Origin of the sequence: Saccharopolyspora sp. NPDC050389, from assembly GCF_040655595.1 — a bacterium.
In the GTDB taxonomy this organism is placed as follows: domain Bacteria; phylum Actinomycetota; class Actinomycetes; order Mycobacteriales; family Pseudonocardiaceae; genus Saccharopolyspora.
Genome location: NZ_JBFAKG010000064.1, coordinates 1 through 57296 on the forward strand (window position 1 = coordinate 1; position 57296 = coordinate 57296).

Genomic DNA, 57296 nt, shown 5'->3' on the forward strand with positions numbered 1-57296 from the left:
GTCGTGTCGACCACTCGTCACCGGCCACGTGGTGCAGCAGCACGAGCAGCACGTGCTCGTCGCCGGTCTCGAACAGGGTGGCGCGCACCGCTTTACGGCAGGTCTTGGATCAGGCCGTCCCGGTAGAAGCCGCGGATGTGGCGTTCCACGTGCTCTTCGGCCGCGGCGGCGTCGCCTGATTCCAGCGCCTGGTGGATCAGCCGGTGGTCGTGGCGCAGGCCGTCGGCGATCGGGAACCACCGGTCGCCGAGCTCGTCGAAGGCGGCCAGCAGCGGCCGGCGCATCGACTCGCGGATCGCGATCGTCATGTCCGCGACCAGCCGGTTGCCGCCGGCCTCGGCGATCGCGACGTGGAACTCGGTGTCCAGGTCGTTGAACCGCTCGCGGTCGCAGTCGGGATCGTCCATCTCGTCCAGCAGTTCGCGCAGCTCCTTGAGTTCCGGCGCGGTGGCCCGCTGCGCGGCGTTGCGCGCGCTCTCGCGTTCGAGCATGATCCGCGCCTGCACGACGTCGGCCACCGGGAAGTTCGCCAGCGCGACGTGCAGCCTGAGCAGCCGCGTCAGGGCCTGGCTCGGCAGCGCGGCGACCGTGGTGCCGGAGTCCGGGCCGGTGCCGACCGCCATGCGCAGCACGCCTTGGGCTTCCAGCGCGCGGAACGCCTCGCGCACCGCCGCGCGGCTCACGCCGAGCATCTGCGCCAGGTCCCGCTCGGGCGGCAGGCGGTCGCCGACGTGCAGCTGGCCGCTGACGATCTGCTCCTCGATCCGGTCGATGACCAGCTCGTAGGTGCGCGTGCGAGCCACCGGGCGCCAGTTCCCGCCCCGCTCGTCGGCCTCGAAGCCGGCCATTCGTCCCCCTTTACAAATGCCACCAGGGTTACCTATGGTACCGCCAGCCTTTGGTCCGACCATAGAATGGTCAACGGCACAGAGAGGTGTCGCGTCGTGTACCAACCCGATACCAACCCGTCACCGCCCCGATCGCGGGCAGCCTCGGCCTGTCCGCCCTCGCCGCGGCGATACCCCTGCTCACCGTGTTCGTGCTGCTCGGCGTCCTGCGCGTGAAAGCGCACCTCACCGGGCTCGCCGGGCTCGCGGCCGCGCTGCTGGTCGCCGTGCTCGGCTACGGAATGCCCGCCGATCTGGCGCTGCTCTCCGCAGGCCAGGGCGCCGCCTTCGGCCTGCTGCCGATCCTGTGGATCGTCATCACGGCGATCTGGCTCTACCAGCTGACCGTGCGCAGCGGCCGCTTCGAGGACCTGCGCGCCTGCTTCGCCCTGCTGTCGCCGGACCCGCGGATCCAGGCCGTGGTGATCGCCTTCTGCTTCGGCGGCCTGCTGGAAGCCCTGGCGGGCTTCGGCGCACCGGTCGCGCGGCATGATGCTCGTGGCGGTGGGCTTCCCGCCGCTGCGCACCGCGGTCACCGTGCTGCTGGCCAACACCGCGCCGGTCGCGTTCGGCGCGCTGAGCACGCCGATCATCACCGCCGGCGAGCTCACTGGGATCCCGTTCGAGCACATCGGTGCCGTGGTCGGCCGGCAGACGCCGCTGCTGGCGCTGTTCGTGCCGTTCCTGCTGGTGCTCGTAGTCGACGGGCGGCGCGGCGTGCGGCAGACGTGGCCCGCGGCGCTGCGGCGTTCGCCGTGGCGCAGTTCGTCTGCGCCAACTACATCTCGGTGCCGCTGACCGACATCGTGTCCGCGCTCGTCGGGGCCGTCGCGCTGGTGGTGCTGCTGCGGTTCTGGCAGCCAGGCGGCAGCGCCGAGGCCCGCGCCCGGATCACCGGCAGCGCGGAGAGCGCCGAGCCGTCCGGGCAGCCGCTGAGCGCCGGGCGCATCTTCCTCGCGCTGTTCCCGTATCTGCTGGTGGTCGCGGTGTTCTCGGTAGTCAAGCTGTGGAAGCCGGCGGGTGCCGCGCTGGCCGCGACCGACGTCAAGATCCCGTGGCCCGGCCTGCACGGCGCGCTGCTGTCGGCTTCCGGCGCGCCGTCGAGCACCACGGTGTTCACGCTGAGCTGGTTGTCCTCGCCGGGAAGTTTGTTGCTGCTCTGCGGTTTCGGCGTCGCCCTGGCCTACCGGATCTCGCTGCCGGGCGCGCTGGCCGAACTCGGCCGCACCGTGGTGTCGATGCGCTGGTCGGGGCTGACCATCGTCGGCGTGCTCGCGCTGGCCTACGTGATGAACCAGTCCGGGCAGACCACCACGATCGGCACCGCCATCGCCGGGGTCGGCCCCGCGTTCGCCTTCCTCTCGCCCGTGCTCGGGTGGCTCGGGGTCGCGGTCACCGGCTCCGACACCAGCGCGAACGCACTGTTCGCGAGCCTGCAGCAGGTGGCGGCGGAGCGCGTCGGGTCGACCCCGCGCTGCTGGTCGCGGCCAACACCTCCGGCGGCGTGATGGGCAAGATGATCAGCCCGCAGAACCTCGCGATCGTCGCGACCGCGGTCGGCATGGCGGGTTCCGAGGCGACGATCCTGCGCAACGTTCTCAAGTGGAGCATCGGACTGCTGCTCGCGTTGTGCGTCTTGGTCTTCCTGCAGTCCAACGTCCTGTCGTGGATGCTTCCACAGTGAACTGACGCGAATCGATTGGAGTGATGGGGTATGAGGGTGGCGTTGTTCGCTACCTGCCTCGGGGACGCCATGTTCCCGGCTGCGCCCAAAGCGACGGTGCAGATCCTGGAGCGGCTCGGCTGCGAGGTCGAGTTCCCGACCGCGCAGACCTGCTGCGGGCAGATGCACACCAACACCGGCTACCGCAAGCAGGCGGTCTCCTCGGTGCGCACCTTCGTGGACGCCTTCGCCGACTACGACGCCGTGGTCGCCCCGTCCGGATCGTGCGTGGCGTCCGTGCGTCACCAGCACGCGATGGTCGCCGACGGCGACAAGCGGCTCAGCCGCGCCGTCGCGCGCATCGCTCCGCAGGTCCACGAGCTGTCCGAGTTCCTCGTCGACGTGCTCGGCGTGACCGACGTCGGGGCGTACTTCCCGCACCGGGTGACCTACCACCCCACCTGCCACTCCGCCCGGCTGCTGCGGGTCGGCGACAAGCCGCTGCGGCTGCTGCGCGCGGTGCGGTCGCTAGAGCTCGCCGAGCTCCCCGCCGCCGAGCAGTGCTGCGGGTTCGGCGGCACCTTCGCGCTGAAGAACCCGGACGTATCGGTGGCGATGGGCGCGGACAAGGCGCGCCACGTCCGCGAGACCGATGCGGAGGTCCTCTGCGCCGGAGACGCCTCGTGCCTGATGCACATCGGCGGGCTGCTGTCCCGGCAGCGGTCCGGGATCCGGGTGATGCACCTGGCCGAGATTCTGGCCTCGACGGAAGGAATCGACCGGTGACCGGCACCTACCTGGGCATGCCCGCCTTCCCGCAGGCCGCGAAGCGGGAGCTGGCCAACTCCCAGCTGCGGCACAATCTGGCGAACGCGACCTCGACGATCCGGCACAAGCGCGCCGACGTCGTCGGCGAGCTCGACGACTGGGCGCAGCTGCGCGAGGCCGGCGCGGCCATCAAGGCGCACACGCTGTCCAACCTGGACAACTACCTGGAGCAGTTCGAGGCGGCGGTGACCGCGGCAGGCGGCACCGTGCACTGGGCGCGCGACGCCGACGAGGCCAACCGGATCGTCGTGGACCTGGTGCGGGCCACCGGCGAGCGGGAGGTGGTCAAGGTCAAGTCGATGGCCACCCAGGAGATCGAGCTCAACGAAGCCCTGGAGGCCGCCGGGATCGACGCCTGGGAAACCGACCTGGCCGAGTTGATCGTCCAACTCGGACACGACACCCCGAGCCACATCCTGGTGCCCGCCATCCACCGCAACCGCGCCGAGATCCGCGAGATCTTCCAGCGCGAGATGGGCAAGGTCGGCGCGCCCGCGCCCGCGGACCTCACCGACGAGCCCGCCCGGCTGGCCGAGGCCGCCCGGCGGCACCTGCGGGAGAAGTTCCTGCGCGCCAAGGTCGCCGTCTCCGGCGCGAACTTCGCGGTGGCCGAGACCGGCACGCTGGTGGTCGTGGAGTCCGAGGGCAACGGCCGGATGTGCCTGACCCTGCCGGAGACGCTGATCAGCGTGGTCGGCATCGAGAAGCTGGTGCCGCGCTGGCAGGACCTGGAGGTGTTCCTGCAGCTGCTGCCGCGTTCCAGCACCGGCGAGCGGATGAACCCCTACACCTCGACCTGGACCGGCGTCACCGCCGGGGACGGGCCGCGGTCGTTCCACGTGGTGCTGCTGGACAACGGCCGCACCAACGCGCTCGCCGACGAGATCGGTCGCCAGGCGCTGCGCTGCATCCGCTGCTCGGCCTGCCTGAACGTGTGCCCGGTGTACGAGCGCACCGGCGGCCACGCCTACGGCTCGGTGTACCCGGGCCCGATCGGCGCGGTGCTGACGCCGCAGCTGCGCGGCACGGCGTCCGAAGTGGACAAGTCGCTGCCGTACGCGTCGTCGTTGTGCGGTGCCTGCTACGACGTCTGCCCGGTCGCGATCAACATCCCCGACCTGCTGGTGCACCTGCGCACCCGGGTGGTCGAGGAGCACGACTGGCGGTCCAAGCCGATGGACGCCCTGATGGGCCTGGCGTCCTGGGTGTTCGGCGACTCGAAGCGGCTGGCCGTGGCCGAGAAGGTGGCGGCGTTGAGCCGCCGGGTAATCGGCCGCAAGGGCACCATCGGCCGGTTGCCTCGACCGCTGTCGCGCTGGACCGATGCGCGGGACGCGCCAGCCCCGGCCGAGGAATCCTTCCGCTCCTGGTGGGAGCGCAACCGAGGAGGCGATTCGCGATGAGCGCACGGAATTCGGCGCGCGAGGCGATCCTGGGCCGGGTGCGCTCGGCGCTTGCCCAGACCGAGCGGGTTCCGGTGTCGAGCATTCCGCGCGACTACCGCACCGAACGCCCGGCGGCGGATCTGGTGGGGCTGTTCTGCGAGCGGGTCGCGGACTACCGGGCCACGGTGGAGCGGGTCGAGCCCGGCGGGCTGCCGGCCGCGATCGTGGCTGCCGCGCGCGCTGCCGGTGCCCACCGAGTGCTTGCCCCAACTGGGGTACCACATCAGTGGTATGCCGCACTGAGTTCGGAGTTCGGGCAGGTCGACGACGGCGCGGACATCGACACGGCGGACCTGGAGCGCATCGACGCGGTGATCACCACGGCCGTGGTGGGCATTGCCGAGACAGGCACCATCGTGCTCGACCACGGCCCCGGCCAGGGGCACCGGGCGGTGACGCTGGTGCCGGACGTGCACATCTGCGTCGTCGAGGAATCCCAAGTCGCCGACGACGTTCCGGCCGCGCTGCGCCGGCTGGATCCGACGCGGCCGATGACGTTCATCAGCGGCCCGTCCGCCACCAGCGACATCGAGCTCAACCGGGTCGAAGGCGTGCACGGCCCCCGGACCCTCCACGTCCTGGTCACTCCCGGCGCGCGCTGACGTCGCCCCCGGACCGCCCGCACGACCGGGTGACGGCCGGTGCACACTGATCATCGTGGTCAGTGTGATTTGGAGGTCGACCATGGGGACCGGTGCACGGGCGGATCTCGTCGAGAGAGCGGCGGCGCTGCGGCCGTTGCTGGAGCAGCATCGGGCCGATGGCGAGCAGGAACGGCGGCTCGCCGACGAGTCGATCGCCGCGCTCGACGAGGCCGGCCTGTTCCGCGCGTGGGTGCCGCGCCGGTTCGGCGGCCTGGAAACCGACCTGCGCACCATCATGGACGCCACCGCCGAGGTCACCCGGGGCGACGCGGCCGCGGGCTGGCTGGTGCTGATCCTCGGCTGCGGCGACTGGCTGACCAGCCTCTTCCCCGACCAGGCGCAGGAAGAGGTCTTCGGCGCCGGCCCGGACACCAAGGTTTGCCAGGTGCTCACGCCGAAGGCGTCCGCCCGGCGCGTCGACGGCGGCTGGCAGGTCAGCGGCAGCTGGGCGCCGGCTTCCGGCTGCCTGCACTCCGGTTGGGCCATGCTCGGCATGTCGTTGCCGGAGCACGGCGACGAGCCGGCGGACGCCGCGTTCGGGCTGGTCCCGATGAGCGAGCTGCGCGTCAAGGACACCTGGTTCACCCTCGGCATGCGCGGAACCGGCAGCAACCTGCTGATCGGCGAGAACGTGTTCGTCCCCGACCACCGGCTGCTGCGGCGGGGCCCGGCGACGCGGGGCGTGTTCCCTCTCCGCCGCAACGATTCCCCGCGCTACCGCACCGCCGTGGTCCCGACGCTGGCGACGTTCCTGATCGCCCCGCTGCTCGGCATGGCCGAGGAAGCGCTCGAGCACGTGCTTTCCCAGGCCGGACACAAGGGCATCGCGTTCACCAGCTATGAGCGGCAGCGTGATTCGACTGCGTTCCAGCTGGCCGTGGCCAAGGCGTCGACGAAGATCGACGTCGCCCGGCTGATCGCAGACCGGTCGGCGGCCGTGGTCGACGGCCACGCGCTGTCCGGAACCCACCCGGGTTACCTGGAACGCGCCCGGCTGCGGCAGCACGCCAGCCACGCGATCCAGCAGTGCCGCGAGGCCGTCGACGTGCTCGTCTCCGCCTACGGCGCGTCGGCGCTGTCCGAATCGGACCCGCTGCACGCGATCCTGCGCGACATCCAGACCGCCAGCCGGCACGCTCTCGCGCACCCGGCCAGCAACGCGGAGGCGTTCGGCCGCGCGCTCCTCGACGTCGAGCCCAACATCACCGAGATGATCTGACGGTCCCGCCGGGCCACACGATTCAGTGACAGCAGGAACCTGGTTCCGGACATCCTGGTCGAAGCGGTGTCGTCGCCGATGAGGCGCCGACCACGGCAGTGCTGGTCCGAAGAGGGGAGCTTCGCGTGGCAGAGATCCGGGTACGGCTGCGCGGTGGGCCGGAAGACGGCCACGAGGTCGCCGTTTCCGCGGACGTGTCGGGCAAGCCGGTACCGCGCATCACGTTTCCCGCGCGGGCCCGCAACTCCCAGGCCGTGCCGCCGCTGCTGATCTACGAGCGCGGCAGGAGACGGCCGGACGGCACCTGGGAATTCGACTACGTCGGCGTGGAGACCTGAGCCGCGGCTGTTTCCATGGGAATCGGCACGCCGGTTTCCGTCGAAATCGCCGACTACGCCAGCCGGACTCCCTCGCGGGGCAGCCAGTAGCGGGTCAGCACGCGGAGGACGACGGCGACCTCGACGGACTTGATGCCTTCGAGCGCGGCCAGGTCACCGGTGAGCAGGCCCGCGAGGTCGTCCTCGTCGCGGAACGCACCGTGGTAGATCATCGAGGCGGTTCCGGCCACTGTGGACACGAAGCGGGCCGTGGGATGGCGGCCCAGCTCGGCGGCGATGCCGGTGATCGAGCGCAGCTCGGTGGTCAGCGAGATCACCGCTTCCAGCGGGAACCCGAGCAGCGCCGGTTCGATCTCGACGCGCGGGATCACGATGCCGCGCTCCAGCAGGGACTGGGCGATGCGGTAGGCGGTGGACTGGCTCAGGTCGAGCCGGCGCGCGATGTCGGCGGCGCTGGCCCGGCCGTCCTCCTGCAACGCCCGCGCCACCCGCCGCTCGTCCTCGCCGAGCTCCGCCCGAACCTCTTGTCGCACGGCCGGATTCTCCGCGCGCAGCCTGGTTTCCTGCTCGGGCGTGAGCCGGTCCAGCTGCCAGGTCGCCGCCGAGGCGTAGGAGCGCAGCGCGATCTCGGTGTGGCTGGAGGCGACACCGGGGATGCCGCCGACGCGCTCGGTGATCAGGTCCGCGTTGGCGGCTCGGGCGGCCGGTTGCAGGATGCAGTAGACGTCGGAGCGGCCCGAGGTGATCGCCGCGAACTGCGTTTCCGGCAGCGCCGCGACCTCGCGGGCCACCTGTCCTGCCGCGCCCGGCTGCGCGGAGATCCACAGGTGTTGCGGGTGCGCGGGCTGCACCGACCAGTTCAGCTGGCTGATCACCTTCAGCAGCCGCGCCTCGACCAGCCGGGTCAGCCGCCGGCTGACGGTGCTGGCCGCCATGTCCAGGACGTCGGCCAGCAGCCGCACACCGGCGCGTGGCGCGCGTTGCAGTGCCGCGACCAGGTCGAGGTCGGCGGCGTCCAGGGGCTCGGCCATACCGGTGATCGTACGGCGCGGGCCGGGCGTTCCCGGGGCGTGCGGCGTTCTCGGCACGACGACCTCCCGCCGGACGAATCATGCCCACACAGCCGACCATGACGAATGAACATATTGATCATACGCGCATCATTGACTGATTGTTCCATCAACCCGTAGCGTTCCGACCATCCTCGCCGGCGGCCGCTTGAGCTCCGGCATTCGTCCCAGGAGGTCGCAGCGTGCGTGGCACCGCCCGAACACCCAGCCGGTCCACCGGCGTGCTGGTCCGCTTCCTGGCGGGGATCGAGCGAGCCGGCAACGTGCTCCCGCACCCGTTCTGGCTGTTCGGCATCCTCAGCGTGGTGCTGGCGGCGCTGAGCTGGGGGCTGCACGCGCTCGGCGTCACCGCGATCTCCCCCGCCGACGGCAAGACCGTCGCGGTCCGCAGCCTGATCTCCATCGACGGCATCCGCACCGCGGTCTCCGGCGTGGTGGAGAACTTCGTGACGTTCCCGCCGCTGGGCACCGCGCTGGTCACCATGATCGGCGTCGCGGTGGCCGACAAGGCGGGCCTGCTGACCACGATGCTGCGAGCCGCGGTGATCCGGGTGCCCCGGCGCTGGGTGACCTTCGCGCTGGCGTTCACCGGCATGATCGCGCACGTCGCCTCGGACGCCGCCTACATCGTGCTGATCCCGTTGGGCGCCATCGTCTTCCGCGCGGTCGGGCGCAGTCCGGTGCTCGGCATCGTGGTGGCGCTGGTGTCCATCTCGGCCGGCACCGACGCCAGCCCGCTGATCACACCGACCGACGTGATCCTGTCCGGGCTGACCACGGCGGCCGCCGGGACGCTGGACCCGGCGTACGTCGTCAGCCCGGTGGCGAACTACTTCTTCTCCGCGGTCTCCTCGGTGCTGCTGTCCGCCGTGATCACGCTGGTGGTCGAGGGATTCCTGGCCAGGCGGGTGGAAACCGGCGAGGACGACACGCACGTCGAGCTCGACGACTCCGCCCTCGAACTCACCCCGCAGCAGCGCCGTGGCCTGCGCAACGCGGGCATCGCCGCGCTGGTCTACGTCGCGGCGCTGGTGATCGCGACGCTCCCGACCGGTTCCCCGCTGCGCGGGGCCGACGGTTCGCTGCTGGATTCGCCGCTGCTGTCGGGCATCGCGATCGTGCTGTCACTGCTGTTCATGATCACCGGCACCGCCTACGGCATCGCGGTCGGCGAGATCCGCCGCAGCCGCGACGTGCCTGACCTGATGACGCAGGGGCTGCGCGACATCGCCCCGATCCTGATGCTGTTCTTCGCCGTCTCGCAGTTCCTCGCCTACTTCAAGTGGACCAAGATCGGCGAGGTCACCGCGATCCACGGCGCTGCGCTGCTGAAGTCGCTCGGCGCGCACAGTCTGCTGATCTTCCTCGGCATCCTGGTGCTGGTCAGCCTGATCAACCTGGTGGTCACCAGCGGTTCGGCGCAGTGGGCGCTGGTCGCGCCGGTGTTCGTGCCGATGCTGATGCTGCTGGACATCCCGCCGGAGACGACGCAGGCGCTGTACCGCATCGCCGACTCCTGCACGAACGTGATCACCCCGATGAGCCCGTACTTCGTGATGGCGCTCGGGTTCATCCAGCGCTACCGGCGAAACGCGGGCATCGGCACCCTCGCGTCGATGACCATCCCGCTGGCGTTCTCGATGCTCGTGGTCTGGACGCTGCTGTTCTTCGCCTGGTGGGCGCTGGGAATTCCACTCGGCCCCGGCGCCCCGGTCCGCTGACAACTACCGAAAGGAAGCTCGTGACCTCCCTGGTACTGCGCAACGCCCGGCTGCTCGACGTCGAAACCGGTGACTACCGGGAAGCCGACCTGGTCTGCGCCGACGGGCTGATCGCCGAGTCCGGCGGCCGCGCCACCGGCCCGGCCGATGCGACCGAGATCGACCTGCGCGGCGGATACGTGCTGCCCGGCCTGATCGACGCCCACGTGCACGTCGCGGGCATCACCGCCGACACCACGGCGCTGCGCGGCTGGTCGCCGAGCTACATCGCGGCCGGGGCGGTGCGCAACATGGGCGCGATGCTCGACCGCGGGTTCACCACGGTCCGCGACGTCGGCGGCGCGGACTACGGGTTCGCCGCCGCGCAGGTCGACGGGCTGATCCGCGGGCCGCGGCTGATCTTCGGCGGGAAGGCGCTGAGCCAGACCGGTGGGCACGGCGACAAGCGCACCGCCGGGGTCCGGGTCTACGACGACCACCCGTTCTGCGGCGGCTCCAGCCGGGTCGCCGACGGAGTCGACGGGGTGCGGCTGGCCGCGCGGGACGAGCTCCGCCGCGGCGCGCACCACATCAAGGTGATGGCCTCCGGCGGGGTCGCCTCCCCCACCGACCACATCGACTCGACGCAGTACTCGATGGACGAACTGCGCGCGATCGTCGACGAGGCGAACGCGGCCGGCCGCTACGTGACCGTGCACGCCTACCCGCCGGCGGCGATCAACCGCGCGCTGGAGGCCGGCGTGCGGTGCGTCGAGCACGGGAACCTGTTGGACGACGAGGGAGTTCGGCTGCTCGTCGACAACGGCGCCTTCCTGGTTCCGACGCTGGTGACGTACTGGGCGCTGCAGCGGGAAGGCATGAACCACGGCCTGCCGAGGAGCAGCTGGGAGAAGGTCGCGCAGGTGCTCGAAGGCGGGCTCGACGCGCTGGATCGCGCGGTGCGCGGCGGCGTGAACGTCGCCTTCGGCACCGACCTGCTCGGCGGCATGCAGCCCTATCAGAGCGAGGAGTTCCGCATCCGCGCCGAGGTTCAGCAGCCGCTGGACATCATCCGCTCCGCGACGACGGTGGCCGCCGACCTGGTGCGGATGCCCGGCCGGATCGGCACCCTCGCCCCCGGCGCCCACGCCGACCTGATCGTGCTGGACACCGACCCGCTGGCGGACATCACGGCCCTGACCAAGCCCCTGCGCATGGTGGTCCAGGCGGGCGAGACCGTCCACCAGGCGGCCTGATCGGTCAGCCGGCGGGGCGCCACATCGGGTAGAGGCTGGGGCCGCCGTCGGGCAGGACGATCGGGTCGCCGTGGTCCTGGAAGCCCAGGCGCAGGTAGAGGTTCCGGCTCCGGGCGCTGCTGGCCTCCAGGTACGACGGCAGCCCCTCGGCGTCCCACCGGCGGAGGGCACCGCGGAGTTCCCGGGCTCCGATGCCGGTGCCCTGCACCGCCGGATCGACGCCGATCAGGGCCAGATACTCGTGCGGTTCGCGCGGGTGGCGTTCCGCGCTCATGGCTCCGAACTCCCGGAACCGGTGCGCGCGGTGCCCCGCCAGCTCCAGCAGGCGCTCGGAGCCCGCGTCGTCGAGCATGCTCGGCGGTGCGGTGCGTGCCGCGAGCCAGACCTGCACCGCGAGATCGTCCGCGCCGCTGATCACCCGCCCGGCCGCTCCGGCCTGCGCGAGCGCCATGACGAACCACTCGCGGTACACGTGGTGCCGGTGCTCCCGCTCGGGCAGCAGCCACCGGGCGAACACGTCGTCGCCGAAGGCACGCAGCAGCGTGCGCACCCGAACGTCCTCAGTGGACATCCGCGGGCTCCGCTTCGGCCTGGACGGTGGTGGCGCGGGCGCCCATCCCGATCCGCGCGTAGGCCTCCGGCCGGAATCGCTTCAGCACCGCTCCCCAGGCCGCGCCGAGCGCCAGCACGACCACGAAGCCCAGCGGCAGCGCCCACGCCGCCGGGTCGCCGTCGGGCACGCCGAGCACGGTGCCGAACGACGTCACCGTCAGGACCAGCACCACCGCGAGCACCAGGGCGGCCAGCGCCGGCGCGACGGCGGTCCGCCACCGGCCGTGCCCGTGGTCGTGTTCGCGGATGAAGTAGCCGACGACCGCCACCGAGGTCAGCAGCACCAGCGTCAGCACGCCGAGCGCGCCCACCGAAGCGCCCCAGAAGAACAGGTAGGTGATCGGGTCTATCCCGGTGACCGCCACCAGCGCCACGACGACGACCACGATCCCGGTGGTGGTCAACGAGCCCGCCGCCGGGGCCGAGGTGCGGGCGCTGGTCGTCCCCCACCAGCGCAGGCCGACGCCTTCCCTGCCCAGCGCGAAGAAATACCGGGCGCAGACGTGGTGGAACGACAGCGTCGCGGCGAACAGGCTCGTCACGTACAGCGCCGAGCCGATGGTCACCAGCACTCCCGGCAGCCGGTCCCCGGCGAGTACGAAGAGCAGTTCCGTGGAGTGGGTTTCGGCCTGCGAGACGATGTCGCCCGGCCCGGTGGCCACCGTCATCGCCCAGGTCGACAGCGAGTAGAGGCCGCCGATGACGACCAGCGAGATGTAGGTCGCGTAGATCACCGTGCGCGGGTTCTTCGCCTCCTCGGCCAGCACCGTGGAGTTCTCGAACCCGATGAACCCGGTGAAGGCGATCACCAGGATCACCCCGGCCGCGCTGGTCATCAGCTGGGCGGGGTTGAGCGTGTCCAGCACGACGCCGGCGTCCGACGGTGCGGACACGAACGCCGCGTCGTAGACCAGGATGATCGCCACCTCGGCGAGCAGCAGCACGCCCAGCACCCGCCCGTTGACGTCGATGCGCAGCACGCCGAGCACCGCGATCAGCGCCAGGCCCGCGGCCGCCAGCAGCCACCACGGCACCGCGACGCCGCTGACCTGGTGCACGAAGGCGGCCGCGCCGACGCCGTAACCGCCGAGCAGGCTGGCGAGGATCATCAGGTAAGAAACGAGCGCGAGGCCACCGGCCGCGGTGCCGGCCACCCGGCCGAGTCCCTTGGCCACGTAGGCGTAGAACGCGCCGGCGTTCTCCACGTGCTGGGACATCGTCACGTAGCCGATCGCGAACAGCCCGAGGATCAGCGCGATCGCCAGGTAGCCCAGCGGGATCCCGGTCACCCCGGACACCGCGAACCCGCTGACCGCACCGCCGCCGACCACCGTTTCCGGGGCCGCGGCGGCGACGGTGAAGAACACGATCGACGTCACGCCCAATCGGGCGCGAGCCAGGGCTGCGGACACTCTGGACGGTGGCAAGGCTCGCTCCTCTGCGCTCTCAGTGCCTCGGGGTTATCGCGGACTGGCCGCGGGCGGCGCCGACCTCGCTAATGAGGGTCCGCAGCGGGCCCGGGATGCGCGGCTCCCAGGACTCCATCCGGTACTCGCCCTGCCTGGTGACGTGCTTGGCGAGCCGGATCTGGCGCAGCACACCGGTTTCCCGCAGCAGCAGCGCCAGGGTGATCTCGGCGAGCCGGGCCGGGATGGTGATCATGCCGCTGCCGCTGGCCGTTTCGGCGCTGGTGAACAGCATTTCCAGATCCACCTCCGGGCTGTGCACGCCGTCGTCGGCCAATCGCCAGGCCGCGGCCGTGCCGCCGCGCCAGCCGCCGGACACCGGCACCTCCCGCAGCACGTCGGTGATGGTCAGCCGGGCGCGCACCTTCTCGGTGGCGGTCTGGCTCAGGTACTCCAGCCACGTCCGCACGTCGTGGCCGGATTCCTGGCGGATCTCCCGCAGGATCGCCCAGGACAGGAAGTCCGGGCAGCGGCCCTTGCCGCTGGGCCGGACGCTGGGGGTCACCGCGACCTCCTCTTCGAGGATCAGCTCCGCCACCAGCCCGCCGGCGCAGCCCAGCGCCACCAGCGAGCCGTCGACCCTGGGCGAAAGGCGCTGCTCCCCGGTGTGCGCGGCCAGGAAGAACTGGTCCGCCACGCGCAGCGGGATGCGCGCGGGATCCTGCCCGGAAACCGTCAACGGCCACACCTGGCCGAAGTACCGATCAACACGCGGTCGCTCCCGTCCGACGCAGCGCCCTACCAGTCAGCCCCCGAGTTCGGACCGTGTCCGAGTCAGCGCACAGAGTAACGTACGTGAAGCATTGTTCAAGATAGCCGTCCGTCACAACACCGACCGGCACGCCCGCGCGGGAATCGACGCTCGTCCCGAGGCGTTGACTTCGACCTAACGCGAGGTTTCAGGATGGTTCTCGACCGCGCCGAACTCGCTTGAAGAGGACTGTGAACATGACGGTGACCTGGGAGACGATGCGCTCCTTCGCCAGTGACGAATCCGTGACCCGGCAACGCCTCTCGCCCGGGCTGGCCCGGCGTATCCTGCGCTACGCCCGGCCCTACACCCGCGACATCGTGCCCTTCCTGGCGCTGGTGGCGTTCGCGGCGGTGCTCGGCATCGTCAACCCGCTGCTGTTCAAGGCGGTCATCGATGACGGGATCGTGCCGCAGAACATGGCGGTGGTCGTCTGGCTGGCGGTGGCCGTCGCCGGCGTCGCGCTCCTGGAGGCCGCGACGTCCCTGCTGCAGCGCTGGTACTCCGCGCGGCTCGGCGAGGGGCTGATCTACGACCTGCGCTCGGAGGTCTTCGACCACGTGCAGCGGATGCCGGTGGCGTTCTTCGTGCGGGCGCAGACCGGCGCGCTGGTCAGCAGGCTCAACAACGACGTCATCGGCGCGCAGCGGGCGCTGACCAGCACCCTGTCGTCGGTGGTGTCCAACGTGCTGAGCCTGGTGCTGGTGCTGGCCACCATGTTCACCCTGTCCTGGCAGATCACCCTGATCGCGCTGGCGATGCTGCCGCTGTTCCTGCTGCCGGTGCGGTGGATCGGGCGGCGGCTGCAGCGGGTCACCCGGGAGCAGATGAAGGTCGACGCCGAGATGAGCTCGCTGATGACCGAGCGCTTCGGCGTCGCCGGGGCCATGCTGGCCAAGCTCTACGGCCGCGCCGACGAGGAGTCCGAGCGGTTCTCGCGGCGGGCGGCGCGGGTGCGCGACATGGGCGTGGTGTCGGCGATGTACAGCCGGGTGTTCTTCGTCGCGCTGACGCTGCTGGCGTCGCTGGCCACCGCGGTGGTCTACGGGCTCGGCGGCGGGCTGGTGCTCGCCGGAGCCTTCCAGCTGGGCACCCTGGTGGCGCTGGCGACGCTGCTCAGCCGCCTGTACGGGCCGCTGACCGCGCTGTCCAACGTGCACGTCGACGTGATGACCGCGCTGGTCAGCTTCGACCGCGTCTTCGAGATCCTGGACCTGCGGCCGATGATCCAGGAGAAGGCGGACGCGAAGCCGCTGCCCGCCGGGGCGGCCGACGTCGAGTTCGACGCCGTGTCGTTCCGCTACCCGGCGTCCAGCGACGTTTCGCTGGCGTCGCTGGAATCGGTGGCGCGGCAGGACAACGCGCCCGCGCACGACGTGCTGCACGACATCTCGTTCCGCGCCGCGCCGGGCCAGACGATCGCGCTGGTCGGCCACTCCGGCGCGGGCAAGACGACCATCACCAACCTGGCCGGGCGGCTCTACGACGTGGATTCCGGGGCGGTGCGCATCGGCGGCGTGGACGTCCGCGACGCGACGCTGGCCTCGCTGTACTCGACGGTCGGCGTGGTCACCCAGGATTCACACCTGTTCCACGACACGATCCGCGCCAACCTCACCTTCGCCCGGCCCGACGCGACCGACGCGGAGCTGACCGAGGCCCTGCGGACGGCGCAGCTGGGGCACCTCGTCGCGTCGCTGCCGGACGGGCTGGACACGGTCGTCGGCGACCGGGGCTACCGGCTCTCCGGCGGCGAGAAGCAGCGGCTGGCGATCGCCCGGCTGCTGCTGAAGGCGCCGCCGATCGTCGTGCTGGACGAGGCGACCGCGCACCTGGACTCGGAATCCGAGGCGGCCGTGCAGCAGGCCCTGAAGACCGCGCTGTCCGGGCGGACGGCGCTGGTCATCGCGCACCGGCTGGCCACGATCCGGGAGGCGGACCGGATCCTGGTGGTCTCCGAGGGCCGCGTCGCGGAGCAGGGCACGCACACCGAACTGCTGGCCCGCGGCGGCCTCTACACCGAGCTCTACCGCACCCAGTTCGCACAGCAGGACGATGACGAGGAGGCGGCCTGAATCAGTCCCGCTCCGGCGGCGCGGTGGTGAGGTTTCCTTCGGGGTCCAGGTGGGCGAGCATGGCGGCGCAGAGCTCGTCGAGCTGCCGCACCTGGGCCTCGGAGAGGCCGTCGAAGACCAGGTCGCGCACCTTGTCCACGTGGCCGGGGGCCGAGGCGACGAGCTTCTCGTAGCCGGCGTCGGTGAGCTCCGCGATGTTGCCGCGACCGTCGGAGCACGCGCGGTGCCGGCGCACCCAGCCCTGCTGCTCCAGGCGGGCGACCACGTGCGACACCCGGGACGGCGAGGCGTTGGAGCGGGCCGCGAGATCGCTCATCCGCAGCGCGCGTTCCGGGTCCTCGCTGAGCATCGCCAGCACCCAGTAGCCGAAGTGGGTCAGGCCCGCGTCCCGTTGCAGCTGGTTGTCCAGCGCGGCCGGGACGACGGTCATCAGGGCGGCGAACTTCCGCCAGGCGCACTGCTGGGAGTCGGTCAGCCATCGCGGTTCGGTCACAAGAACATCATACGCGAACAGTATTTGAACATTCAAATACCATGCGTGATCAGCGGGAACGCCATCCGGCGACGATCGTAGTCGGCGTGGGCCGCGGACTCACCGCAGGGCCAGCAGCTCCTCGGCCGGGCGGGTGTTGATCACGCGGTCGGCCGGCACCTCGCACTCCTCCGCCCGCGCGCATCCGTAGGCCAGCCAGTCCAGCTGGCCCGGGGCGTGCGCGTCGGAGTCAATGCTGAACGCGCAGCCGATGTCGCGGGCGATCCTGATCAGCTCGCGCGGCGGGTCGAGCCGGTCCGGCCGGGAGTTGATCTCGACCGCGACGCCGTTGTCCCGGCACGCCTCGAACACCGCCACCGCGTCGAAAGTGGACTGCGGCCGCTTCTTGTCGCCGATCAGGCGCCCGGTGCAGTGGCCCAGCACGTCCACGTGCGGGTTGGCCACCGCCGCGCACAGCCGCCGCGTCATGGCCGGCGCGGCCATCCGCAGCTCGGAATGCGCGCTGGCCACCACGACGTCCAGCTCGGCGAGCAGGTCCTCTTCCTGGTCCAGCGCGCCGGCCGACAGGATGTCGACCTCGATGCCGGTGAGGATGCGGAACGGCGCGAGGCGCTCGTTCAGCCCGGCGACCACCTCCAGCTGCTGGCGCAGCCGATCGGCGGACAGGCCGCGGGCCACGGTCAGCCGGGGCGAGTGGTCGGTGAGCACCATCCACTCGTGCCCGAGCTCCCGGGCCGTGATGGCCATCTCGGCGATCGGGCTGCCGCCGTCGGACCAGTCGGAATGGGTGTGGCAGTCGCCGCGCAGCGCCGAGCGCAGCGACTGCCCGTGCTCCGGAACGTCCACTTCGGACCGCAGACGCGCCAGGTAGGCCGGGACCTCGCCGCGGTGGGCGGTCTCGATCACGGTGGCGGTGGTCTTGCCGATGCCCTCCAGCGCGGTCAGCCGCCCGGACGCCACCCGCTCGTCCAGGTCCGGGAGGTCGTCGACGACCGCGGCGGCTCGCCGGAACGCCCGCACCCGGTAGGTCGGCGCGCCCTCGCGCTCCAGCCAGAACGCGATTTCGCGCAATGCCCGTGTCGCATCCACGCCGTCCTTGGTAGCCGCTGCCGGGCCGGAGCGCCACCGGCGATTCGTCCCGGGGCCTTGGCCGCGGGCGGGCCCGCGGCGTTAGATGGCGACTGGAACGGTAATCATCTAGGCGCGAGGTGCAGATTGCAGCAGTACGAACTGGCGGTGCTGCCCGGTGACGGGATCGGCAACGAGGTCATGCCGGAAGCGTTGCGGGTGCTCGAGGTGATCGGCGCGAAGTACGGGGTGCGGTTCGACTTCCGGCACTTCGACTGGAGTTGCGAGACCTACCGCAGCACCGGCCGGATGATGCCCGCCGACGGGCTGGACCGGCTGCGCGACCACGACTCGATCCTGCTCGGCGCGGTCGGCTGGCCCGGCGTGCCCGACCACATCTCGCTGTGGGGGCTGCTGCTGCCGATCCGCCGGGAGTTCGACCAGTACGTCAACCTGCGGCCGGTGCGGCTGCTGCCGGGCGTGACGCCGCCGGTGCGCGACAAGGAGCCCGGCGACATCGACTTCTGGGTGGTCCGGGAGAACACCGAGGGCGAGTACTCCCAGCTCGGCGGGCGGCAGGGCGAGGGCACGCCGAACGAGATGGTGCTGCAGACCGCCGCGTTCACCAGGCGCGGCACCGACCGCATCATGCGCTACGCCTTCGAGCTGGCCCGCAAGCTCGGCAAGCCGCACGTCACCTCGGCGACCAAGTCCAACGGCATCTACTACTCGATGCCGTACTGGGACGAGCGGTTCGCGGCCATCTCCGCCGAATACCCGGACATCACCGTCGACCAGGACCACATCGACATCCTGTGCGCGCGGTTCGTGATGACACCGGAGCGCTTCGACGTGGTGGTCGCCAGCAACCTCTTCGGCGACATCCTCTCCGACCTGGGGCCCGGCGTGACCGGCACGATCGGGGTCGCGCCGTCGGGCAACATCAACCCGGAACGCGCCTACCCGTCGACGTTCGAGCCGGTGCACGGCTCGGCGCCGGACATCGCGGGCCGGGGCATCGCCAACCCGATCGGCCAGATCTGGTCCGCGGCGATGATGCTGGACCACCTCGGCCTGCCGGAGGCCGGGGCCGACGTGGTCCGCGCGATCGAGCAGGTTCTGACCGACGATTCGGCGCCGCGCACCCCGGACCTCGGCGGCAAGGCCACCACCGAGGACCTCGGCAAGGCCGTCGCCGCCGCCGTGCAGGGCTGACCTCTCAGGTGCCGATCCGGGCAGCGACGGCCAGCAGGAGGTCTTCGTGTCCGGGTCGGCACGCCAGCTGGAGGCCGACCGGGAGGTTGCCGATGGTTCCGGCGGGGACCGAGACCGCCGGGATGCCCGCCACGTTCCACGTCTTGGTCAGCGACACCAGGGCGCCTCGGACCGTGCTGCCGGTGCCGTTGATCTCGATCTCGCGCCGGCCGATTTCGGGCGCGACCACGCAGGTGGTGGGCATGGCGAGCAGGTCGACCCGGGACAGCAGTTCGTCGACCTCGCTGCGCCACTGATCGCGGGCGGTCAGCGCCCGCACGTGCTGCCAGCCCGCCGTCTTCGCGGCTTCTTCCAGGCGTTCCAGGACGTCCGGGGTGAACAGCTGCGGGTTCTGCGCCACGCGCTCGGCGTGGATCGCGTATGCCTCGCTGTTCTGGATGCCCGCGAACGCCTTGTGCAGGACGGCCGGGTCACGCAGTTCGACGTCCTGCACTGCGAGGCCGTCGAGGTCGAGGGCGGCGCGGGCGGTCCGTGCGACGTCCGGGTCGGTCGGGTGCAGCGTGCCCGGCTCGATCCAGCCGATGCTCGCGCTCTCCCCCGCTTCGCGGCTGACGGTGTTGCGCAGCCCGGCCAGCACCCGGTAACCGGCCCGGCAATCCTGCGGAGTCCTGGCCAGCACGCCGACGTGGTCCAGCGACTGCGACAGCGGGAACACGCCGCCGGTCGGGATCGCGTTGAACGCCGGCTTGAAGCCCACCACGCCGCACATGGCCGCCGGGATGCGCACCGAGCCGCCGGTGTCGGTGCCCAGCGCCAGCGGCACCATCCCGGCCGCGATCGCTGCCCCACTGCCGCCGCTCGACCCGCCCGTGACCCGGCTCGGGTCGTGCGGGTTGCGGGACGGCCCGTTGTGCGAGCTGTCGCCGCTCGGCCCGAACGCGAACTCGTGCGTCGTGGTCTTGCCGACCAGCACCGCGCCGCCGTCGCGCAGCCGCTCCACGCATTCGGCGTCCGATGTGGACACGTTGGCCGCGAAGTGCGCCGATCCCATGGTCGTGGGCAGGCCGGCGACGTCGATGATGTCCTTCACCGCCACCGGAATCCCGTGCAGCGGGCCCCGGTCGGCGCCTTCGGCCAGCTCGGCGTCGGCCTTCTCGGCGGCCTTCAGCGCGCCGTCCCGGTCGACGGTCACGAAGGCGTTGAGCTCGCCGTCGAGTTCTCCGATGGACGTCAAGGCAGCGCGGGCGAGCTCGACCGCGGTCACCTCGCCGGCGCGCAGTTGCTCGGCGAGCTCGCCGATCGTGCGATCGGCGAAGAATCCCGCTGGGCTTTGCTGGGTCAACGCGGCTGCACCCCTCTTCCCGGCATCCGATGAACGATCATCCTGCGCCCGGACCGGTGATTTCGTCAACGCTTCAACCAAACGATCACCGGGCGTCGACGAGCAACTCCGCCTCCCAGAGATCGCGGTACGGGCCGGGCGCCGCCACGAGTTCGCAGTGCGGGCCGCGTTGCACGATCCGGCCGCGATCCAGGACGAGGACCTCGTCGAACTCCGGCACACAGGCCAACCGGTGCGTGACGACCACCGTCGTGCGGCCGGATCGCGCACGCAGGACGCCGGTGAGCAACTCGTCGGCCAGCCCGGTCTCCAGGGATTCGCCCGGTTCGTCCAGGAGCAGCACCGGCGGGTCGGCCAGCAGCGCCCGGGCCAGCAGCAGGCGTTGCCGTTGGCCGCCCGAGATGCCCTGGCCGCTCTCGCCGACGAGCGTGTCGAAGCCCGCAGGCAGGCTGCGGATCCAGCCGAGCAGCCCGGCCTGCGCCGCGGCGCGCTCCAGCTGCGTCCCAGTGGCATCCGGGGCGGCCAGCCGCAGGTTCTCCCGGATGGTGGTGTCGAAGACGTGCGCGTCTTGGGTCACCGCACGGGTTTCCGGGCGCTCGACCCGCCCGGTCGACGGCTCGACCAGCCCGGCCATGACGCCGAGCATGGTGCTCTTACCCGCCCCGCTGGCACCGACGACGGCGACCGTCCGGCCCGGCTCGATGACCAGGTCGATGCCGCGCAGCGCCGGGGCGGCGTAGTGCACCGACACGTCGTGGAGGGCAAGCCTTTCCGCGTTCGCCCGCGGGTCCGGCTTCGGCCCGGTGGTCACCAGCTCGGCGACCCGTCGCAACGCCGGCCGGTGTTCGGCGAATTTGCGCGCGGCTTCGGTGAGCGGGAGCGCCGGTTCGAATGCCGCCAGTGCCAGGAATCCCACCACCGCGGCCGTGATCTGCTGCCGGCCGTCGAGCAGCACGAGCCACGTCGCGCCCACCGCGGTCAGGCCCTGGATTGCTATCCCGGCAGCGGTCAGGAAACCGGCGGCGCGGGCGGCTGCTCGCTCGCGGCGGGCGATCCGCGCGGTGTGCCCTTCGGCTCGGGCCGTTGCTTCTGCGGTGGCGTCGAACGCGGCCAATTCCCTTGCACCGTCGACGAGATCCGCACCGGCTACCGCGAGCAGCGCTCGATCTTCCGATGCCGCCGCCAGGTTCCTGCTCGACATCGGAACCGCGACCAACGGCAACACCACTCCGGCGACCAGCAGGCCCACGACCAGGACCAACCCCGCCGCCGGGGCCAGCACGACGCACACCAGCGCCGACGCGACACCGACGACGAACGCGATCACCGCCGGTGACAGGCAACGCAGCAGCAACTCCTGCACGCTGTCCACATCGGCGATCAGGCGCGACAGCGCGTCGCCGTCGCGCAACGCCGGTCGCCCCAGCCTGGCCCGGAAGACCTTGGGCCGGAGCTCGGCGACCACGCGCAGCGCGGCGTCGTGACCGGCGAGCCGCTCCAGGTAGCGGAACGTGCCGCGCGCCAGCGCGCAGGCGCGGACTCCGACGATCGCCAGGCTCAGCGCGGACAGCGCGGGCTGCTCCGCGGCGCGGGTGATCAGCCAGGCCGCCAACGCCATCAGGCCCACCGCGCTGAGCTCGGCCGTCATTCCGCACGCCACCGCGGCGAGCAGCCGTGGCGCGCGGAAGAGCCGCAGCATCGCGATCACGCTGCCACCTCCGCCGGGGATTCGACGACGCCGTCGCGAATCCGGATGGTCCGGTCGGCGGTGGCGAGCAGGGCTGGGCGGTGCGCGACGACGATGGCCGTGCGACCGCTGAGCACCGTGGCGGCCGATGCCGCCAAGGCCGATTCGCTGTGCAGATCCAGCCGCGCCGTCGGCTCGTCCAGCAGCACGATCGGCGCGTCCTTCAGGTAGGCGCGTGCGATGGCGATGCGTTGCCGCTGCCCGGCCGACAGGTCTGCTCCGCGTTCGCTCAGCCGCGACCGGTAGCCCTCCGGTCGCCGCTCGACGAACTCCGCCGCGTGCGCGGCGCGGGCCGCCTCGCGAACCTGGTCAATCGATGCTTCCGGTGCGCCGAGGCGGATGTTGTCGGCCACGGTCGCGGCGAACAGGTGCGGGTGCTGCGGCACCCACGCCACCCGGCGTCGCCACCGGTCGATGTCGAGATCCCGCAGGTCGACGCCGTCGACGAGGATCCGCCCGCTCTCCGGCGCCACGAAGCCCAGCAGCAGGTGCAGCACCGTGGACTTGCCGGCGCCGCTGGGCCCGACCAGCGCGACCTTCTCCCCCGGGCGAACCACGAACGAAACCCGGTCCAGCACCGGGCTTTCCTGGACGGGGAAGCGGACCGTCACCTCGTCGAACCTGATCTCGCCCGCCGCCGCGCGGCGCCGCCCGCCGGGCTTTCCCACCGGACGGTCGAGGATCTCGAACGCCTCCTCGGCCACCGCCATCCCCTCGGCCCCGGCGTGGAACCGGGTGCCCAGCGCGCGCAGCGGGATCAGCGCCTCCGGCGTCAGCAGCAGCACCAGCAGGGCCGTGCCGGGATCGAGGCCGCCGTCGAGCAGGCGCAGGCCGACCGGCACCGCCACCAGCGCGATCGCCAGCGAGCACACGAGTTCCAGCACGAAGCCGGACAGGAACGCCACGCGCAGCGCGCCCATCGTGGCCCGGCGGTGCTCGTCGGCCATCCGCCCGATCACCGCCGCCTGGTGCTCGGCCCGCCCGAAGACCCGCAGGGTGGTCAGCCCCGCCAGGACGTCCCGGAAGTGCCCGCCCAACCGCCGGAGGTGCGCCCACTGGTGCCGGGTGACGTCGCGGGTGCGCAGCCCGATCACCGCGCCGAACAACGGGATCAGCGGGATGGTCGCGGCGACGATCAGCGCCGAGGACCAGTCCGCGAAGCCCAGCCGCACCAGCACCAGCGGCGGCACCAACGCCGCCACCGCCAGCTGCGGCACCACGCCGGTGAGCATGGGCTCCAATGCGTCGAGCCCCTTGGTGACCAGCGTGGTGAACGATCCGCTCGACCGCTGCGAGCCCGCGCGGGCCAGCAGGTCGCGGCGCACAACGGCCTTCGACTCCGCCGCGGCGCGCTGGATCAGCGCACCGCCGGCCCACGCGGCGCAGGCGCGCAGCGCCACCGCGCCCGCCAGCCACGGCAGGTAGCCGGGATCGAGCCGGGCGATCGCGCGGGCCAGCAGATCGGCTTGCGCGATGATCAGCGCGCCCTGCGCCAGCGCCAGGCACGCCAGGGCGAGCAGGAGAGGCCTGGGCAGCAGGCCCAGCAGTCGCTTGTTCACAGGTACGACGGCCTTTCCACTCGGCCCCGGCAGACCCACCACGCATAGGCCTGCGCGGCGATCAGCAGCGGCGTGATCACCAACATGGCCGGGAGCAGCAGGCCCAGCGTGCCGGGATCGGCGGCGTTCTCCAGCAGCGGCAGGCGAATTCCCACCGCCAGGCACAGCAGCGCCATCGCCGCCGACGTCAGCGCGAACACCCGACGCTCGTCGCCGCGCCCGAACAGCGCCCGTGCCCTCCGGTGCAGCGGCCCGGACAGCCGGAGCGCGGCGAAGGCCAGCCCGTGCACCGCGAACACCGCCGCGATCGCGACCGCCGCCAGCACCGCGCCGGGCCCGGTGGCCACGGCGTGGACCTGCCCCGCCAGCAGGCCCGCGAACATCCAGCCCCAGCTGAGCGCGACCGCCCAGCTGCCGCCGGTGATCGTCGCGTCGCAGATCGCCCACCAGGCCCGGGCATCCGCCCGGCCGCGCAGCCACAGCCCCATGTCGCGCAGGATCCAGCCGCACACCAGCAGCACCACCGCCGGGAACAGGCCGCCGAGCAGTTCTCCCTCCAGAACCGGGAAATTGCCGACGAGGACGCCGGCGGTGGCCACCAGCCAGACCTCGTTGCCGAGGAAGAACGGCGCGATGGCGGCGATCACCAGGCGGCGTTGCGCCGCGTCGCGGCCCAGCACCGGCAGCAGCATGCCCACCCCGATGTCCGCGCCACCCAACAAGAAGTAGCCGAGGGCGAACACGCCCAGCGCCACGACGGCCAGCAGTTCCACGAGCGGTCTCCTCTACAGCGACGCGGTGATCGGCGTTGGGCGGGTTTCGGCCTCCGGGCGGCCCAGGGCGACCTGGTCGGGCCCGCGAGCCGCCTGACGCAGCAGCAGCACCCAGTTCACCACCAGCAGAAGTCCGAAGAGGACGGTGAAGGCCACCAGCGACGTCCGCATCGCCGCCGGTGACGCGTCGGAGACCGCGTCCCGGGTGAGCAGGACGCCGTTGATCACCCACGGCTGGCGGCCCATCTCGCGGAACACCCAGCCGGCGAGCATCGCGACGTAGGGCAGCGGCACCGCCGCCACCAGCACTAGGTGCCACAGCCGGAACCGCCGCACCACCGGCCTGAACAGGGCCAGCAACGCGCTCGGCACCAGCAGGAGGAACATGAACCCGAACGCCGCCATCATCACCGAACCACCGGCGCTCACCCACGCCTCCGGCGGCACGTAGTCACCGGCGCCGAAGCGGGCGACCTGCTCCGCCTGCAACCGGGCGATCTCCGCCTCCCGGCCGCCCCACACCGCGAGCTTCATCGGCTGGTAGTCACCGACCACGTCGAACTGGATCCCGCCCGCGGTCGCGGTCACGAACAACGCCGGAAGCGCGGTGAACACCCCGATCCGCAACGACTTGGTGAACAGGTCCGCCTCCGGGTCGCGGCGGAACAGGCGGTAGGCGCTGATCCCGGCGACGAAGAAGCCTGCCGTGACGAGCGCACCGCTCAGGATGTGCCAGAACGCCGCGATCGACGCCGGGTTCGTCAACACCGCCCAGGCATTGGTCAGCCGCAGCTCGTCGCCGACCCGCTCGTAGCCCACCGGGTTCTGCAGGAATCCGTTGGAGACCATGATCCAGTAGGCAGAGGTGTACGCGGTGATCGTGACGCCCCAGATCAGCCCGAGGTGCACCCAGCGGTTCAGCCGGCCCCAGCCGAAGATCCACAGCCCGAGGAACGTCGACTCGACGAAGAACGCGACCAGCGTCTCCATCGCCAGCGACGCGCCGAAGACGTTGCCCGCCTGGTGCGTCAGCCCGCTCCAGGCCAGGCCGAACTGGAACTCCATCACCAGCCCGGTGACGATGCCGACGGCGTAGTTGATCACGTACAGCTGGCCCCAGAACCGGGTCATCCGCTGATGCACCGGGTTCCGGGACAGCGTCGCCCTGGTCTGGATGCACGCCACCAGCGTCGCCAGTCCGATGGTCAGGGCGACGAACAGGAAGTGGCCGCCTGCGGTCAGGGCGAACTGCAGGCGCGCCAGATCGAGGGTCTCGGGATTCACGCCGACAACACTGGCGGCGAGGTGCGCCCCGGGTCGTCATCCCGGAGCGGACACTTCGACTACCGCCGCGGTTGCGCCCTAGGGGCGATCCCTTACGCCTGGAGTTGCTTCACCGCACCAAGCTGGAGCAGATCGCCCCGCTAGTCGCCCAGGTCCACTCCGCCGGGGGCGTCGACTGACCACGATCTGGGCGCACAACAAGTTCCACACCACGATCTGTTCGAATGACGACCGCTACTGCGATCCGACAGGATCGCCAGCTGGGCAGCGAAGTCCACAGTGGAGCTTCCAGGGCCGGCCTGCTGAGGGCTGATCCGCTCACAGCAGAGAAACCGGCGAAGTGCACCGGGGCGGCGGCATTGTCGGAGCATGACGAACAACGAGAAGCAGCCACTGTTCGACCACCGACTCCGAGAACGGTTCTTCAGCCAGCGGGTACTGATCCTCGACGGCGCGCTCGACGACGACAACGGGACAGTGCTCGCCACCCAACTGCTGTCCCTCGCGAGCGAGGATCCCAGGAAGGACATCTCGTTGTGGATCCACTCACCGGGCGGCTCGGTCCCCGCGATGCTGGCTATCCGTGACGCGATGCGGCTCGTGCCGTGCGACGTGGCCACGCTTGCGCTGGGACTGGCGTGCAGTGCGGGACAGTTCCTGCTGTCCGCGGGCACACCGGGCAAACGTTTCGCCCTCCCGCACGCCCGCATCCTGATGCATCAGGGCTCGTCCGGGATCAGCGGATCGGCGGTCGAGGTGGAGGTGCAGGCGGACGACCTGCGGCACACCCGGGACACGGTGCTCGGGATCATCGCGGAGGACACCGGCCAGCCGATCGAACGGATCTTCGCCGACTCGCTGCACGACCGCTGGTTCACCACCGAGCAAGCACGCGAGTACGGCTTCATCGACCACATCGTCGACAACCTCGGCCAGCTTGTGCCCGTGCGCACGCACCAACTGGGGCTCGGCTCGGCGACGGGAGCCCGCGAATGAGCACCTACACCATCCCCAACGTCATCACGCGCAGCGTGGGCGGCGAGCGGATCATGGACGTCTACTCACACCTCCTGTCGGAGCGGATCGTCTACCTCGGCACCGCGATCGACTCCGGTGTGGCGAACGCGTTGATCGCCCAGTTGCTGCACCTGGAGGCGGACAACCCGGAACGAGAGATCAACCTGTACATCAACTCCGAGGGCGGTGACCCGTCCGCGATGCTCGCGCTGTACGACACGATGCGCTACATCAAGGCGCCGGTGGCGACGACGTGCGTGGGCCAGGCGGTTGCGGCCGGTGCGGTGCTGCTGGCCGCGGGCGAGGCCGGGCACCGATCCGTGTTGCCCCACACCCGGGTGGTGCTGCACCAACCCGCGGCGCAGGGTCGCGGCGCCATCCCGGACCTCATCATCCAGGCGGACGAGGTGGTGCGGGTGCGCACCCAGCTGGAGGAGATCCTCTCAGCACACACCGGTCGCGATGTCGCGGACCTGCGGCACGACACCGACCGGGACCGCGTGTTGGACGCGGCGGGCGCCGTCGACTACGGGCTCGCGGACCGCGTCCTCGATCACCGAACCTGAGACCGCGTCTCAGGCGGCCATGAGCACGGGTCCCGCGGGACGGCGTCCGACCGCGGGACCCGCGCCGCGGCGCTGCCGGACGTCGCCCGCGATGCCGGCGAGCAGGTCGGCCAGGTCGACACCCAGCGCACCCGTGACCGCGGCGATCATCTCACTCGACGGCTCCTTGCGACCGCGTTCGATCTCGGACAGGTACTGCGGCGAGATACCGGCCCGCTCCGCGATGTCGACGAGGCGGCCACCCTGCTCCTCCCTGGTCGCACGCAGGCTCCGGCCCAGCACCTCACGCCACAGCGGTTCCGGCTCACGATCCGGCATGGGGGTGCGCTTCTGATGGAAGGGAAGAATGTCCGCCACACCGCCATCCTGGCACCGGTCCAGCGCCCGGGGGCAGCACTTCCGCTCCCGGCGGAAACACCCGTGACTCAGCACGCAGGGCATCGTCACCTCGTCGCATCGAGGCGACGTGAGGTCATCCCTGTCTGTCGGCCTTCGCGTGGGCATGGCTCGGCCGAGCGCGCGCTATCGCTCGTCCAGGACGGGAACGGGCAGCGGCCGCCGCGGCACCGGCTCGGACACGACGATCGAGGTGGTCGTCTGCCCGAACATGAGAAACCGGTCGAGCACCTCCTCGAGCTGACCGATCGACGGGCCGTGCACCTTGAGCAGGAAGCAGTCCTCGCCGGTGATCCGGAAGCACTCGACCACCTGCGGCGTGTCCCGTGCCGCTGCCACGATCTTGGGGAGTTGGCCGGGTCCGGGCCGGATGCGCACCAGCGCGGTCACCGGCATGCCGAGGGCGGCCGGGTCGACCTCCATCCGGAAGCCGGTGATCACGCCGATCCGTTCCAGGCGTTGCACCCGCTCGGTGACCGCGGGCGCCGACATGCCGACGCGGCGGGCGAGTTCGGACATGGACAGCCGCGGATCACCGTGCAACTCGTTGAGCAACCGCACGTTGACCTCGTCCAGCAGCCGCGATCGCTCGGTGAAGGAATCTTGACCATTTGGCCTTGAATTTCCAGACAACTCACGCCCCCTTCCTGGATAGTGCCATTCCGGCTGCGAGTATTGCTTTGGAAGATACTCCGCATGACGACACCGTCCGGGATCGATCCGCGGCGAACGGCGCCGTGGGTGCCGGCACCGGCCTACTTCGGCATCAGCGCGATCTTCCACTACCTCGGGCCGGCTTTCGCCGTGTTGCTGTTCACCCGCGTGGACGTGCTCGGCGTGGCCTGGCTGCGGATCGCCAGCGCCGCGGTGGTGTTCGCGGTGTGGCGCAGACCGTGGCGGCTGATCCGGCACCTCAAGCCGGAGCAGCGGCGGGTGCTGCTCGGGCTCGGCGTGGTGCTCGCGGCCATGAACGCGACGTTCTACCTGGCCATCGCGCGGCTGCCGCTGGCAACCGTCGGGGCGATCGAATTCGTCGGCACGATCGTGCTCGCCGCGATCGGTGTGCGCAACGGCCGCAACGTGATCGCCCTCGTGCTCGCCGTGGGCGGGGTGGTCGCGTTGACCGACATCCAGCTCGCCGGTGAGCCGGTCGGGTTCGTCTTCGCGTTCGTCAACTGCGCACTGTTCATGCTCTACGTGGTCCTCAGCCACCGGATCGCCAACACCGGCGCCGGGCTCGCCGGGATCGACCAACTCGGCGTCGCGATGCTGATCGCCGCAGTGGTCGCGACACCGTTCTGCATCGGCGCCGCAGCCCCGGCCTTCACCAGCCCGGCGGCGCTGCTGGCCGGAGCAAGCGTGGGCATCTGCTCGTCGGTCATCCCCTACGTGACCGACCAACTCGCCATGGCCCGGTTACGCCGGGACACCTTCGCGCTGATGCTGAGCATCCTGCCCGCGGTCGCGACGACGATCGGGATCGTGGTGCTCACCCAGGTCCCCACCATCCAGGAGTTGACCGGCATCGCGCTGATCGCCGGGGGCGTCTCGGTCCACAAAGAACCACGGGAAAGCAAGGAGAACTGATGGAATACATCCGGTTGGGCACATCAGGCCTCACCGTGTCCCGGATCTGCCTCGGCATGATGAGCTACGGCAGTCCCGACTCGTGGGCGTGGATGCTCGGCGAGGACGCCGCGGAGCCGATCGTCCGGCATGCCATCGAGTCGGGAGTGACGTTCTTCGACACCGCGGACATGTACTCCGACGGGGTCAGCGAGCTGATCACCGGGCGGTTGCTCGCCAAGCTGTTCCCCCGCCGCGACGACTACGTGCTGGCCACCAAGGTCTACTTCCCGATGGGATCCGGCCCGAACGACAAGGGCTTGTCCCGCAAGCACATCATGGCCGCCATCGACGCCTCGCTCGACCGGCTGGGCGTCGACCACGTCGACCTGTACCAGATCCACCGCTGGGACCACGAGACTCCGATCGAGGAGACCATGAACGCGCTCAACGACGTGGTCTCCGCCGGAAAGGCCAGATACATCGGCGCGTCGAGCATGTTCGCCTGGCAGTTCGCCAAGGCACAGCACGTCGCCGAGACACACGGCTGGACGAGGTTCGTCTCGATGCAGAACCACTACAACCTCGTCTACCGCGAGGAGGAACGGGAGATGATCCCGCTCTGCCTCGACCAGGGTGTCGGCATCATCCCGTGGAGCCCACTGGCACGCGGACTGCTGACCGGCTCCCGCGAGCGCGGCGGCGGACAGACCACCGTGCGATCCGGCTCCGACCCCATCGCGGACACCATGTACGCCGACGACGACTTCGACGTGGTCGACGCGGTGCGCACGGTCGCCGCCGAGCGAGACCTGCCGCCGGCGCAGATCGCGCTGGCCTGGCTCCTCGGCCGACCCGGGGTAACCGCGCCGATCATCGGAGCAACCAGGACAAAACACCTGGAGGACGCGGTCGCCGCAGTGCGGATACGGCTGAGCGAGGACGAGGTGGCCACGCTGCAGGCACCGTACCGGCCGCACGCCGTGCTCGGTCACCACTAATGAGTCGCCTTCGCACGTCAGGCATACACCAACCCTTCTCTCCGGGACGATCACTCATCCTTGATCGAGTTGGTGCGGTCAACTGAACGCCTACTCCAGCCAGCCCGGCGTGATCAACGCGGATTCGTAGGCGAGCACCACCAGCTGGGCCCGGTCTCGCACGGCGAGCTTGCTCATGATCCGGCTGACGTGGGTCTTCGCCGTCGCCGGGCTGAGCACCAGGCGCGCGGCGATCTCGTCGTTGGACAGGCCGCGCGCCACCAGCGTCAGCACCTCGCGCTCCCGGTCGGTGAGCGAGTTCAGCCGCGGGTGCGGCTGAGGCCGGTCGGCGCGGCCCGCGAACTCCGCGATCAGCCGCCGGGTGATGGCCGGGGCGAGCAGCGCGTCGCCGCGGGCCACCACCCGCACCGCGTGGATCAGCTCGGTCGGCTCGGTGTCCTTGACCAGGAAACCGCTGGCCCCGGCGCGAAGCGCGGCGTAGACGTAGTCGTCCAGGTCGAAGGTGGTCAGGATGATCACCTTCACCGCGGCCAGCTTCGGGTCGGTGGCGATCCGCCGGGTCGCCTCCAGGCCGTCCAGGTTCGGCATCCGGATGTCCATCAGCACCACGTCGGGCCGCAGCTCCGCCGCGCGGCGCACCGCCTCGGCGCCGTCGGGCGCCTCCGCCGCGATCTCGATGTCGTCCTCACTGCCCAGGATGGACCTGAAACCGGCGCGCACCAGGGTCTGGTCGTCGGCCAGCAGCACCCGAATCACGTGGCATTCCTCCAAGGCAGGCGAGCGTGCACCCGGAAACCGCCCGACGGGCGCGCCCCGGCCGAGAATTCCCCGCCGAGCGCCTGCGCGCGTTCTTCCATCCCCCGGATCCCGTTGCCCCGGTTGGCGTTTCGGTCCGCCGCGCCGACTCCGTCGTCGTCGATCTCCACCCGCACATCATGATCGGAATACCGGATCCGCACGCAAGCCGTGCGCGCGTCGGCGTGTCGGGTCACGTTCGTCAGCGCCTCCTGCACGATCCGGTAGCCGGCGAGATCGACCTCCGGCGGCAGCGGCCGGACCGGCCCGGCGAGTTCGGTGCGCACCGCCAGCCCGGCGGCCCCGGCCTGCTCGACCAGCTCGTCGATCCGGGCCAGGCTCGGGGCGGGCGCGGTCGGCGCCGCCTCGTCGACCTGGCGCAGCACGCCGAGCGTGGCCCGCAGGTCGCGCAGCGCGTCCTTGCTGGCCTGCTTGATGGACACCAGCGCCGGTTCCGCCTGGCCCGGATCGGCGGCCAGGCGGTGCAGCGCGGCCCCGGCCTGCACGTTGATCAGCGAGATGTGGTGGCCGAGCACGTCGTGCAGTTCCCGCGCGATCCGCAGCCGCTCGTCGCTGGCGCGGCGGCGCGCTTCCTCGTCCTTCTCCCGTTCGGCGGCCAGCATCCGCTGTTCGGCCTCGTGCAGGTAGGCGCGGCGGTTGCGGACCAGGCCGCCGATCGCGACCGCCGCGACCAGCCACCCGGCCAGCAGGTACAGCGAGGTGTTGTCGAGGTGCCGCTGGCCGGTACTCGCCTCGCCGTAGCCGACCAGCAGCATCGCCGCGACGGCCAGCACCACCGCCACCGCGGTGTGCCCCTCGGCCGCCACCGTGAACAGTGCGACCGCGAACGCCAGCACCAGCGGCCCGTCGAACGTGCTCAGCGGGTAGTAGACGCCGCACGACACCAGCGTGATCAGCGCGACCGGCACCGGAAACCGGCGGCGGAGGAGCAGGGCCGCGCAGGCGGCGGCGATCAGCAGGCCGTCCAGCAGGTGGAAGTCGGCGAAGGTGGTGGGAAACCGCAGCAGCCCGGAGCCCACGACCATCGCCGCGACCACCAGCGCGAGCGCCACATCGGCGGCCAGGCCGCGCAGGGGCCATCGCCGGAAGTCCGTCATGCCCGGAAGAATAGGCGCGCCCCGGTTCGGGTCAGCAGGCCGCGCGCGACGATCTCCAGTACGACCAGGATCGCCACCGACTCCACCGCCAGTAGCGCCACCAGCACGTACAGCTGGACGATCCCGGCCTGGATCGGGCTGGCGCCGCCGAGCAGCATCCCGACGAACGCGCCCGGCAGCGTCACGGTGCCCACGGTGCGGGTCTGGTCCAGCGCGGGCACCAGGGCGCTGCCGGCCACCGGTCGCGCGATCTCCATTCGCGCCGCGCGGTCCACCAGGCCCAGCGCCAGCGCGGCCTCCACCTCGCCGCGCCGCTGCTGCAGTTCGTCCAGCAGCCGCCGCCCGGCCAGCGCGGTCGCCACCAGCGCACCGCCGATCAACTGCCCCACCAGCGGGATCAGCACCAGCCCGGTCAGCGGGACCGCGCCGGTGACCACGAGCAGCAGCACCGCCGGTGCGACACCGGCGGCGATCGGCAGCGCCGCCCACAGCCACGTGCGGTCGCCGGTGATGCGCCGCCCGGCGGTGTGCGCGGCGATCGTGAACATCAGCACGATGAACAGCACCGCCAGGGCGGTCCAGCGGACGATGTAGGCGATCAGCAGCGAGACGACGAGCAGCTGCACCGCGCCACGCAGGCCGGCGAACAGCACGTCGCGGTACCGCGCCAGTCCGCCAAGGCCGGCGACCGCCGCGGCGGCGACCAACAGGAGCGCGATGGCCACGCCGAGCGCCGGCGTGACCGGGATGGATCCGGAGAGCACCGTCCGACTCTATGCCGCCGGGCCGGCTCCGCCCGCCTAGCGCTGGCTGTCCAGGAGCTCCACGGGTTCGGTGATCACGTCGACCAGCGCGCCGTTGCGGGTGACCGTGATCTGCAGCGGCCGGCCGATGGCCTCGGCGAACATCAGCCGTTGCAGGCCCTGCGCGTCGCGCACCGGGCTACCGCCCGCGGTCAGCACTAGGTCGCCGCGGTGCAGCCCGGCCCGGTCCGCCGGGCTCTGCCGCACCACGTCGACCACCCGCAGACCGGTGTGCTGCCCGGTGCGTTCGGCCAGGTCGTCCGGCAGCGGCGCCGGGATGGTCACCAGGCCCAGGAAGGCGCGGCGGACCCGGCCGTGCCGCACGAGCGAGTCGACGATGCGCCGGGTGGTGGCGTTGATCGGGATCGCCAGGCCCAGGCCGACTCCGGCGACCGCGGTGCTCACGCCCACCACAACGCCCCGCGAGTCCGCCAGCGCGCCACCGGAGCTTCCGGGGTTGAGTGCGGCGTCGGTCTGGATCACGTCTTCGATGATGCGGGCGGCGTTCCCGATTCGAACGGGCAGCGACCGGCCCAGCCCGCTGACCACGCCCGCGGTGACCGACCCGGCCAGCCCGAGCGGATTGCCCACGGCGACGACGAGCTGCCCGACCATCAACCGGTCGCTGTCGCCGAGCCGCACCGGCGGCGGCGTCTTCCCGACCGCCCGGACCACGGCCAGGTCGGAGAGCGGATCGGTGCCGACGACGGTGAACAGGGTGCTGGTGCCGTCGGCGAAGCGCGCCGTGCCGCCGCCGGCCCGGCCGATGACGTGCGCGTTGGTCAGCATGAAGCCGTCGTCGGTGAACACCACCGCCGATCCGGCCGCGTCGCCCCATTCGCCGGACGAGTGCAGGCTCGCCACGCTGGGCGTGATCGCCGCCGCCACCGCGGCCACCGTCCGCGAGTAGGCGTCCATCTCGTCGAACCGATCCTCCGAAGCCATCGCGGGCCTCCAACCGGAATCTCGTGGTCCTTGCGGAACGCCGGGCGAGCCGCGCGAATTCCGGGTCAGGGCGAGGGCGCGCGCGCCGCGGTGATCGCGCTCAGCGCGGCGACCACGGCGATCATCCCGAGCGTCAGCACGGTGACCTGCGTGTCCGGCGCGGTTCCGGTCACCCCGGCCAGCACCGACTTCACGCCGATGAACACCAGCACCACCGCGAGCCCGACCGACGCGTCCGGGATCCGGTCGACCAGGCCCACGACCAGGCGGAACAGCCGGTGGAAGCCGAGCAGGGAGAACATGCCGGCGCAGAACGCCAGGTACGCCCCGCCGGTGACCGCTGCCGACACCGAGAACAGCGCGAGAACCGCGGCCGCGAGCACCGCTGCGGCCGGCGCGGCTCCGGGCCTGCCCAGCACCGCCGGGAGGGTCGCCGCATCGTCGTGGCGGAAGACCGGCCACGCGGCTGCGAGCACGCAGGCGCCGAACAGCGCGGAGACCCAGGCGACGGCGGATGCGCCCGGGATGCCGAACGCGATCAGCCCGCACCGGGCCAGCACAGAAGCGGCCACGCCCAGGACCACGAGCCGGTGCCGATCCCGTGCCCCGCTGGTGATCAGCACGAACACCACCAGCGCATCGACTGTGACCGCCAGCGAGCTCCCCCACCCGGCGAAGAACGCCCCGGCGTTCGGTGCACCACCGATGGCGAGCACCGCGACGCCGAACAGCGCGGCGAGCAGGAGGTAGCCGCCGACCGCGAGCGCATCGTTGACCGGCGACGGTTCGGGCTGCGCCCGCCAGCCCGAAACCAGATCGCGGGCAACGAGCGCGAGCAGGATTCCCACCGTCGCGAACCACAACAACGCAGGCACGTGCATGAGCGCCTCCGGCTGGGAGGATCGCTGGTCCCCCGCTGGCCGTTTTTCGGCCCAGCACCAGTGGTTCTAGTCCCGCTGCGCACGTCATGTCCAGCAGCACCAGTCCGTTCCATCCGTTCGGCCCAGCGATACGTCCTATGTGGACGATCAGTGCTCGTGAGCGTTTTGGAGTGCTATAGCGACCCAAAGTGCTCACGAGCGGTCACCTGCGCGAACAGCGGCGCGCCACGCGGTTGCGGGTCCCCGAGAGCCGCATACTGTATGCTAAAGCCATCGGGCAAAACGCCCGCCGCCGACAGGCGACCGCAAGCGCACGAACCGACCAGGACCGCCGGGCGGACCTGGCCCAGCCCCGGAGTTGACCGCATGTCGCTGACCTCGAAACTGCCGCAAGGCATCGCCGCGCGCCAGGTCGCGCGCCCGGTCCCGCTCCGGGAGACCGTCTACGAAGCCATCCTGGAACTGATCATCACCGGCGAGCTCAAGCCCGGCCAGCACCTGGTCGAGAAGGAACTCGCCGAACTGCTCGGCGTTTCCCGGCAGCCGGTGCGCGAAGCGCTGCAATGGCTGAAGAAGGACGAGTGGGTCGATCTGCGGCCGGGCTACGGCGCGTTCGTGCACAGCCCCACCCCGGACGAGGCCGACCAGCTGTTGAGCGTCCGCACGCTGCTGGAGGCCGAGTCCGCCCGGCTGGCGGCGCTGAACTCGACCAAGGAGGGCGTGGCCGGGCTCAAGCAGGTCTACAAGCGCGGCGTCCAGGCCCTCAAGGCCGACGACATCGACGAGATGGTCGCGGCCAACGCAGAACTGCACCACCTGATCACCGAGATGTCCGGCAACAAGATCCTCAAGGAGATGGCGGCCCAGGTGGCCCGCCGGGTCCGCTTTTACCACACCCCGGTGGCCAAGTCCCGGGGCAAGAAGTCCTGGGACGAGCACTCGGCCCTGATCGACGCGATCGGCAAGGGCGAGGCCGACCGGGCGGCCCAGCTGATGCGCGAGCACACCGAGCACACCCGCGAGACCTACCTGGCGCAGAACTCCGAGGACTGAGCGGGACAATCGTCGGCGTGACGGCCTCGACGAACTTGACCGCGCAGCAAGTGGCTTCGCTGGTCGCGGATGCGTTGGCACTGCGCGGAGCACTCGCGGTGCGCCCGATCGACGAGGGCGGGGAGCACCTGTCGTGGTCGGTCGGCGAGAAGCACGTGGCGCGGTTCGTCGCGGACGCCGAATCGGCGCTAAGGCAACGCCGCGAGCTCGCGGTCCGCGACCTGCTCCGCGACCAGATCGGCGTGGCACTGCCCCGCTCGGCCGCCTTCGGCGAATGGGCGCCCGGCCTGACGTTCACAGTGGACGAACGCCTGCCCGGGATTTCCGCGGAGGCGCGGCCGGTGTCCGCAGCGGGCGAACGGGATCTGGCGGCGATGCTGTCGCGGCTGTGGGCAGTGCCCACTTCGGCCGCCGCCGGGCTGGGCGTCCCGACCGCTGTCGATCGCCGTCCTCCGGTGCGCGAAGCGACGGCCGCAGCCGGCCGGCTCGCGGCGCAGGACCGGCTCCGCGAGGAGTGCGACCAAGGCCGGCTCGATCTGCCGGTCGGCTCGCCGCGGGCAGGAGTCCTGCTGCACGCCGACCTGAAGGGCGAGCACCTGCTCGTCGACGAATCCGGTGCGATTTCCGGCGTGCTGGACTGGACGGACGCCGAAATCGGCGATCCGGCAACGGATGTCGCGGGGCTCGTCATCTCGGTCGGGGCACCCGCCGCCGCCCGCATCGCCGAGCGCGCCGGTTGCGGCGAGGACGTTCTCGTCAGAGGCCTCGTGCTCGCCCGTTGCGACACGCTCATCCGGCTCGACGACCGGCTCAACGGCGACGACGACAGCCCCGAACCGCTGCTGCGCGACCAACTCGCCCGCGCCTGGCGCCCTACTCCTCTGGACGGTCACCTCGCGCGCTCCGGGTCGCGGTAGCCACCCGGAGCGCGCGCGGATCGCGCATCAGGAGTGCGGCTTGCGCCCGAAGTGCACCGTTTTCGCCGCCAGCAGGAACAGGTCCTGCCGCCGGTCGATGCTCGCCGGATCGGCCGGATCCAGCAGCCTGTCCAACGTGGCCAGGTCGTCGGAGTCCAGGACTTCGGCGAGATTCCTGCGCTGGCGCTCCAGCAACCGCCGCACGAACCGCCTCGGCCCGTCGGCCAGGGGCGCGGAGTGCTCGACGAGGAAGGTCTTGCTGCGCGCGTCGGTCAGGCCCGCCGCCCGCAGCATGCCGGGCCAGTCCTCGAGCACCCGCACCGATCCGGGCTGCTCGGACCGCATCTGGCCGAACAGCTCCGCCATGACCGCATCCAGCCGGGTTTGCAGGCCGGGACGCCCGAAGCCGAGGTCGCGCGGCAGCCAGCGCTCCGGCAGCCCGCCCTCGACGATGGTCAGCACGCCGCCGGGCGCGAGCAGCCCGGCCAGCCGGTCCAGCGCGTCCTGCTGATCGCCGACGTGGTGCACGACCTGCCCCGCCCACACCAGATCCGCCGGTTCCAGGCCCGCGAGTCCCGCCGGGAACTCGGCCACCTGGGTGCGCAGCTTGACGCCGAGCCGCTCGGCCCGCTGCTCGGCGCGCGCCAGCAGTTCCGGCGTCCCGTCCACCGCCGTGACCTCGGCTTGCGGGAACGCCGCCGCCAGCCGGCAGGCCGCGACGCCCGGCCCGCTGCCGATGTCCAGAACCCGTTGCGGGGTCAGGTTTTCCAGCTCCTCGATGGCCTGCCGCACGTACGGGCCGTGCGTCTCGCCCTCCAACTCCAGCAGGTCGGCCATCGCCGCCCAGTCGATGTCGTTCACCGCGCCACCTCCACGAAGTCCGCTTCCACCAGATCCGCGTTCACGGCGGCGGCGGCCGCCGCGCCGGCCGCCGCCGCGTGCACCACCTGCGCCCGCGGGTCCACCACGTTGCCGACGGCCCACACCCCCGGCACGCTGGTCAGCCCGCGCGGATCGACCCGCACCCAGCCGTCGTCCCCGAGCTCGCAGCCCAGCCCGGTCAGCAACGCGTCGTTGGGCACGAACCGGGGCGGCACGAACAACACGGGCAGCTCCTCGACGGTCCCGTCCGCCAGTCGCACGCCGCGCAACTCGTCGCCCGCCACCTGCAGGCCGCCGACCACGCCGTCGACGATCCGCACGCCGCGCGCGACCAGCTTCGCGCGGCTGTCGTCGTCCAGGGATTCGGCGAAGAACACCACGTCGTCCGACCACTGCCGCACCAGCAGGGCCTGGTGCACGGCTCCTGGCTGCCAGCCGAGCACGCCGAACCGCTGGTCACGGACCTCCCAGGCGTGGCAGTACGGGCAGTGCAGCACGTCCCGTCCCCAGCGCTCCCGCAGTCCGGGAACCTCCGGGAGCTCGTCGCGCAGGCCGGTCGCCACGATCAACCGGCGTGCCCGCACCACGCGGTCGGCCAGCTCGACCTCGAATTCCTCGCCGTCGCGCCGTGCCGCACGCACCTCGCCCGCCACGACCCGGCCGCCGTAGTGCTCGACTTCCGCTCGGCCGGTGGCCAGCAGTTCCGCCGGCGGCGTGCCGTCCCGCGAGATGAATCCGTGCACCTGGTGCGCCGGTGCGTTGCGCGGCTCGCCCGAGTCGACCACCAGCACCTGGCGACGGGCCCGCGACAGCACGAGCGCGGCGTTCAATCCGGCGGCACCACCGCCGATGACCAGTACGTCTACCGTTTCCGACCTCATGGCACCCACCTTGCGCCCGGCCCGGCAGACTTGACAAACCTTGTTGCTGTTTCTGCAATAAGGACATGGAAGACGTCCTCGCCGCCGTCGGGCCGCGGCTCAAACGCATCCGCCAGGAGCGCAACTGCACCCTCGCGGCCCTGTCGGAGACGACCGGGATCTCGATCAGCGTGCTGTCCCGGCTGGAGTCCGGGCAGCGCAAGCCCAGCCTGGAGCTGCTGCTGCCGATCGCCAACGCCCACCAGGTGCCGCTGGACGAGCTGGTCGGCGCCCCGCCGGTCGGCGATCCCCGGGTGCGGATGAAGCCGATCCGGCAGGACAGCATGACGGTGGTGCCGCTCACCCAGCACCCCGGCGGCCTGCAGGCCTTCAAGATGGTCATCGGCACCGACCGCAGCGAACCCGAACCGCGGACGCACGAGGGCTACGAGTGGCTGTACGTGCTCAACGGGAAGCTGCGGCTGGTGCTCGCCGACCACGACGTCGTGCTCAAGGTCGGCGAAGCGGCCGAGTTCGACACGCGCCTGCCGCACTGGTTCGGCAGCACCGGCGAGGCGCCGGTGGAGATCCTCAGCCTGTTCGGGCCGCAGGGCGAACGGATGCACACCCGCGCGAAACCCCGCGGCAAGTAGCGGATCAGGCCAGCAGCGGCAGGCCGCAGAGCATCCGGCCGAGGTGGTCGAGGGCCGTGTCCGCCGGGAGTTGGCCGTAGCTCGCGGTGTGGGCGTCGCGGAAGCGGCGTTCGATGCCGGAGTCCGCGCGGAAGGCGAACTGGCCGCAGACCTTCATGCCGAGCTCCGCCACCTGGACCGCGCTTTCGCCTGCCGCCGCCCGCAGCCGCAGCAGACCGCATTGCGCGTCGGCAGGTTGCCGCCAGGCCGCCTGGACCGCGTCGGCGAGCAGCAGGCGGATCGTGTCGAGCTTCGTCTGCATCCTCGCCAGGTCGGCCCGGATTTCGGGCTGCCGGGACGGCGGGCCCTGCCAGCGGGCCCAGGACGGTTGCGGCCCGTTCACGCACTCCACCGATCGCTGCACCACCGATTCCATCAGTCCGAGCGCCAGCGCCGCGTTCAGCGCGAGCAGCCACGGCAGCGCCGCCGTCAGGGCCAGGTCCACGCCCGCGCCGTCCTCGCCCAGCATCGCGGACACCGGAACCCGCACCGGGTCCGCGGTGATGGTGGCCGTCGCACTTCCCCGCAGGCCGCCACCGTCGACCGCCGCCGGGATGCACATGCCGGGCGCGGACGCCGGAACCAGCCACAGCGTGCTGGCGCCGGAGGCACCCACGGCGCGGCTGGACCACACGTAGCTGTCCGCTTCGCCCGCGGCCGTCACCCAGTCCTTGCGAGCGCGCAGGTCGACGACTCCGCCGTGCTCGTGCGGCCGCTCGGCCGGGACGAACGGCCGCCCGCCCGCCTCGGCCAGCGCGAGCGTGCTCAGGTGCCGACCGGCCGCGATGTCGCGCAACAAATCCGGCGGCGCGTGCCGGGAAAGCACCGCCACCGCAGCGAAATGCGACAGCAGCACGGCCGCAGTCGAGCCGCAGGCCCGCGCCACCCGCGTCACGACCTGCACCGCTTCGCCGAGCCCGTGGCCGCCTCCGCCGCAGCCGGCCGGCACCGTCAGGCCGAGGATCCCGGCGCGGCCCAGGGCGTTGATCGCCGGGCGGGGGAACCGGCCCAGGCCGTCCACCTCGTGCGCCGCCGGTTCGACGACGGTGCGCACGATTCGGTCGAGACCGGTGCGGTGGTTGCCCGCCCGCCCGGTCATGGCTCGCCCTTCCGCTCCCGGTTCTGCACGTGCTGCCAGCCGAACCGGCCCTTGATGCACAGGTTTCCGTGACTGACCGAGCTGTCGTGCGGCGAGGTGACCCGGACGATCTCGTTGTCCTGCGTGTGCAGCGTGAGGTTGCAGCCGACACCGCAGAACGTGCACACCGTGGTGGTCTGCCGCTGCCGCGACTCGTCCCAGGTGCCCTCGCCGCGCATGTCGAACTCCTTCTTGAAGCTCAGCGCGCCGGTCGGGCAGACCTCGATGCAGTTTCCGCAGTAGACGCAGGCGGAATCGGGCAGCGGCTGGGCGAACTCGGTGGAGATCCGCGCGTCGAAACCGCGCCCGGCGACGGCGATCGCGAAGGTGTTCTGCCACTGCTCACCGCAGGCGTCCACGCACTTGTAGCAGAGGATGCACTTGCCGTAGTCGCGGACGTAGAGGTCGTTGTCGACCTTCGCGGGCTGCCGCACCGTCGCGGCCGCGCTGCCGTCCGGCTCCTCGTGCTCTCCCGGCCGGCGTTCGTCGCGGTCGTCGGCCGCCGGCTCGGGCGGGCCGAAACGCTCCGGTTGCGCGCCGCATTCGGCCATCCACTCGCCGACCTGCGGCGTGCTCGACAGATCCGCCGAGGAGCCCAGCAGTTCCAGCACCACCTTGCGGCTGCGCCGGGTGCGCTCGGAGTCGGTGCGCACCACCATGCCGGGCGCGACCTGCCGCGAGCACGACGGCACCAGGGTTCTCGAGCCCTCGACCTCCACCATGCAGATCCGGCAGGCGTTGCGGGGTTGCAGCGTGTCGCCCCAGCACAGCGTGGGGATCGAGATGCCCAGCGCGCTGCATGCGTCCAGGATCGTCGAGCCCTCCGGCACGCTGACGGTTTGACCGTCCAAAGTGAACTCGACCAGGCGGCGCGGAAGCCCGATGTCGACGGCGGTCATGCCGATCCCTCCGGGACATCCGCTCGGGCGGCGGTGAAATCGTCACTCATGCGATCCTCCAGCTGCGAACGCGCCGAGTTGCTCTATTGCCGACTCCACCGCGTTCCAGGCCGTCTGCCCGAGCCCGCAGATGGACGAATCACGCATCACCTGGCCGACTTCGCGCAGCAGCGCGAGGTCGGCCGCACCGTTGCCGCGATCTCGCACGAGCCGCTGCAACGCCTCCTCCTGCCGCACCGTCCCGACCCGGCACGGCACGCACTGCCCGCACGACTCGTCGCGGAAGAACGCGGCGATGCGCAGCAACAACGCGGGCAGGTCGGCGGTGTCGTCGAAGACCAGCACCACCCCGGAACCCAGCGTGGTGCCGGCCGCCCGCACGGCTTCCAGGCTCAGCGGCAGGTCCAGCCGGTCGGGCCCGATGAACCCGCCCGCCGCGCCGCCGAGCAGCACCGCGCGCAACCGCCGCGCGTCCGGCACCCCGCCGGCCAGCTCCAGCAACTCCCGCAGGGTCGTGCCGAACGCGACCTCGTAGACGCCCGGCCGCCGCACGCTGCCGGACAGGCAGAACAGCCGCGTTCCGGTCGACTGCTCAGTGCCGGTGCGCGCGTACTCCGCACCGCCGGCGGTCAGGATCAGCGGCACGTTGATCAGCGTCTCGACGTTGTTGACCACGGTCGGCTTGCCGAACAGGCCGCGCTCCACCGGGAACGGCGGCTTGCTGCGCGGTTCGCCGCGGTAGCCCTCGATCGAGTTGAAGATCGCGGTCTCCTCGCCGCAGATGTAGGCGCCCGCGCCGCGGCGCAGCTCGATGTCGAAGTCGAAGCCCTCCCGGCCGAGGATGCCGCGGCCGAGCAGGCCGCGCTCGCGGGCCTGGGCGATCGCGTTCCGCAGGCGGCGGGTGGCGCGCGGGTACTCGCCGCGGATGTAGAGGTAGCCGCGGGCGCAGCCGGTCGCGAAGCCGGCGATGGTCATCGCCTCGATCACCGCGAACGGGTCGCCCTCCATGACCACCCGGTCCTTGAAGGTGCCCGGCTCGCTCTCGTCGGCGTTGCACACCAGGTAGTGCGGCCGCGCCGGCTGGCCCGCGGTGGCCTCCCACTTGCGGCCGGTCGGGAACGCCGCACCGCCTCGCCCGGTCAACCGCGCCTCGCTGAGCTGCCGGATCACCTCGGCCGCGCCGACGTCCAGGGCCCGCCGGAGCGCCTCGTAGCCGCCGTGCGCCCGGTAGTCATCAAGGCTTTCCGGGTCGACGACGCCGATCCGGCGCAGCAGGCGCAGCTTCGGGTCTCCGGCCTGCGGCACCGAATCCCGCACCGGCGGTTCGCGATCATCGCTGACCGGACCGCCTTCCGCCAGATCCACAGTGGACTCGCCACTGGCCGGAGCTACCAGCTGAACGCGCGCCGGGTCACCGGCCTGGAAGGCCAGCGCCGCCGGGGCCCGCTCGCATACGCCAAGGCACGGGCTGCGCAGCCACATCACGCCGTCGTGGTCCTTGCCCGCCGGGCCCAGCGAAGCCTCCAACGCCGCGCACACCTGCGCCGATCCGCCCGCCTTGCACGCCAGGTCGTCGCAAACGTGCACCACCCGCGGCGGGCGCGGGCCCAGCGCGAACAGCGCGTAGAAGCTGGCCACTCCGTAGGCATCGGCCGGCGGGATGGCCAGCCGTTCGCAGATGTGGTTCAGCGCGCCCTGGCTGATCCAGCCCACCCGGTCGTTGACCGCGTGCAGAGCGGGTAACAGCTGGTCCCGCCCCGTCCGCAGGCCGTGCCCGTTACCTCCCGGCGGGCCGAGCAGCGCATCCACCGCCGCACGCTCGGCATCTGTCGGTGCGGAATTGAGCAACTTCAGATCCACAGCGCCTGCTTCCTACTCGTTGTGCATAGCTGTTCGAGTAGGACATTTCGCTCTCCGCCGTACCAAAAGCACGGCTGGAGTCCAGGCTGGGCAGTCTCAGCCGATCGGCCATCCTTCCGCAACTTGCGGCGATGGCTACGATTCCGCTCCTTCTCCAGGGAACCCCGCACGAACGGTGACGCACCAGCCTAGACCGATACGTGTGATCCCTGAATCTGAAACGGGCCGTTACCGGGAACATTCCGACACCTGACACCCTACTCGATCTCTCCAGGTTTGATCAAATGCGGTCGAGAAAACCGCGACTCCTCCTCGCGACTACGGAAACAGATGCGGGCTGGACGGTGGCTTCCGCGGGCAGCTTGTCGACGCGGATCGCCGCGGCTTTGTACTCGGCGGTGCCCGCCACCGGGTCGGTGGCCTCGATGGTGATCAGGTTGACGTCCACCTCGTCCGGGAAGTGGAAGGTCATGAACGCCAGGCCCGGCCGCAGCCCGGCGTCCAGCCGCACCGGCGCGACGATCGAGCCGCGGCGCGAGGAGATCTGCACCCGCTCCCCCTCCGCCACGCCCAGCGCCTCGGCGTCCGCCGGGCACAGGTCGAGGGTTTCGCCGCGCCGCATCGGCGAGTTGAAGCCCGCCGACTGCACCCCGGTGTTGTAGGAGTCCAGCCGGCGGCCGGTGGTCAGCCGCAGCGGGTACTCCTCGCTGAGCTCGTCGACCGGCGGACTGTGCGGCACCGGCGCGAACACCGCCGGCTCGCCGCGCTCGGCCGGGTCGTCCGCCCACAGCCTGGCGTGCAGGTAGGTCGGCTCCAGCGAATCCTCGGCGAAGCACGGCCACTGAATTCCGCCGAGCTCCGCCAGCCGCGGGTAGGACATGCCGTGGTGCATCGGCGAGAGCGCCCGCACCTCCTCCCACACCTGCTCGGCGGTGTCGTAGTGCCAGTCGTGGCCGAGGCGCCGCGCGATCTCGCAGATGATGTCGATGTCGTTGCGCGCCCCGCCGGGCGGATCCAGCGCCTTGCGCACCCGCTGCACCCGCCGCTCGCTGTTGGTGAACGTGCCGTCCGTCTCGCACCAGGCCGCCGAGGCGGGCAGCACGATGTGCGCCTGCTGCGCGGTCTTGGTGAGGAAGATGTCCTGCACCACCAGGTGTTCCAGGTTCCGCATCCGCTTGAGGGTGCGGCCGGAGTCGGCCTCGGACTGCACCGGGTTCTCCCCGATCGCGTACACCGCGGTGAGGTCGCCGCGATCCATCGCCTCGAACATCTGCGTCAGGTGCCAGCCGTAGCGGGGCGGGATGCTCGATCCCCAGGCCGCGTCGAACCGCTCGCGGACCTCGGGCGAGAGGATGTCCTGGAAGCCGGGCAGCCGGTTGGGGATCGCGCCCATGTCGCCGCCGCCCTGCACGTTGTTCTGGCCGCGCAACGGGTTCAGGCCGCTGCCGTAGCGGCCGACGTGCCCGGTCAGCAGGGACAGGTTGATCAGCGACAGCACGTTGTCGGTGCCGTTGTGGTGTTCGGTGATGCCCAGCGTCCAGCACAGCTGGGCGCGGTCGGCGCGCGCGTAGGCGTGGGCGAGTTCCTCGATGAGCTCGGCAGGCACGCCGGTTTCCAGCGCCGCGACTTCCGGCGTCCACTGCTGCACTTCGGCGGCGTAGGCGTCGAAACCGCCGGTGGCGCGGTCGATGAAGGAGCGGTTGGTCAGCCCGGACGCGATGATCTCCCGGCCGATCGCGTGCGCCAGCGCGATGTCGGTGCCGACGTTGAGCTGCAACCAGCGGTGCGCCCACTTCGCGGTGCTGGTGTGCCGCGGATCCACCACGTACAGCTTGGCGCCGCGGTTGACCGCCTTGAGCACGTGGTGGAAGAAGATCGGGTGCGCCTCGCGGGCGTTGGAGCCCCACAGCACGATCAGGTCGGCGTCCTCGATCTCCTGGTAGGACGACGTGCCGCCGCCGCTGCCGAAGACCTGCGCCAGGCCCGCCACGCTCGGCGCGTGGCAGGTCCGGTTGCAGGAGTCGACGTTGTTGGTGCCGATCACGGCGCGCGCGAACTTCTGCGCCACGTAGTTCATCTCGTTGGTGGCACGGGCGCAGGAGAAGACGCCGAAGGCGTCCGGCCCGCGCTCCTCGACGGTGCGCGCGATTCCTCCGGCGGCTCGGTCGAGCGCTTCCTCCCACGACGCGGGCCGCAGGTCGCCGCCGTCTCGCACCAGGGGCTCGGTCAGCCTCGTGTAACCCATTCCTGCCGCCTCCTCGATATCGAAGATCGCGCGGATTCTCTTTTGCACCAACGCATTCCAGCGCTGGCCGAGCGGATCGCCCGGCGCGTCGGCCACGGGCGGGATCCGCACGACGCCGAGCGGGAGAGCCGCTGCCGGTGCGAACGGCGCCCGTTTCGGGCTTCGCAGCGTGGGGTCTCATGCTCGCCGGTCCGTTCGGCGCCGACCATCCGCCGTTCGATGGCAAATGCCGTGCAAGGCGACCGCCGGCATGGAGTGTATACAGTATGTGACTCTCGCGGCAAGATTGCGTCAGCCTCGCCCCACTTGGCAATCCACCCGATGAGCCACATCCTAGACGTCTGACCAGCGAAAATCGCTCTGCAAAATTCCATTGTGGACGATCAAGGTCCGCGCGAGGAGCCCGGATCCGGCTATGGACACCCACCTGGTTCTGCGGTAAGCCTGAAAGGCATCTCATACGGTATGCAGTATGGAGCCGACCGTAGGCACCGGCTTGGAGGAGAGCGCAGATGGCCCAGACGACAACCGACCAAGCAGGCGAAACCGAGCTGATCTCCGGCGGTCACCTCGTCGCCAAGGCGCTCAAGGCCGAGGGCGTGGACACCATCTTCACGCTCTGCGGCGGGCACATCATCGACATCTACGACGGCTGCGTCGACGAAGGCATCGACGTGATCGACGTCCGGCACGAGCAGGTCGCCGCGCACGCCGCCGACGGCTACGCGCGGATCACCGGGCGCCCGGGCTGCGCCGTGGTCACCGCCGGGCCGGGCACCACCGACGCGGTCACCGGCGTGGCCAACGCGTTCCGGGCCGAGAGCCCGATGCTGCTCATCGGCGGGCAGGGCGCGCTGTCGCAGCACAAGATGGGCTCGCTGCAGGACCTGCCGCACGTCGACATGATGAACCCGATCACCAAGTTCGCCGCCACCGTGCCGCACACCGAACGCGTCGCCGACATGGTGTCGATGGCGTTCCGGGAATGCTTCCACGGCTCGCCCGGCCCGTCGTTCCTGGAGATCCCGCGCGACATCCTCGACGCCAAGGTTCCGGTGGAGAAGGCGCGCATCCCCGGCGCGGGCGGATACCGCGCCACCACCCGCTCCGCCGGCGATCCCGACGCCGTCGAGAAGCTGGCCGACCTGCTGGTCAAGGCGGAGAAGCCCTGCATCCTGCTGGGCAGCCAGACCTGGACCTGCCGCGCCACGGAATCCGCGGTGGAGCTGGTGCGCGAGCTGAACCTGCCCGCGTTCTGCAACGGCGCCGGACGCGGCACGCTGCCGCCCGCGGACCCGCTGCACTTCCAGCTCGCCCGCCGCTACGCGTTCAACAACGCCGACCTGATCATCATCCTGGGCACCCCGTTCGACTTCCGGATGGGCTACGGCCGCCGGCTCTCGCCGGATGCCACCGTGGTGCAGATCGACCTGGACTACCGCACCGTCGGCCGCAACCGCGACATCGACCTGGGCATCGTCGGCGACGCCGACGCGGTGCTCACCGCGCTCGCCCAGGCCACCTCCGGCCGGCTGGACAACGGCGCGAGCGGCCGCAAGAGGTGGGTGCAGGAGTTGCGCGAGGTCGAAACCGCGGCCTACGAGAAGCGGCTGCCGCGCCAGCACTCCGCGGCCTCCCCCATCGACCCGTACCGGCTGGTGCACGAGATCAACGAGTTCCTCACCGAGGATTCGATCTACATCGGCGACGGCGGCGACATCGTCACCTTCTCCGGCCAGGTCATCCAGCCCAAGGCGCCCGGGCACTGGATGGATCCCGGCCCGCTGGGCACCCTCGGCGTCGGCGTGCCGTTCGCGATGGCCGCCAAGCACGCCCGCCCCGAGAAGGAAGTGGTGTGCCTGTTCGGCGACGGCGCGTTCAGCCTCACCGGCTGGGACTTCGAGACGATGGTGCGCTTCGGCCTGCCGTTCGTGGGCGTCGTCGGCAACAACTCGTCGATGAACCAGATCCGCTACGGCCAGATCGCCAAGTACGGCGCGGACCGCGGCCGGATCGGCAACACCCTCGGCGACGTCGAGTACAGCAAGTTCGCCCAGATGCTCGGCGGCTATGGCGAAGAGGTCCGCGACCCGGACGAGATCGGCCCGGCACTGCGCCGCGCTCGCGAATCGGGCCTGCCCTCGCTGATCAACGTCTGGGTCGACCCGGACGTCTACGCGCCCGGAACCATGAACCAGACGATGTACAAGTGAGAAACACGGTTTCCAGACTCATCTTTCTTAGCGGTGCCGGTGGCGGAACCTCAGACGCCTTCGCGGTCCGGGATCCCCGGCTTGTGCATGCCCAGTACGCGAGAAGACGCCTGAGAACCCGCGGCGGTGCCGGTTGCGAAGGTGGGCCAAGCGGCTTCGCCGCTTCAAGGAAAAAGAGGTGTTCGAGATGACTGCACTCGAAGGTGTCCGGGTGCTGGACATGACGCATGTCCAATCCGGACCGTCCGCGACGCAAATCCTGGCCTGGCTCGGCGCCGACGTCGTGAAGCTGGAGGCGCCGACCGGCGACATCACCCGCCGCCAGCTGCGCGACGTCGACGACGCCGACAGCCTGTACTTCACCATGCTCAACTGCAACAAGCGCAGCATCACGCTGAACATGAAGTCCGAGCGCGGCAAGGAGATCTTCACGAACCTCGTCGCCGATTCCGATGTGCTGGTGGAGAACTTCGGGCCCGGCACGGTGGACCGGATGGGCTTCACCTGGGAGCGGCTGCGCGAGATCAACCCGCGGCTGGTCTACGCCTCCATCAAGGGCTTCGGCGACGGCCCGTACACGCATTTCAAGGCCTACGAGGTCGTCGCCCAGGCGATGGGCGGGTCGATGAGCACCACCGGCTTCGAGGACGGGCCGCCGCTGGCCACCGGCGCGCAGATCGGCGACTCCGGCACCGGCATCCACACCGTCGCCGGCATCCTCGCCGCGCTGCTGCAGCGGGCGAACACCGGCCAGGGACAACGGGTTTCGGTGGCGATGCAGCACGCCGTGCTCAACCTGTGCCGGGTCAAACTGCGCGACCAGCAGCGGCTCGCGCACGGCCCGCTGCGGGAGTACCCGAACGCCGCCTTCGGCACCGAGGTGCCGCGCTCGGGCAACGCATCCGGCGGCGGCCAGCCCGGCTGGGCGGTGCGCTGCAAGCCCGGCGGCCCGAACGACTACATCTACGTCATCGTGCAGCCGCAGGGCTGGGCGCCGATCGCGCGGCTGATCGGGCGGCCCGAGCTGGTCGAGGATCCGGACTGGGCCACCCCGGAGACACGGCTGTCCAAACTGGACAAGATGTTCAGCATGATCGAGGAGTGGACGCTGGGCCTGGACAAGTGGTCCGTGCTGGCCGCGCTGAACGAGCACAACATCCCGTGCGGGCCGATCCTGTCCACCCAGGAGATCATCGACGACGCGTCGCTGGCCGCCAACGACATGATCGTCACCGTCGACCACCCGGAGCGCGGCGCGTTCAAGACCGTCGGCTGCCCGATCAAGCTCTCCGACTCCCCGGTGCGGGTCGACCGCTCCCCGCTGCTCGGCGAGCACACCGCCGAGATCTTCCGGGAACGACTCGGCATCGACGAAACCGAACTGGCCGAGCTGAAGGCGAACGGGGTGATCTGAGCATGGCTTACGACGGTGCCCGCGTGCGGGAGGTGCTCGACGCGGTCCGGGCCGGCGACCGGGCGGCGCTGACCGCGCCGGAGGCGAAGGTGCTCTGCGACGCCTACGGCATCCCCACCGCCGGGGAGGGCCTCGCGACCAGCGCCGACGAGGCGGTGTCGCTGGCGCGGGAGTTCGGCGGCCCGGTGGCGTTGAAGATCGTCTCGCCGGACATCCTGCACAAGACCGATGCGGGCTGCGTGCTCGTCGACGTGAGCGGCGAAGACGCGGTCCGCGCCGGTTACGCGCAGATCCTCGCCAACGCGCACGCCTTCGCCGAGAATCCCGCCATCGCCGGGGTGCAGGTGCAGCAGATGGTCGGCGGCCACGAGGTGATCGTCGGCGCCACCACCGATCCGACCTTCGGCAAGGTCGTCGCGTTCGGCCTCGGCGGGGTGCTCGTCGAGGTTCTAAAGGACGTCACGTTCCGGCTCGCTCCCCTGTCGCCGAAGCAGGCGCGCTCGATGCTCGACGACATCGCCGCCGCCGATGTGCTGCGCGGCGCGCGCGGCAGCGAGCCGGTGGATGCCGACGCCCTTGCCGATGTGTTGCGCCGGGTTTCGGATCTGGTGCACGACTTCCCGGAGATCAGCGAGCTCGACCTCAACCCGGTGTTCGCCACCGCCGCCGGGGCCACCGCCGCCGACGTGCGGATCGTGCTGGAAACCGGGGAGACAGCCCCGCCCGTGCGGCATTCGCAGGAGGAGATCCTGCACGCGATGCAGCGGTTGATGAACCCGTGCAGCGTGGCCGTGATCGGCGCGTCCAACGACGACGGCAAGATCGGCAACTCGGTGATGAAGAACCTGATCAACGGCGGCTACGCGGGTGAGATCCACCCGATCAACCCGAAGGCCGACGAGATCCTCGGCCGCAAGGCCTACCGCAGCATCACCGACGTGCCCGGGCAGGTCGACGTCGCGGTGTTCACCGTGCCCGCCAAGTTCGTGGCCGCCGCGCTGGAGGAATGCGGCCAGCAGCAGGTCGCCGCCGCCGTGCTGATCCCGTCCGGCTTCGCCGAGACCGGCAACCACGAGCTGCAGGCGGACGTCGTGGCGGTCGCGCGCAAGCACGGAATCCGCTTGCTCGGGCCGAACATCTACGGCTACTACTACACTCCGCAGAATCTCTGCGCGACGTTCTGCACGCCCTACGACGTGCGCGGCGGCGTGGCGCTGACCTCGCAGAGCGGCGGCATCGGCATGGCCATCCTGGGCTTCAGCCGCACCACGAAGATGGGCGTGTCGGCGATCGTCGGACTCGGCAACAAGTCTGATGTGGACGAAGACGACCTGCTGACGTTCTTCGAGCAGGACGACAACACGCACTGCGTGGCGATGCACCTGGAAGACCTCAAGGACGGCCGGGCCTTCGTCGAGGCCGCCCAGCGGGTCACCAAGAAGAAGCCGGTCGTGGTGCTCAAGGCCGGGCGCACCGATCTCGGCGCCCGGGCCGCCAGCTCGCACACCGGCGCGCTGGCGGGCAACGACAAGGTCTACGACGACATCCTGCGGCAGTCCGGCGTGGTCCGGGCGCCCGGGCTTAACGAGATGCTGGAGTACGCGCGCGGCATCCCGGTGCTGCCCACGCCGCGCGGCGAGAACGTCGTCATCATCACCGGCGCGGGCGGCTCCGGCGTGCTGCTGTCGGACGCCTGCGTGGCCAACGGGCTGCGGCTGATGGACATCCCGCCGGACCTCGACGAGGAGTTCCGGCGCTACATCCCGCCGTTCGGGGCGGCGGGCAACCCGATCGACATCACCGGCGGCGAGCCGCCCAGCACCTACGAGGCCACCATCCGGCTGGGGCTGCGGGATCCGCGCATCCACGCGCTGATCCTCGGCTACTGGCACACCATCGTCACCCCGCCGATGGTCTTCGCGGAGCTGGCCGCGCGGGTGGCCGAGGAGGCCCGCGCCGACGGCGTCGACAAGCCGATCGTGGTGTCGCTGGCCGGTGACACCGAGGTCGAGAAGGCCGCCGACTACCTCTTCGACCACGGCATCGTCGCCTACCCCTACACGACCGAGAAGCCCGTCGCGGTGTTGGGAGCCAAGTACCAGTGGGCCCGAGCCGCCGGCCTCCTCGGCTGACGCACTGAGAGCACAGAGGTGTGCCGGTCCGGCACCGGCCGGCGTTTTCGCGCGAAACCGTCGCACGGCACGCGTGGCAGCCGCCGTTTTCGCGCGAGAACGCCGCGCACCACAGGCCGAGCCCGGCTCAGAACAGTCCAACCAGGGCAAGGAGGTCCGATGTGGACGCTGAGAGAGCGCCCGGGAGAGATCCAGAACCTGTAATAGGACAGGGCGAGGTGTGGCGGGCCGGCGGGCTGGAGCCGATGCCGATCCGCAAGCTGCCCGAATCGCCACCGTCGATCCACCTGCTCGGCCCCACGGTGTTCCTGGTCGCGCTCGGGGTCGGCATGGGCGAGTCGTACATGTGGCCCCGGCTGGTGCTGGTCTTCGGCCCCGAGATCCGCTGGCTGTTCCTCATCGGGGTAACGCTGCAGGCCGTGGTGATGCTGGAGATGGCCCGCTACGCGATGGCCACCGGCGAGAGCATCTTCTCCGGCGCGGCGCGGGTGGCCAAGCCCGTGATGTGGTTCTTCTTCGTCACCGCGATCGCGGTCTACATCTGGCCCGGCCACCTGTCGGCGGGCGCGGCGGCGCTGGAGGAGATCACCGGCGTGCCGTGGGTGGTGTCGGCGTGCATCGGCCTACTGCTGGTCGGCGTGGTGTTCACGCTGGCCAAGGTGATCTACAACCTGCTGGAGAACGTGCTGTCGGTGCTGATCGGGCTGCTGGTGGTGGGCACCGCGGTGGTGGCCGCGATGGTCGGCAACCTCTCGGACCTGGCCACCACCATCACCGGGATGTTCCACTTCGGGTACTTCCCGGCGGAGGCGATGTCGCCGTCGTGGTTCCCGGTCGTGGTCGGCTCGATCGCCTTCGCCGGGCCGTCCGGCATGCAGCAGATGTGGTACACGCTGCACCTGCGCGACAAGGGCGCCGGGATGGGCGCGCACATCCCGCGCATCCGCGGCCTGCGGCACGCCGGCGAGGAAGAGGCGATGCCCTCGCGCGGGTTCATGTTCGACACCTCCGATCCCGACGAGATGCGCAAGTGGAGGGGCTGGCGGCGCTGGGTCACCTTCGACGCGCTGCTGCTGTTCTGGGGCATCACGATGCTGGTGACGGTCTCGTTCACCGTGCTGGCGCAGTCGGCGGCGCGGGAGAATCCCGGCGTGCGCGGGCTGATCGAGTCCGGTGAGCGGGAGGCGGCGCTGAGCGCGATGGCCGACGCGTTCTCGGCGGCGGGCGGCCCGGTGCTGGGCTCGGTGTTCCTCGGGTTCATCGCGCTGATCGGGCTGAACGCCACGCTAGGCCTGTTCGACTCGTTCTCCCGTGGTCAGGCCGACATGACCTACCACTTCGTGCCGGGCGCCCGGCGGTTCCGGATGTCGCACCTGTACGCGGCGTTCCTGTGGGGCGTCATCGCCTTCGGCATCCTGATCCTGCTGTTCGGCCCGGCGGACGGGCCCGGCGCGATCCTGGACGTCCTCGCGTTCCTGTCCACCTTCGCGATGGGCGCCTACTGCGTCGTGCTGCTGCTGGTGAACAACAGGATGCTGCCGCGCCCGATCCGCCCGCGGTGGTGGAGCAACGTGATCATCGGCTTCGGCGCGGTGTTCTACCTCGGAATGCTGTTCTACAGCCTCATCGAGTACGGAGTGGTCGTGAGCTGACATGCCATTCAGCAGTCGGACATCCGCACCGGGCCTGGTGATCGGGGCGGTCGCCGGGTTGTTCGCCGGAGTGCTCGTGCTGGCCGGCGGCGCGCCGCCGGGATGGGCCGCGGTCACCGGCCTGATGCTGGCGTTACCGCTGGCCACGCTCGGGGCGGGCTACAGCGTCATGCGGGAGCACGGCGTGTTGCGCGGCGGCGCTTTCGCGCCGGTGGCGCTTTACTGGGTGATCGCGTTCCCGATCGCGCGGCTCGTCCAGGACGTGGGCACCCGCCTGGTCCTGGACGAGCGGTTCGATTGGCCGCCGCAGCCGCTGGCCTTCCTGGCTTACCAGGCGTTGATCAGCGTCGGGTTCGCGATCGGGTTCGTGTGGGTGCACGAGCGACTGCTGCCACGCGGTGCCCCGAGATGACGGCGCCCGCGGCTCAGCGCTCCCGGGCTGCCGACTCGGGCCGCGCGCCGCCGGACCGCTGACGGTCCGCGCGGCTGGATTCGATCGCGGCGGACGTGGCCAGCCCCAGCATGCGCCCGTCCGCCGCGTAACCGCGCGGTAGGTTGGCGAAATGCCGCAGCACGGAACGAAGTTTCCGCATTCAGATGCACCTCCTTTCTTGCATACAGTATCCAGTCATTTGTCCGAATAGTGAAGCTCTTGTGATCAGTAGCACCTGGATGGGTGATGCCCGGTGGGCCGCGTGACCAGCAGACGACGTGTCATCAGCCTCCGCGACGGCGCGCGCCGGGCTCGCCCGGACACGCTCGTCACCGAGGAACCACTGGAGATCCGCCTCGGCGGGCAACCGCTGACGATCACCATGCGCACGCCCGGCGACGACTTCGACCTCGCCGCCGGTTTCCTGGTCGGCGAAGGCGCGGTGCGCCGCACCGGCGACCTGCTGAGCATCCGCTACTGCGCGGGTGCGACCGACGGCGGCGCGAACACCTACAACGTGCTCGACGTGGCGCTCGCGCCCGGCACCGCTCCGCCGGACACCTCGTTGCAGCGCAACTTCTACACGACTTCCTCCTGCGGCGTCTGCGGAAAGGCGAGCCTCGACGCAGTGCGCACCATCGCGACCTGGCCGGTCCGCGACGAACCCGCACCGCTGGACCCGGCCGTGCTGATCGAGCTCCCCGGTCGATTGCGCGCCGCACAACGGGTTTTCGACCGGACCGGCGGCCTGCACGCCAGCGGCCTGTTCGACCTGGGCGGCGAACTGCTGTGCCTGCGCGAGGACGTCGGGCGGCACAACGCGGTCGACAAGGTCGTCGGCTGGGCTCTGCGCGAGGACCGGTTGCCGCTGTCCGGGACGGTGCTCATGGTCAGCGGCCGGGCGTCCTTCGAGCTGGTCCAGAAGGCCGTGATGGCCGGAATTCCCGTGCTGGCCGCCGTTTCCGCGCCCTCGTCGCTGGCCGTGGACCTGGCCGCGGAATCCGGCCTTACGCTGGTCGGATTCCTGCGCGGCACCAGCATGAACGTCTACTCGGGCGCGCACCGCCTCGGGCTGGTGCCGACGTGAGCGGGAGGTGGGCGATGATCGGCCTGCACACGCCGAACCGCGAGGTCCGCGACCACCACGGCCGCCGGTACCGGGTGGGCGAGCAGCCGCGCGAGCTCATCGGGCATTCCCGCGCGGCGGTGCTGTGGCTGTGCTGGGTGCCGATGCTCGTCGTCGGCACCATGCAGTACGCCTACGGCGCGGCGGTTCCCGCGCTGGTCGCCGGCGGCCACGACACCGGCAGCCTGTTCTGGGCGCTGGCCGGATGGGCGGTTTTCCAAGCGGCGGCCGGATTTCCGGTGGCGCACCTGCGGCAACGCGACCGCGCCGGCCCGCGCACGGCGATGATCGCCGGTGCATTCCTCTGCTCACTCGGCGTGCTCAGCCTGGCGCACGCGCACGCCTTCCCCGGCCTGCTCGCCGGGTACTCCGTGCTCGGCGGCACGGGCGCCGGGCTGGTCTACGCCGCGTGCACTTCGACGGCCGCCAAGTGGTTCCCCGAGCGCGCCGCCTCCCGGGTCGGGTTCGTCACCGGAGCATTCGCATACGGATCGGCACCATTCGTCCTCGCCCTGCTCACCGGGCCGTGGAACGTGACCGCGGCGCTGGACGTTTTCGCGCTCGTGCTGTTCGTCGCGGTGCTCGGCTGCGGCCTGCCGCTGGCCGACCCGCCGCGGCACTGGTGGCCCGCGCACGTCGATCCCCGCGAATGGGCCCTGGCTCGCACCCGCCCGCCCGCGGTGCGGCAGTACTCGGCGTTCGAGGCGCTGCGCACGCCGGCGCTCCCGGTGATGGCAGCGTGCGTGTTCTGCGCCGCAACGGTTTCGTTGTTCAACGCGGCATTCCTGGTGCTGTTCGCCGCGGCTCTGGCACCCGCTCCGGCCGCCGCCGCATTCGTCGCGACCAACGGCGCCGGGCGGGCGCTGGCGATCCCGGTCGCCGATCGGATCGGCTGCCGCCGCACGCTGCGCTGGGTGGTGACGATCCAGGCCATCGGCCAAATCCTGCTGCTGGCGGCCGTTTCGCAGGAGTCGACCGCGCTGATGATCGCCGGCGCCGCGGCGGCCGGGATCGGCGGCGGCGCGTTCTACCCGCTGTTCGCCGCGCTGGCCCGCGAGTACTTCGGCGAGCAGCGCAGCGCCGAAGTGCACGGGCTGATCTACAGCGCGAAGGCGATCAGCGGCGTGGTCGGCATCGGCCTGGCCGCCATCGCCGTCGCACAGTGGGGATTCCCGGCCGCTTTGCTCGCCGCAGCAACACTTTCGCTGATCTCATCCGCCCTTTGCGGAGCGCTGCGCCGCCCCGGCCTGCCGAAGACGCTGCCGTCAGCCGACCTGGGCGCCGATCGCGTTCGCGGCGACCTGTAGCCGCTCCGCCAGCTCCGCGGGCTCCCGATCGCTCGACACGTAGACCACGGCCACGGCGGCGCAGGTCGGCCCGCGCGACGGGATCGGCACGGCCACCGAGGAAAGGCCCGAGATCACCTCGTCGCGGCTCGTCGCATACCCCTGCCGGCGCGCCTCCGCCACGCGCGCCGCTACGTCCTCCCCCAGCCCTTCCGCGCCCAGCAGCGCGAGCAGTGCGACACCCGGCGCGCCGTGCTCCAGCGGATGCCGGGTACCCGGGTGCTCGGCGACGGTGCCCGCCGCGCGCCGGGGCTCGACGCTGGCGAGCGTGACGCACTCGCCGTGGTCGTGCACCACCACGAAGCTCGTCATCGCCAGATCCGCCGCCACCGCAGCGAGTTCGGGCACCGCGACGCTCTGTAGGTCGCGGGCCACGCCGTGCGCCAGCACCGCCAGGCCCGCGCCCGGCGCGCAGCGCCCGGCGGAATCCCGCGCCACCAGGCGGTGATCCTCCAGGGTGCGCACGATCCGGTAGACGATCGAGCGGTGGACGCCGAGGTCCGCGGCGATTTCGTCGATGCTGCGCGGCCGTTCCGCCGCGGCGAGCAGCTCCAGCACCTGGATGCCACGCGACAGCGTCTGGGACCGCGCCCCGTCGTTCTTCGCCCGTTCGACCATGTCGGCGAACATAGCCGCCCACCCCTTGTGCCGCCGCTCACACATCACTAGCGTTCTAATACGGAACGTTGAATTCGATTATAGAACACACAAAGCGCGGAGCTCGGTCGCGCACGAGGTGGTGGTCGAGATGCCCCGGTCGGATACAGCCCGTCCTCCCGGCGATGTCCGCCACCGCCGGTTCCGGTCCTGCCTCGGAAGGTTCGCCACCGGCGTCACGGTGGTCACCTTCGACGGCGCGACCGGGCGGCACGGCTTCACCGCCAACTCCTTCACCTCCGTGTCGATGGAGCCGCCGCTGGTGCTGGTGAGCGTGGCGCGTCACGCCAAGGCGCACGGCGAACTGCCCGGCCGACCGTTCACCATCAACGTGCTCGGCGCGGAACACCAGGCCCTCGCCATGCACTTCGCCGGGCGCCCGCAACTGGAACCTGTTTGGCTGGACGCGGGCGCGGCCCCGCGACTGGCGGGCGCGCTGGCGCACTTCGAGTGCCGCCCGTGGCACACCTGCGAAGCGGGCGACCACACGTTGCACATCGGCGAGGTCGTCGAATTCGACTACCGCGGCGGTGACCTGCTCGGCTTCGCAGGCGGCCGCTTCGTCACCATCACCGAATCCTCCCTCGGCATGGAACACCTGCTCTGAAATACCTGTCGCCGAACAAATTCTGCATAGCGGTGCGGATAGCGGAACCCCAGACGCCGCCTGGACTCCGGGATCCCCGACTTGTGTATGACCAATACGCGGCGCTGGGACTGTCCTCGCCAGACGACGCCTGAGAGCCCGCGGCGGTGCAAGCTGCATGCGTGGGCTAAGCGGCTACGCCGCTTCAAGAGAAACAACGCAAACCGGGATCAAGAACAGGCGCTGCCGAGATCGGCAGCAACGCACGACACCTGGAGGAACCATGGGCGCTCGTTCCGGACGGCAGTACCTCGACGACCTCGCGCGGCGGCGCATCCACGTCCAGATCGACGGCGACACCATCACCGGAGGCACCCCGGAGCACCCCGCATTCGCCGGCGTCGCCCGCAGTTACGCCGAACTGTTCGACATGCAGGTCAGCCCCGAGTTCCAGGACGTGCTCACCTACCGGTCGCCGACCTCTGGGAACCGGGTGGGCACCTCGTTCCTGGTGCCCGAGAACGCCGCCGACCTGGCCCGGCGGCGGGAGGCCTTCCGCACCTGGGCGAACTGCTCCTTCGGCATGCTCGGCCGCACCGGCGACTACCTGAACAGCTCGCTGATGGCGCTCGGCCAGGCGAAATCCTGGTTCGGGCAGGCCGATCCGG

52 protein-coding genes and 2 pseudogenes (1 of these 54 running past the window's edge) are annotated in these 57296 nt (G+C 71.0%); 27 read left to right on the forward strand and 27 right to left on the reverse strand.

The annotated features are described in order from the left end of the window. Positions 1-92: 92 nt before the first annotated feature. The gene (locus AB0I53_RS33025) at positions 93-848 is read right to left on the reverse strand and encodes a FadR/GntR family transcriptional regulator (protein ID WP_358611872.1); all 756 of its coding nucleotides are present in this window, start codon (positions 846-848) and stop codon (positions 93-95) included. A 191-nt stretch (positions 849-1039) separates the two neighbouring features. On the opposite strand from AB0I53_RS33025, the pseudogene AB0I53_RS33030 reads away from it, so the two are divergent. The 7 genes and pseudogenes from AB0I53_RS33030 to AB0I53_RS33060 all read left to right on the forward strand — a co-directional run. After that, a pseudogene (locus tag AB0I53_RS33030) lies at positions 1040-1312 on the forward strand (L-lactate permease); the annotation flags it as partial. Between the two features lie 67 nt (positions 1313-1379). Beyond that, positions 1380-2571 (forward strand): annotated as a pseudogene (locus tag AB0I53_RS33035) (L-lactate permease). A gap of 30 nt (positions 2572-2601) precedes the next feature. Continuing rightward, a complete protein-coding gene (locus AB0I53_RS33040; protein ID WP_358611875.1) occupies positions 2602-3336 on the forward strand; it encodes a (Fe-S)-binding protein in 735 nt (244 codons plus the stop codon). A gap of 17 nt (positions 3337-3353) precedes the next feature. Then, positions 3354-4781, forward strand: a complete 1428-nt coding sequence (locus AB0I53_RS33045; protein WP_358612017.1) for a LutB/LldF family L-lactate oxidation iron-sulfur protein — start codon at positions 3354-3356, stop codon at positions 4779-4781. After that, positions 4778-5425 carry a lactate utilization protein C gene (locus AB0I53_RS33050; RefSeq protein ID WP_358611878.1) on the forward strand — a complete coding sequence of 216 codons (648 nt, stop codon included), beginning with the start codon at positions 4778-4780 and terminating at the stop codon, positions 5423-5425. The genes AB0I53_RS33045 and AB0I53_RS33050 overlap by 4 nt, the downstream gene beginning before the upstream one ends. An 82-nt stretch (positions 5426-5507) precedes the next feature. Then, positions 5508-6686: an acyl-CoA dehydrogenase gene (locus AB0I53_RS33055; protein ID WP_358611881.1), complete on the forward strand. Its 1179-nt coding sequence runs from the start codon at positions 5508-5510 to the stop codon at positions 6684-6686. 125 nt (positions 6687-6811) lie between these two features. Continuing rightward, on the forward strand, positions 6812-7024 hold the full coding sequence (locus tag AB0I53_RS33060; RefSeq protein WP_358611884.1) for a hypothetical protein: 213 nt from the start codon (positions 6812-6814) through the stop codon (positions 7022-7024). Positions 7025-7077: 53 nt separating this feature from the next. Here the strand turns inward: AB0I53_RS33060 and AB0I53_RS33065 are convergent, their stop codons facing one another. Beyond that, positions 7078-8055, reverse strand: coding sequence for an Lrp/AsnC family transcriptional regulator (locus tag AB0I53_RS33065; protein ID WP_358611887.1), 978 nt, complete (start codon positions 8053-8055; stop codon positions 7078-7080). Between the two features lie 221 nt (positions 8056-8276). Between AB0I53_RS33065 and AB0I53_RS33070 the strand changes: the two genes are divergently transcribed. After that, the gene (locus AB0I53_RS33070; RefSeq protein WP_358611889.1) at positions 8277-9815 is read left to right on the forward strand and encodes an AbgT family transporter; all 1539 of its coding nucleotides are present in this window, start codon (positions 8277-8279) and stop codon (positions 9813-9815) included. Between the two features lie 20 nt (positions 9816-9835). Further along, complete coding sequence (locus tag AB0I53_RS33075; protein ID WP_358611892.1) at positions 9836-11050, forward strand: amidohydrolase family protein; 1215 nt, start codon at positions 9836-9838, stop codon at positions 11048-11050. 4 nt (positions 11051-11054) lie between these two features. Here AB0I53_RS33075 and AB0I53_RS33080 read toward each other — a convergent pair whose 3' ends face one another. The 3 genes from AB0I53_RS33080 to AB0I53_RS33090 are packed head-to-tail and all read right to left on the reverse strand — an operon-like array spanning position 11055 to position 13807. After that, complete coding sequence (locus AB0I53_RS33080) at positions 11055-11621, reverse strand: GNAT family N-acetyltransferase (protein WP_358611895.1); 567 nt, start codon at positions 11619-11621, stop codon at positions 11055-11057. Beyond that, positions 11611-13089 carry an APC family permease gene (locus AB0I53_RS33085; RefSeq protein ID WP_358611898.1) on the reverse strand — a complete coding sequence of 493 codons (1479 nt, stop codon included), beginning with the start codon at positions 13087-13089 and terminating at the stop codon, positions 11611-11613. Before AB0I53_RS33085 ends, AB0I53_RS33080 begins: the two co-directional genes overlap by 11 nt. Positions 13090-13108: 19 nt before the next feature. Next, positions 13109-13807, reverse strand: coding sequence for a GPP34 family phosphoprotein (locus tag AB0I53_RS33090; protein ID WP_358611901.1), 699 nt, complete (start codon positions 13805-13807; stop codon positions 13109-13111). Between the two features lie 269 nt (positions 13808-14076). On the opposite strand from AB0I53_RS33090, the gene AB0I53_RS33095 reads away from it, so the two are divergent. Continuing rightward, complete coding sequence (locus AB0I53_RS33095; protein ID WP_358611904.1) at positions 14077-15954, forward strand: ABC transporter ATP-binding protein; 1878 nt, start codon at positions 14077-14079, stop codon at positions 15952-15954. Position 15955: 1 nt separating this feature from the next. Here AB0I53_RS33095 and AB0I53_RS33100 read toward each other — a convergent pair whose 3' ends face one another. Continuing rightward, entirely contained in the window at positions 15956-16447 is a 492-nt protein-coding gene (locus AB0I53_RS33100; RefSeq protein ID WP_358611907.1) for a MarR family transcriptional regulator, read from the reverse strand. Positions 16448-16546: 99 nt separating this feature from the next. Next, positions 16547-17536 carry a PHP domain-containing protein gene (locus AB0I53_RS33105; RefSeq protein WP_358611910.1) on the reverse strand — a complete coding sequence of 330 codons (990 nt, stop codon included), beginning with the start codon at positions 17534-17536 and terminating at the stop codon, positions 16547-16549. Between the two features lie 126 nt (positions 17537-17662). Between AB0I53_RS33105 and AB0I53_RS33110 the strand changes: the two genes are divergently transcribed. Continuing rightward, positions 17663-18730 (forward strand): tartrate dehydrogenase, encoded by a 1068-nt coding sequence (locus tag AB0I53_RS33110; RefSeq protein WP_358611913.1) that lies wholly within the window; start codon positions 17663-17665, stop codon positions 18728-18730. 4 nt (positions 18731-18734) lie between these two features. Here the strand turns inward: AB0I53_RS33110 and AB0I53_RS33115 are convergent, their stop codons facing one another. The 5 genes from AB0I53_RS33115 to AB0I53_RS33135 all read right to left on the reverse strand — a co-directional run bounded on the left by AB0I53_RS33115 (position 18735) and on the right by AB0I53_RS33135 (position 25435). Continuing rightward, complete coding sequence (locus AB0I53_RS33115; protein WP_358611916.1) at positions 18735-20072, reverse strand: amidase; 1338 nt, start codon at positions 20070-20072, stop codon at positions 18735-18737. Between the two features lie 85 nt (positions 20073-20157). After that, positions 20158-21771, reverse strand: a complete 1614-nt coding sequence (cydC, locus tag AB0I53_RS33120; protein WP_358612020.1) for a thiol reductant ABC exporter subunit CydC — start codon at positions 21769-21771, stop codon at positions 20158-20160. Positions 21772-21776: 5 nt separating this feature from the next. Next, the gene (gene cydD, locus AB0I53_RS33125; RefSeq protein ID WP_358611918.1) at positions 21777-23378 is read right to left on the reverse strand and encodes a thiol reductant ABC exporter subunit CydD; all 1602 of its coding nucleotides are present in this window, start codon (positions 23376-23378) and stop codon (positions 21777-21779) included. Beyond that, positions 23375-24151, reverse strand: a complete 777-nt coding sequence (locus tag AB0I53_RS33130; protein WP_358611921.1) for a cytochrome d ubiquinol oxidase subunit II — start codon at positions 24149-24151, stop codon at positions 23375-23377. Before AB0I53_RS33130 ends, cydD begins: the two co-directional genes overlap by 4 nt. Positions 24152-24163: 12 nt before the next feature. Next, positions 24164-25435 carry a cytochrome ubiquinol oxidase subunit I gene (locus AB0I53_RS33135; protein ID WP_358611924.1) on the reverse strand — a complete coding sequence of 424 codons (1272 nt, stop codon included), beginning with the start codon at positions 25433-25435 and terminating at the stop codon, positions 24164-24166. A 369-nt stretch (positions 25436-25804) separates the two neighbouring features. On the opposite strand from AB0I53_RS33135, the gene AB0I53_RS33140 reads away from it, so the two are divergent. Together AB0I53_RS33140 and AB0I53_RS33145 are read left to right on the forward strand one after the other, a co-directional pair. Further along, on the forward strand, positions 25805-26431 hold the full coding sequence (locus tag AB0I53_RS33140; protein ID WP_358611927.1) for an ATP-dependent Clp protease proteolytic subunit: 627 nt from the start codon (positions 25805-25807) through the stop codon (positions 26429-26431). Continuing rightward, complete coding sequence (locus tag AB0I53_RS33145; RefSeq protein WP_358611930.1) at positions 26428-27018, forward strand: ATP-dependent Clp protease proteolytic subunit; 591 nt, start codon at positions 26428-26430, stop codon at positions 27016-27018. Before AB0I53_RS33140 ends, AB0I53_RS33145 begins: the two co-directional genes overlap by 4 nt. A gap of 9 nt (positions 27019-27027) precedes the next feature. On the opposite strand, the gene AB0I53_RS33150 is transcribed toward AB0I53_RS33145, so the two are convergent. Then, positions 27028-27375, reverse strand: coding sequence for a helix-turn-helix transcriptional regulator (locus AB0I53_RS33150; RefSeq protein ID WP_358611932.1), 348 nt, complete (start codon positions 27373-27375; stop codon positions 27028-27030). Between the two features lie 165 nt (positions 27376-27540). After that, on the reverse strand, positions 27541-28047 hold the full coding sequence (locus AB0I53_RS33155; protein WP_358611935.1) for an Lrp/AsnC family transcriptional regulator: 507 nt from the start codon (positions 28045-28047) through the stop codon (positions 27541-27543). A gap of 63 nt (positions 28048-28110) precedes the next feature. Here AB0I53_RS33155 and AB0I53_RS33160 point away from each other — a divergent pair, with 63 nt between their 5' ends. Both AB0I53_RS33160 and AB0I53_RS33165 read left to right on the forward strand, forming a co-directional pair. Continuing rightward, the gene (locus AB0I53_RS33160) at positions 28111-29001 is read left to right on the forward strand and encodes an EamA family transporter (protein WP_358611938.1); all 891 of its coding nucleotides are present in this window, start codon (positions 28111-28113) and stop codon (positions 28999-29001) included. Continuing rightward, positions 29001-29981, forward strand: coding sequence for an aldo/keto reductase (locus AB0I53_RS33165; protein WP_358611941.1), 981 nt, complete (start codon positions 29001-29003; stop codon positions 29979-29981). The genes AB0I53_RS33160 and AB0I53_RS33165 overlap by 1 nt, the downstream gene beginning before the upstream one ends. Positions 29982-30071: 90 nt before the next feature. Here AB0I53_RS33165 and AB0I53_RS33170 read toward each other — a convergent pair whose 3' ends face one another. The 5 genes from AB0I53_RS33170 to AB0I53_RS33190 all read right to left on the reverse strand — a co-directional run bounded on the left by AB0I53_RS33170 (position 30072) and on the right by AB0I53_RS33190 (position 34523). Continuing rightward, positions 30072-30737: a response regulator transcription factor gene (locus AB0I53_RS33170; protein ID WP_358611944.1), complete on the reverse strand. Its 666-nt coding sequence runs from the start codon at positions 30735-30737 to the stop codon at positions 30072-30074. Next, positions 30734-31894: a sensor histidine kinase gene (locus AB0I53_RS33175; RefSeq protein WP_358611946.1), complete on the reverse strand. Its 1161-nt coding sequence runs from the start codon at positions 31892-31894 to the stop codon at positions 30734-30736. The genes AB0I53_RS33170 and AB0I53_RS33175 overlap by 4 nt, the downstream gene beginning before the upstream one ends. Further along, the gene (locus AB0I53_RS33180) at positions 31891-32658 is read right to left on the reverse strand and encodes an ABC transporter permease (protein ID WP_358611948.1); all 768 of its coding nucleotides are present in this window, start codon (positions 32656-32658) and stop codon (positions 31891-31893) included. The genes AB0I53_RS33175 and AB0I53_RS33180 overlap by 4 nt, the downstream gene beginning before the upstream one ends. 36 nt (positions 32659-32694) lie before the next feature. Then, complete coding sequence (locus tag AB0I53_RS33185) at positions 32695-33642, reverse strand: trypsin-like peptidase domain-containing protein (protein ID WP_358611951.1); 948 nt, start codon at positions 33640-33642, stop codon at positions 32695-32697. A 65-nt stretch (positions 33643-33707) separates the two neighbouring features. Next, entirely contained in the window at positions 33708-34523 is an 816-nt protein-coding gene (locus AB0I53_RS33190; RefSeq protein ID WP_358611954.1) for a hypothetical protein, read from the reverse strand. Between the two features lie 366 nt (positions 34524-34889). On the opposite strand from AB0I53_RS33190, the gene AB0I53_RS33195 reads away from it, so the two are divergent. Beyond that, a complete protein-coding gene (locus tag AB0I53_RS33195) occupies positions 34890-35576 on the forward strand; it encodes a GntR family transcriptional regulator (protein WP_358611957.1) in 687 nt (228 codons plus the stop codon). A gap of 17 nt (positions 35577-35593) precedes the next feature. Next, positions 35594-36493, forward strand: coding sequence for an aminoglycoside phosphotransferase family protein (locus tag AB0I53_RS33200; protein ID WP_358611960.1), 900 nt, complete (start codon positions 35594-35596; stop codon positions 36491-36493). A 27-nt stretch (positions 36494-36520) separates the two neighbouring features. Here the strand turns inward: AB0I53_RS33200 and AB0I53_RS33205 are convergent, their stop codons facing one another. Both AB0I53_RS33205 and AB0I53_RS33210 read right to left on the reverse strand, forming a co-directional pair. Then, a complete protein-coding gene (locus AB0I53_RS33205) occupies positions 36521-37354 on the reverse strand; it encodes a methyltransferase (RefSeq protein ID WP_358611963.1) in 834 nt (277 codons plus the stop codon). Beyond that, positions 37351-38256 carry an NAD(P)/FAD-dependent oxidoreductase gene (locus tag AB0I53_RS33210; protein WP_358611966.1) on the reverse strand — a complete coding sequence of 302 codons (906 nt, stop codon included), beginning with the start codon at positions 38254-38256 and terminating at the stop codon, positions 37351-37353. The genes AB0I53_RS33205 and AB0I53_RS33210 overlap by 4 nt, the downstream gene beginning before the upstream one ends. 65 nt (positions 38257-38321) lie before the next feature. Between AB0I53_RS33210 and AB0I53_RS33215 the strand changes: the two genes are divergently transcribed. Next, the gene (locus tag AB0I53_RS33215; protein ID WP_358611969.1) at positions 38322-38888 is read left to right on the forward strand and encodes an XRE family transcriptional regulator; all 567 of its coding nucleotides are present in this window, start codon (positions 38322-38324) and stop codon (positions 38886-38888) included. A 4-nt stretch (positions 38889-38892) separates the two neighbouring features. Here AB0I53_RS33215 and AB0I53_RS33220 read toward each other — a convergent pair whose 3' ends face one another. The 4 genes from AB0I53_RS33220 to AB0I53_RS33235 all read right to left on the reverse strand — a co-directional run bounded on the left by AB0I53_RS33220 (position 38893) and on the right by AB0I53_RS33235 (position 45069). Further along, complete coding sequence (locus AB0I53_RS33220; RefSeq protein WP_358611972.1) at positions 38893-40026, reverse strand: acyl-CoA dehydrogenase family protein; 1134 nt, start codon at positions 40024-40026, stop codon at positions 38893-38895. Continuing rightward, complete coding sequence (locus AB0I53_RS33225) at positions 40023-40964, reverse strand: 2Fe-2S iron-sulfur cluster-binding protein (protein ID WP_358611975.1); 942 nt, start codon at positions 40962-40964, stop codon at positions 40023-40025. The genes AB0I53_RS33220 and AB0I53_RS33225 overlap by 4 nt, the downstream gene beginning before the upstream one ends. 42 nt (positions 40965-41006) lie before the next feature. Further along, complete coding sequence (locus AB0I53_RS33230; RefSeq protein WP_358611978.1) at positions 41007-42824, reverse strand: NAD(P)H-dependent oxidoreductase subunit E; 1818 nt, start codon at positions 42822-42824, stop codon at positions 41007-41009. Between the two features lie 280 nt (positions 42825-43104). Continuing rightward, positions 43105-45069 carry a molybdopterin-dependent oxidoreductase gene (locus tag AB0I53_RS33235; protein WP_358611981.1) on the reverse strand — a complete coding sequence of 655 codons (1965 nt, stop codon included), beginning with the start codon at positions 45067-45069 and terminating at the stop codon, positions 43105-43107. Positions 45070-45581: 512 nt separating this feature from the next. On the opposite strand from AB0I53_RS33235, the gene AB0I53_RS33240 reads away from it, so the two are divergent. From AB0I53_RS33240 to AB0I53_RS33260, 5 genes are all read left to right on the forward strand, one after another. Continuing rightward, complete coding sequence (locus AB0I53_RS33240; protein ID WP_358611984.1) at positions 45582-47282, forward strand: thiamine pyrophosphate-binding protein; 1701 nt, start codon at positions 45582-45584, stop codon at positions 47280-47282. Between the two features lie 187 nt (positions 47283-47469). Then, the gene (gene frc, locus AB0I53_RS33245) at positions 47470-48696 is read left to right on the forward strand and encodes a formyl-CoA transferase (protein WP_358611987.1); all 1227 of its coding nucleotides are present in this window, start codon (positions 47470-47472) and stop codon (positions 48694-48696) included. Between the two features lie 2 nt (positions 48697-48698). After that, positions 48699-50828, forward strand: coding sequence for an acetate--CoA ligase family protein (locus tag AB0I53_RS33250; protein ID WP_358611990.1), 2130 nt, complete (start codon positions 48699-48701; stop codon positions 50826-50828). 245 nt (positions 50829-51073) lie between these two features. Then, positions 51074-52480: an Nramp family divalent metal transporter gene (locus tag AB0I53_RS33255; RefSeq protein ID WP_358611993.1), complete on the forward strand. Its 1407-nt coding sequence runs from the start codon at positions 51074-51076 to the stop codon at positions 52478-52480. A gap of 1 nt (position 52481) precedes the next feature. Further along, positions 52482-52892 (forward strand): hypothetical protein, encoded by a 411-nt coding sequence (locus AB0I53_RS33260; protein ID WP_358611996.1) that lies wholly within the window; start codon positions 52482-52484, stop codon positions 52890-52892. A gap of 13 nt (positions 52893-52905) precedes the next feature. Here AB0I53_RS33260 and AB0I53_RS33265 read toward each other — a convergent pair whose 3' ends face one another. Next, positions 52906-53073: a hypothetical protein gene (locus AB0I53_RS33265; protein ID WP_358611999.1), complete on the reverse strand. Its 168-nt coding sequence runs from the start codon at positions 53071-53073 to the stop codon at positions 52906-52908. A 93-nt stretch (positions 53074-53166) separates the two neighbouring features. Between AB0I53_RS33265 and fdhD the strand changes: the two genes are divergently transcribed. After that, on the forward strand, positions 53167-54000 hold the full coding sequence (gene fdhD, locus AB0I53_RS33270) for a formate dehydrogenase accessory sulfurtransferase FdhD (RefSeq protein ID WP_358612002.1): 834 nt from the start codon (positions 53167-53169) through the stop codon (positions 53998-54000). Next, complete coding sequence (locus tag AB0I53_RS33275; protein WP_358612005.1) at positions 53997-55346, forward strand: MFS transporter; 1350 nt, start codon at positions 53997-53999, stop codon at positions 55344-55346. Before fdhD ends, AB0I53_RS33275 begins: the two co-directional genes overlap by 4 nt. On the opposite strand, the gene AB0I53_RS33280 is transcribed toward AB0I53_RS33275, so the two are convergent. Next, positions 55305-56003, reverse strand: coding sequence for a helix-turn-helix domain-containing protein (locus tag AB0I53_RS33280; RefSeq protein ID WP_358612008.1), 699 nt, complete (start codon positions 56001-56003; stop codon positions 55305-55307). The two genes, AB0I53_RS33275 and AB0I53_RS33280, sit on opposite strands and share 42 nt — an antisense overlap. A gap of 130 nt (positions 56004-56133) precedes the next feature. On the opposite strand from AB0I53_RS33280, the gene AB0I53_RS33285 reads away from it, so the two are divergent. Both AB0I53_RS33285 and hpaB read left to right on the forward strand, forming a co-directional pair. Continuing rightward, positions 56134-56649, forward strand: coding sequence for a flavin reductase family protein (locus tag AB0I53_RS33285; protein ID WP_358612011.1), 516 nt, complete (start codon positions 56134-56136; stop codon positions 56647-56649). Positions 56650-56911: 262 nt separating this feature from the next. Then, on the forward strand, positions 56912-57296 hold the beginning of the coding sequence (hpaB, locus tag AB0I53_RS33290) for a 4-hydroxyphenylacetate 3-monooxygenase, oxygenase component (RefSeq protein WP_358612014.1). 1067 nt of this gene lie beyond the right edge of the window; only the first 385 of its 1452 coding nucleotides appear in the window; it begins with the start codon at positions 56912-56914; the stop codon falls past the right edge of the window.

Coding starts and splice junctions, on each gene's coding strand:
- AB0I53_RS33050 (WP_358611878.1), top strand. CDS start 4,778: ATGAGCGCACGGAATTCGGCGCGCGAGGCGATCCTGGGCCGGGTGCGC.
- AB0I53_RS33260 (WP_358611996.1), top strand. CDS start 52,482: ATGCCATTCAGCAGTCGGACATCCGCACCGGGCCTGGTGATCGGGGCG.
- frc (WP_358611987.1), top strand. CDS start 47,470: ATGACTGCACTCGAAGGTGTCCGGGTGCTGGACATGACGCATGTCCAA.
- AB0I53_RS33095 (WP_358611904.1), top strand. CDS start 14,077: ATGACGGTGACCTGGGAGACGATGCGCTCCTTCGCCAGTGACGAATCC.
- AB0I53_RS33185 (WP_358611951.1), bottom strand. CDS start 33,642: ATGGCTTCGGAGGATCGGTTCGACGAGATGGACGCCTACTCGCGGACG.
- AB0I53_RS33165 (WP_358611941.1), top strand. CDS start 29,001: ATGGAATACATCCGGTTGGGCACATCAGGCCTCACCGTGTCCCGGATC.
- AB0I53_RS33065 (WP_358611887.1), bottom strand. CDS start 8,055: ATGGCCGAGCCCCTGGACGCCGCCGACCTCGACCTGGTCGCGGCACTG.
- AB0I53_RS33025 (WP_358611872.1), bottom strand. CDS start 848: ATGGCCGGCTTCGAGGCCGACGAGCGGGGCGGGAACTGGCGCCCGGTG.
- AB0I53_RS33285 (WP_358612011.1), top strand. CDS start 56,134: ATGCCCCGGTCGGATACAGCCCGTCCTCCCGGCGATGTCCGCCACCGC.
- AB0I53_RS33055 (WP_358611881.1), top strand. CDS start 5,508: ATGGGGACCGGTGCACGGGCGGATCTCGTCGAGAGAGCGGCGGCGCTG.
- AB0I53_RS33225 (WP_358611975.1), bottom strand. CDS start 40,964: ATGACCGCCGTCGACATCGGGCTTCCGCGCCGCCTGGTCGAGTTCACT.
- AB0I53_RS33080 (WP_358611895.1), bottom strand. CDS start 11,621: ATGTCCACTGAGGACGTTCGGGTGCGCACGCTGCTGCGTGCCTTCGGC.
- AB0I53_RS33145 (WP_358611930.1), top strand. CDS start 26,428: ATGAGCACCTACACCATCCCCAACGTCATCACGCGCAGCGTGGGCGGC.
- AB0I53_RS33210 (WP_358611966.1), bottom strand. CDS start 38,256: ATGAGGTCGGAAACGGTAGACGTACTGGTCATCGGCGGTGGTGCCGCC.
- AB0I53_RS33265 (WP_358611999.1), bottom strand. CDS start 53,073: ATGCGGAAACTTCGTTCCGTGCTGCGGCATTTCGCCAACCTACCGCGC.
- AB0I53_RS33175 (WP_358611946.1), bottom strand. CDS start 31,894: ATGACGGACTTCCGGCGATGGCCCCTGCGCGGCCTGGCCGCCGATGTG.
- AB0I53_RS33235 (WP_358611981.1), bottom strand. CDS start 45,069: ATGGGTTACACGAGGCTGACCGAGCCCCTGGTGCGAGACGGCGGCGAC.
- AB0I53_RS33240 (WP_358611984.1), top strand. CDS start 45,582: ATGGCCCAGACGACAACCGACCAAGCAGGCGAAACCGAGCTGATCTCC.
- AB0I53_RS33220 (WP_358611972.1), bottom strand. CDS start 40,026: ATGACCGGGCGGGCGGGCAACCACCGCACCGGTCTCGACCGAATCGTG.
- AB0I53_RS33045 (WP_358612017.1), top strand. CDS start 3,354: ATGCCCGCCTTCCCGCAGGCCGCGAAGCGGGAGCTGGCCAACTCCCAG.
- AB0I53_RS33040 (WP_358611875.1), top strand. CDS start 2,602: ATGAGGGTGGCGTTGTTCGCTACCTGCCTCGGGGACGCCATGTTCCCG.
- AB0I53_RS33255 (WP_358611993.1), top strand. CDS start 51,074: ATGCCGATCCGCAAGCTGCCCGAATCGCCACCGTCGATCCACCTGCTC.
- AB0I53_RS33140 (WP_358611927.1), top strand. CDS start 25,805: ATGACGAACAACGAGAAGCAGCCACTGTTCGACCACCGACTCCGAGAA.
- AB0I53_RS33250 (WP_358611990.1), top strand. CDS start 48,699: ATGGCTTACGACGGTGCCCGCGTGCGGGAGGTGCTCGACGCGGTCCGG.
- cydC (WP_358612020.1), bottom strand. CDS start 21,771: ATGCTGCGGCTCTTCCGCGCGCCACGGCTGCTCGCCGCGGTGGCGTGC.
- AB0I53_RS33215 (WP_358611969.1), top strand. CDS start 38,322: ATGGAAGACGTCCTCGCCGCCGTCGGGCCGCGGCTCAAACGCATCCGC.
- AB0I53_RS33280 (WP_358612008.1), bottom strand. CDS start 56,003: ATGGTCGAACGGGCGAAGAACGACGGGGCGCGGTCCCAGACGCTGTCG.
- AB0I53_RS33190 (WP_358611954.1), bottom strand. CDS start 34,523: ATGCACGTGCCTGCGTTGTTGTGGTTCGCGACGGTGGGAATCCTGCTC.
- AB0I53_RS33195 (WP_358611957.1), top strand. CDS start 34,890: ATGTCGCTGACCTCGAAACTGCCGCAAGGCATCGCCGCGCGCCAGGTC.
- AB0I53_RS33160 (WP_358611938.1), top strand. CDS start 28,111: ATGACGACACCGTCCGGGATCGATCCGCGGCGAACGGCGCCGTGGGTG.